Source organism: Streptomyces antarcticus (assembly GCF_026627255.1).
GTDB classification, from domain to species: domain Bacteria; phylum Actinomycetota; class Actinomycetes; order Streptomycetales; family Streptomycetaceae; genus Streptomyces; species Streptomyces antarcticus.
The window spans coordinates 1-57,671 of the sequence record NZ_JAPNLM010000006.1 but is presented as its reverse complement, the minus strand read 5'-3'; the positions used below and the strand labels follow the sequence as shown (position 1 = coordinate 57,671).

Here is a 57,671-nt window from a genome sequence, read left to right as displayed (position 1 = left end):
CGGAGATCTCGGACGCCGTCGAGCGCCTGCCCGGCCTGGACTGGGTCGAGGTCGTGGCCGAGAACATCTGCCCGGGCCACCTGCCCGACGCGCTGGTGCGGCTGCGCGAGCGCGGCGTGCGCGTCGTACCGCACGGGGTCTCCCTGGGGCTGGGCGGCGCGGACCGCCCCGACCCGGAGAAGCTGGCGGCGCTCGCCGAGCGGGCGGTGGCGCTGGGGGCGCCGCTGGTCACCGAGCACATCGCGTACGTACGCACCTCCTCGCCCGCGCTGGAGGCCGGCCACCTGCTGCCGGTGCCGCGCACCCGGGACGCGCTGGACGTGCTGTGCGAGAACGTACGGATCGCGCAGGACGCGCTGCCCGTGCCGCTGGCGCTGGAGAACATCGCGGCGCTGATCTCCTGGCCGGACGAGGAGATGACGGAGGGCCGGTTCCTGTCGGAACTGGTCCGGCGGACCGGTGTCCGGCTGCTCGTCGACGTCGCCAACCTGCACACGAACCGGGTCAACCGGGGCGAGGACCCGGCGGCCGTACTGGACTCGATCCCGCTGGAGGCGCTGGCGTACGTGCACGTCGCGGGCGGGGTGGAGCGCGGCGGTGTCTGGCACGACACGCACGCGCACCCGGTGCCGCCGGTGGTGCTGGACCTGCTGGCCGCGCTGCGCTCCCGGGTGGATCCGCCGGGCGTCCTGCTGGAACGGGACGACGACTTCCCGCCGGAGGCGGAGCTGGCCGGGGAACTGACCGCGATCCGCACGGTGCTGACGGCCTCCGGCCCGGACTCCGCGCCGTCGCGCGGACGGGCGCCCTTCGCGCCGGCGGCCGCCCGGTCGGCCGCGCCGGTTCCGGTGCCGACCGCCCCGACGGCGGCGCTCACGACCGCGACCGTGGCCGGATCCGTGGCCGGATCCGTGGCCGGGCAGGTGCACGTGTCCGGGGCCGCCGCCGCGGGCCACGGTCCCGTGCCCGCCCCGGTCGGCGAGGCCGGCGAGGCCGGCGAGGCCGCCCGGACGCGCGTCGGGCTCCGGCAGGCGGCCCTGCTGTCGGCGCTGGTGGCCGCGACGCCCGTGCCCGAGGGGTTCGACCGGCAGCGCGTCCGCGTGCAGGCCCGCGCGCTGACCGCCAAGCGGGCCGGGGTGGTGGCCAGGCTGGCCCCCGAGCTGCCCGGGATCCTCGGCGGCGACGGACCGTACCGCGAGGCGTTCTCCGCGTACGCCGGGGGCCGCCCCATGACCGGCGGGTACCGCCGGGACGCCCTGGACTTCGCCGAGCACCTCCTCATCCGGGACCTGCCCGCGGACCCGGCCGCCCGCCGCCGGCTCACCGCCTGGTGGCGGGACCGGGCCGGGGTACGACCGCCGCGCCGCGTCGTGCGCTGGGCCCGCGCCCTGGTGGGGAGAGCCGCATGAACCTCCTCGCCCTGGCGGTCTGGCTCGGCGTGAGCGCCTCCACCGTCTTGCTCTTCCTCGGCCTGCGCCGCTCCCGGCCCCCGGCCCCCGGACCGGGTTCCGGCCTCCACGACCTGTCCGAGGCCGCGTTCCTGTCGGGCGGGCCGGGCGGCGTGGTGGACACCGCGCTCGTCTCCCTCCTCGTGGACGGCCGGCTGGTGGTCGGCGGCCCGGGCATCGTCCACGTACGGCCCGGGGCGCGGGCCGCCGACACCGCCGAGCGCGCCGTGCTCCAGGCGCACCAAGGCGCCGCCTCGGGATGGCTCTACCAGGTCCGGTACGCCGCCATGCTCGACCCCGCCGTGCAGGAGACCGGTGACGCGCTGGCCGCCCGCGGGCTGCTGTCCCCGCCCGGCTCCGGCCGGACCTGGCGGCGCTGGGCGCTGGTCCAGACCGTGGTCTGCGTGGTGCTGATCCCGGTGTCGCTGCCGCTGACCTTCCTCGCGTACGCCCTGGGGTCCGGCCCGGCGGTGCCGTTCGCCGTGAAGGTGGTGCCCGCGCTGTTCGGCGGGATCGTCGCGGCCCGGATCGCCGCCGGCCGAGCCCGGAGCCGGCTGACCCCGGCGGGCGGGCGGACGCTGCGCGAGTTGCGCCGCTCGTACGCGAACGACCCAACCCCCCACGTGCGGACCGCGCTGTTCGGGCTGCGGGGTCTGCGGGACCCGTTCCTGCGGCAGCAGCTGGTGCCCGCGGCGCGCGGCACCCGGCTGGCAGCGGCCCAGGTGCGCGGCCGCCGCACCGGCCACCGCTTCCCCGACCACGGGTCGTCCGCCGACGTCCTGCCGGTGCTCTGGTGCGCCGGGAGCGGCGGAGGGGGCGGCGGCGGATCGGGCGGCTGCTCCGGCGGCGGCGGATCGGGCGGCTGCTCCGGCGGCGGCGCGGGCTGCTCCTCGGGCTCCGGCTGCGGTTCCTCGGGCGGCAGCGGCGGCGGAAGCGGCGGCAGTTGCGGCAGCAGCGGTTCCAGCTGTTCGAGCGGCTCCGGTTCCGGTTCTTCCAGCAGCTCAGGTTCCAGTTGCGGCAGTTCCTCCGGATCCAGCTGCTCCAGCAGTTCCTGACTGTCCGTCACGACGGGCCGCGGGTACGGCAACCGGGGGCGGATCGCGCGGCAACGGGACCATGGAGTCCGACACCCGCCGCCGGTCCTTTACAGGAGCGCGGTCCGGGCATCTGATCGGCCCATCGGACTATGCGAAGGGGCCGCCGTGCGGACGACGCCCGCCTCCCTGGGAGCCGTCGCGGCGGCGCTCTCCCTCCTCCTGTGCGCCGCCCCGGCATCCCCGGCAGCCCCGCTCGCCCCCGCCGCCCGCCCTGCGCCCGCTCCACCCGGCGGGCGGGCGGCGGCGGAGGACCGCGGAGCCGATCTCGTGGCCCGCCGCGCCGCCGGGGCCGCGGCGGGCCTCGCGTTCCGGCCCTGCCCCGTCGCCGAGGAGCTGCCGGGCCCCGTCCGGTGCGCCGTCGTGCGGGTCCCGCTCGACTACGCCCGCCCCGACGGCCCGCGGATCTCCCTCACCGTCAGCCGGGTCGCCGCCACCGGCTCCGGCGGCGCCGCCCGGCAGGGGGCCCTCGTCCACAACCCCGGCGGTCCGGGCGGCTCCGGCATGTACTTCCCGCTCCTGGCCGAACTGCCGCAGTGGCGGCGGATCGCCGCCGCGTACGACCTCGTCGGCTACGCCCCGCGCGGCGTCGGCCGCTCCGCCCCGCTGTCGTGCCGGGACCCCGCCGCCGGGGCCGGGGGCCCCACCCAGGTCCCCGTCCGGCCCTCCGCCGCGTACAAGGCGGAGCGCCTCGCCGCCGCGCGGGCGTACGCCCGGGGCTGCGCCGAGCGGGCGGGAGCCGCCCTCGCGCACTACACGACCGCGAACAACGTCCGCGACCTGCACGTGCTGCGCGCCGCGCTCGGCGAGCCGAAGCTGACGTTCCTCGGGTCCTCGTACGGCACCTACCTCGGAGCCGTCTACGCCACCCGCTACCCGGGGCACGTCCGCCGCATGGTCTTCGACTCGGCCGTCGATCCGGACCCGGCCCGCGTCTGGTACCGCAACAACCTCGGCCAGGCGCCCGCCTTCGAGCGCCGCTGGCACGACTTCCGCGCCTGGGCGGCCCGCCACCACGACGTCTACGGCCTCGGCGCCACCCCGGAGGCCGTCCGGGCGAGCTACGAGCGCGTCCGCGCCGCGGTGGCCCGTACGCCCGCGGGCGGCGTCGTCGGAACCGGTGAACTCCAGGCCGCGTACCTGCGGGCCGCGTACTACGACGACGTGTGGCCGGACCGCGCGGCGGCCCTGGCGGCCTACCTGCGCGGCGACCCGGGCCCGCTGACCGCGCAGGCCGCCCCGGACCCCTCGGAGGCGGGCGCGGCGGCGGCGGAGAACGCGACGGCCGTCTACACGGCGGTGCTCTGCAACGACGCGCCGTGGCCCGCGAACTGGGCGGTCTGGGACCGCGACAACACCGAGCTGGCGCGTACGGCCCCGTTCGAGACCTGGGCCAACGCCTTCCTGAACCTGCCGTGCGCCTCCTGGCCCGTACGGGACCGGCAGCGGCCCGTCGACGTGGGGGCCCCGCGCCCGGGGCTGCCGCGCACGCTCGTCGTCGCCGCCGAGCGGGACGGGGCCACCCCCTACCGGGGGGCGCTGGAGCTCCAGCGGCGCCTGGGCGCGGAGGCGGCGCTGGTCACGGAGCGGGGCTCGGGCCACCACGGAGTGGTCGGCGGACGCAACGACTGCGTGGACCGTCACGTGGAGCGGTACCTGCTGACAGGTGACACCGCAGGATGGCGTGTCACGTGTGGACCGCATCCGGAGCCCGCACCGGTGTCGCTGGACGGCCGTGCAGCGGGTGCCCGCGGGGCACTGCTGCCGCCTGCCGTCTGAACTTCCGGGCGGGGTCTCCGGCTGCGTCGATTCGGGGGCTGTGCCTCCCGATCCACCGGCAGCGCCTCAGTCAGGGGCGCACGCCGGTCCTTCCCCCCAGGGGAGGTATCAGGCGAGCCCGGCGACCAGATCGGCGACGGACTTGCGGCGCCCGGTGTAGAAGGGCACCTCTTCACGGACGTGCATGCGGGCCTCGGAGGCGCGCAGGTGACGCATGAGGTCGACGATGCGGTACAGCTCGTCGGCCTCGAAGGCCAGCATCCACTCGTAGTCGCCGAGCGAGAAGGAGGCGACGGTGTTGGCGCGCACGTCCGGGTAGCCGCGGGCCATCTTGCCGTGGTCGGCGAGCATGCGGCGGCGGTCCTCGTCGGGCAGCAGGTACCAGTCGTAACTGCGGACGAAGGGGTAGACGCTGATGTAGTCGCGCGCGTCCTCGTCGGCCAGGAAGGCCGGGATGTGCGACTTGTTGAACTCGGCCGGGCGGTGCAGGGCCATATTCGACCACACCGGCTCCAGCGCGCGGCCCAGCTTGGTGCGGCGGAACAGGTTGTAGGCGCCCTGGAGTTCGTCCGCCGTCTCGGCGTGCCACCAGATCATGACGTCGGCGTCGGCGCGCAGGCCGGACACGTCGTAGGTGCCACGGACGGTGATGTCCTTGGCGCCCAGCTGGTCGAAGAGATCCTGGACCTCGTCGGCGTAGCCGGCGCGGTCCTCCGGGAGTACGTCCTTCAGCTTGAAGACGGACCACAGGGTGTAGCGGATGACCTCGTTGAGGTCCTTCGCCTTCTTCCCCGCGTTGGGAATCTTCTCTGGTGCAGTCATGTGTCCATTGTCCCGTGTGCTGATCAGTGGTCGGTGCCAGGGGTGCCGATCGCGGTGGTCACCGCGTCGGCGGCCCTGTGCGCACTGGCGACGCACGCCGCAATGCCCACCCCGTCGTAGAGCGCCCCGCACACCGCGAGGCCGGGCAGGGCCGCGACGGCACCGCGGATCCGGGCGACGCGGGCGAGGTGGCCGACGGGGTACTGGGGCAGGCCGCCGTCCCAGCGGGTGACGGTGGAGGCGACCGGGCGGGCCGCGAGGCCCACGGCCGCGCCGAGGTCGGCGAGCGAGACGCCGACCAGGTCCGCGTCGTCGCGGGCCAGGTCCGCCTCGTCGCCGTGGCGGCCCACGGAGGTGCGCAGCAGGAAGAGTTCGGGGTCGGTCCCGGCCCAGGCCCACTTGTTGCTGGAGAAGGTGGAGGCCTTGATGGTGCGGCCGTCCACGGGCGGGACCAGGAAGCCGCTGGCGCCGCCACCGGTGACGGAGGCCGGCAGCTCGGAGCGGCGGAAGGCCATCGTGACCAGGGCCATCGAGGCGTACTCGACGGAGCGCAGCTCGGCGGCGGCCGCCGGGACATTCCCGTCGAGCAGTCGCGCGGCGGCTCCGGCCGGGGTGGCCAGGATCACGCCGTCGGCCTCGATGGCCTCCGTACCGGCCAGCACCCGCCAGCCCCCGGGGGTGCGGGTCAACTCGCTCACGGGGGTGTCGAGGAGGATCCGCGCCCCGGCCGCGCGGCAGGCGTCGGCCACGGCGAGCGGGAGCCGGCCGATGCCGCCGTCGATGCCGGCGAAGACGGGCCCGGCCGCCTGGGGCTGCTGCGCCGCCCGGCGCTGGAGTTCCCGTACGCCGTCGCCCAGCAGGGCGTGCGTACGGGCGGCCTCGAAGAGCTGGGGAACGGCCGCGCGCATGGAGATGCGGTAGGCGTCGCCCGCGTAGACCCCGCCGAGCAGGGGTTCCACGAGCCGGTCGACGACCTCGCGGCCGAGCCGGGCGGCGACGTACGCGCCGACGGCCACGTCCTCGCCGATCTCGGTGGGCGGCTGCTCGTGCTCGGCCCCGATCCGGGCCAGGCCCTCCGGGGAGAGCACCCCGGACGCGGCGAGGGGGCCCAGGTCGCCGGGGACGCCCATGACGTGCCCGCGCGGCATCGGCCGCAGCTCGCCGCGGGTCCACAGGTAGGCGGTGGCGGTGGCGGGCGCCTGGAGGGCTTCGCCGAGGCCGACGGCGCGGGCGAGTTCGAGGGCTTCGGGGCGGCGGGCGAGCACGGACTCGGCGCCGAGGTCGACGGGCAGGCCGGCGAGCTCGCCGGAGCGCAGCTTGCCGCCGAGCCGCGGTCCGGCCTCCAGCAGGGTGACGCGTACGCCGTCGGCGAGCAGTCGGTGGGCCGCCGCGAGGCCCGCGATGCCGCCGCCGACCACGACGACGTGGCCCGGGGAGCCGGCCGGGGCCCCGGGGCCGCCCGGCCGGTCCGTACGCATGTCCGCTTCGTGCATGGACACATCGTCTCAGACCGATCACCGAGGCCGGACCGTGACCGCATCGGGACCGGCCCGGAACCGCGGAAGTGAAACCCGCGCCGGGACTCTGGACGTCGAACCGGCAACACCAGCCGATCCACGGGGGTTCACCATCATGCATTTCGTGCGCGGACACCGCTCCGCAGCCGCTCTGGCCGCTCTCTCCCTGGCCGGGGCGCTCGCGCTCACCGGCTGCGGGGCCGGCTCCGCCGAGGACAAGTCCGCCGCGCGGCCGGCCGCCGCCGACCGGGCCCCGGCGGCCGGTCCGCAGGACGGCGCGGCGCAGGAGGGCGGGGCGGCCGCGGCCAAGCCGGGTGCCGGGACCGCCGCGCCCTCGGCGGCGGACGCCAAGGCCCAGCCGCAGCCCGCCCCGGTCCGCGCCCACGTGATCCGCACGGCGACGCTGGCCATCGAGACGGCGGAGCCGCAGAAGGCCCTCGCGGCGGCCCGCACGGAGGCGGAGCGGTCGGGCGGGTACGTGGGCAACGAGTCCACGGGGCGCGGCAAGGACGGCCTGATCACCTCGACGGTGACGCTGCGGGTGCCGGGCGAGCGCTTCGACGCCGTGATCGGCTCGCTGGAGGGCGGCGGGAAGCTGCTGAACCGCAAGGTCGAGACACAGGACGTGGGCGAGAAGGTCGCGGACGTCGACAGCCGGGTCAAGTCGCAGCAGGCCAGCGTGGTCCGGGTGCGCGAGATGATGGACCGGGCCTCGGCGCTGAGCGACGTGGTCATGCTGGAGGGCGAGCTGAGCCGGCGCCAGTCCGACCTGGAGTCGCTGCTCGCCCAGCAGGGCGCGCTGAAGGAACGGACCGCGCTGGGCACGATCACCCTCTCCGTGTCCGAACCGGCCCCGAAGATCGCGGAGAAGAAGGAGGAGGACGAGGCGGGCTTCGCCGACGCGCTGCGCGGCGGCTGGGACGTCTTCTCCACCCTGGTGCGGTACCTGGTCCTCGCGATCGGCGCGGTGCTGCCGTTCGCGGTCGCGGCGGCGCTGCTGGCGCTGGCGTTCCGGGTCTACCGCGGGCTGCGGCCCGCGAAGCCGCGCCCGGCGTCCGCCGCCGCGCGGGTCCCCGCGCAGGGTGCCCCCGGGCCCTTGGGCACGCCCGCGCCGCCGGCCGGCGCCCCCGGTGCCGCTCCGTCCCGCGCGAGGGCTTCGTCCCCCGCCGACTCCCCCACCGGGAGCGGCACCGGGAGCGGCACCGGGAGCGGGGCGGACGGACAGGCCTGAGACCGGCCGGGTGGGGGGGAACACGCCTTCGCCCGTAGCGTGTTCCCCCGGACGACGGTGACGGGTGACGGAAGGACGGTACGGGCGATGACGGCGGAACGACTGGTGGTGGTCGGCGGCGACGCGGCGGGGATGTCCGCGGCGTCGCAGGCGCGGCGGCTCAAGGGCCCGGCGGAGCTGGAGATCACCGCCTTCGAACGCGGGCACTTCACCTCGTACTCCGCGTGCGGGATCCCGTACTGGATCGGCGGTCAGGTGGCGGAGCGGGACGACCTGATCGCCCGTACGCCCGAGGAGCACCGGGCCCGCGGCATCGACCTGCGCACCCGGACCGAGGTCGTGGAGCTGGACCTGGCCGGACAGCGGGTCAGGTCCCGCGATCTGGAATCGGGGTCCGAGTCCTGGACGGGCTACGACCAGCTCGTCCTGGCCACCGGCGCCCGCCCGGTCCGGCCGCGGCTGCCCGGCATCGGCGCCCACGGGGTCCACGGCGTGCAGAGCCTGGACGACGGCCAGCGGCTGATGACGACCCTGGAGCGTACGGAGGGCCGCCGCGCGGTCGTCGTCGGCGCGGGCTACATCGGTGTGGAGATGGCGGAGGCCCTGGTCGGCCGCGGGTACGAGGTCACCGTCCTGCACCGGGGCGAGCAGCCGATGGCCACCCTGGATCCGGACATGGGCGGCCTGGTGCACCGCGCGATGAACGGCATGGGCATCGTCACGGTCTCCCGCGCCGAGGTGACGAAGATCCTGACCGACGGGGAGAACCGGGTCCGCGCGGTGGCGACGGCGGCCGGCGACGAGTACCCGGCGGACGTGGTCGTGCTCGGCATCGGCGTGGAGCCCCGCACCGCCCTGGCCCGGGCGGCCGGGCTGCCTCTCGGACTGTCGGGCGGCCTGCTCACGGACCTGTCGATGCGGGTCCGCGGCCACGGGAACATCTGGTCGGGCGGGGACTGCGTGGAGGTCCTCGACCTGGTCTCGGGCCGCACCCGGCACATTCCGCTGGGCACGCACGCCAACAAGCACGGCCAGGTCATCGGGTCGGGCGTGGGCGGCGGCTACGCCACCTTCCCCGGGGTGGTCGGCACGGCGGTGAGCAAGGTCTGCGACCTGGAGATCGCCCGTACGGGGCTGCGCGAGAAGGACGCCCTGGACGTGGGCCTGCGCTTCGTCACCGCGACGATCACCTCCACCAACACGGCGGGCTACTACCCGGGCGCGACGGAGATGACGGTGAAGATGATGGCCGAGCGCCGCACGGGCCGGCTCCTCGGCGTGCAGATCGTCGGCGGCGCGGGCGCGGCCAAGCGGGTGGACGTCGCGGCGGTCGCCCTCACGGCGGGCATGACGGTGGACCGGATGGTCTCGCTGGACCTGGGCTACGCCCCGCCGTTCTCCCCGGTCTGGGACCCGGTCCTGGTGGCGGCCCGCAAGGCCGTCTCGGCGGTGCGCGCGGCCGGGGTGTAGCGGATCCCGTCCGGCGGCGCCGCCGCCGGACCCGCGGGACGGGCCGGACGCGCGGGACGCCGGTCCGTGCCGTGTCGTGCACGGCGCGGTACCGGCGTCCGGGTCGTCTCCGGTGCCGTCCGGCTCAGCGGGCGGTCCTGGTGTGGACGTGGTCCACCAGGCGGGTCAGGGCATCCGGGTCGGTCGTCGGGAGGACGCCGTGCCCGAGGTTGAAGATGTGGCCCTCCAGGCCGGCGGCCGCCGCGAGGACCTCGTCCGTCTTGGCCTCGACCGCCTCCGGGGTGGAGAAGAGCACGGCGGGGTCCAGGTTGCCCTGGAGCGCCTTGCCCGGGCCGATCCGGCGGACGGCCTCGTCCATCGGGATCCGCCAGTCGACGCCCATGACGTCCGCGCCGGCCTCGCCCATCAGGCCCAGCAGCTCGCCCGTGCCCACGCCGAAGTGGATGCGCGGGACGCCGTACGACGCGACGGACTCGAAGACCTTCGCCGAGGCCGGCATCACGGAGCGGCGGTAGTCGGCCGGGGCGAGCGCGCCGACCCAGGAGTCGAAGAGCTGGACGGCGGAGACGCCCGCCTCGATCTGGACCTTCAGGAAGGCCGAGGTGATCTCCGCGAGGCGGTCCAGCAGGTCCGCCCACAGCTGCGGGTCCCCGTACATGAGGGCCTTGGTGTGCTCGTGGTTGCGGGACGGGCCGCCCTCCACGAGGTAGCTCGCGAGGGTGAAGGGCGCGCCCGCGAATCCGATCAGCGGGGTGGAGCCCAGTTCACCCGTGAGCATGCCGATCGCCTCGGTGACGTACGAGACGTCCTCCGGGGTGAGGTCGCGCAGCTGTGCGAGGTCCTCGCGGCGGCGGATCGGCCGGGCGACGACCGGGCCGACGCCCGGCTTGATGTCCAGGTCGATGCCGATGGCCTTCAGCGGGACCACGATGTCGGAGAAGAAGATCGCCGCGTCCACGTTGTGGCGGCGTACCGGCTGCAGCGTGATCTCGGTGACCATGTCGGGCCGCATGCAGGACTCGAGCATCTGGGTGCCCTCGCGCAGCTTGCGGTACTCCGGCAGTGAGCGCCCCGCCTGCCGCATGAACCACACCGGGGTGTGGGGCACCGGCTCCCGTCGGCACGCCTTCATGAAGGCGGAATCGTACGTCTGACTCGGCTGGCCCGTGGACGGGGTCTCCCCAGCTCGGGCGGAGCCTCGAGCGAGGGGAAGGTCGTTGGCACTCACGCCCCGAATCCTCGCACGTATGAAGAAGTGCCCGGCCCGGTGCGGGTGTCCCTGCGCCGTACGGGCGCTCGTTCCGCCTAGTCTTCCCCGCATGGCTGCGGCTCAGGGACGATTTTCAGATGGCGCTGACGGTACGGACAGCGCGAAGGAGAGCTCCGTCCCGCTCCCGTTCCGGCGGGCGGTCGACGGCTTGAAGAAGGCGCGGCTGCGTGCGGGGATCGAGATCGAACCCACGAAACCGCCCCAGAGACTGGCACCGTACGCGTACGCGCTGGAAGCGACGGTCGTCGACGGCGAGGACGATCTGGCGGACGGCCGGCTCATCCTGCTCCATGATCCGTCCGGGCACGACGCCTGGCACGGAACGTTCCGCCTGGTGACGCTGGTACGGGCGGAGCTGGAACCGGAGATGGCCGCCGACCCGCTCCTCCCCGAGGTGTGCTGGTCCTGGCTGACCGGGGCGCTCGACGCGCGCGGGCTGACGTACGGGGAGCCGAGCGGCACCGTCACGATGGCGAGCTCGCACTACTTCGGCGGGCTCTCGGAGCGGCGGCCGGCGACCCAGATCGAGATCCGGGCCTCGTGGACGCCCCGCGAGGGGGTGGGCGGGGTGCCGGACACCTCGGCGCACCTGTCGGCCTGGTGCGAGCTGCTGTGCCAGATCGCGGGGCTGCCGCCGGTGGGTCCGACGGACACGGTCACCGGTGTGGTCTCCCTGCCACAGCGGCGCGGTCCGCACCACCCGTAGCCGAGGGGCCGTACGGCGGTCCGCGCAGGGCCGCGTACCGGCCCGTGCCCGGCGCCCGGACCGGGCCGGCGCGGGCCCCGCGCGGAGCGGGCGGAACGGCACGCGGCCTCGCACGGCCGCTCGAAGCCCGGAACCGAGTGTCGCAACCGGGCTTCCGTTGTGGGCTTCTGATCACCCGATGATCGATCGTGCGTCCGAATTGCCCGAATTGTTACTCACCAAATCGTGATCATTCCCTAAAGCCGGGCGGGTGACGTGCCGAAGGAGTCAGTGACCATCCGCACGGTTCGCACCGGCTTCCTTCCCCGAGCCGGCCCGTCCCGCCACTCCCCCAGGAGGCCTAGGTGTCCGTTCTTCTCGAGCAGCCCGCAAGCCTGGTCGCCTACCGCCCGAACAAGCCGACGGCCATGGTCGTCGTGGCCGACCCGCGCGTGCGTTCCACCGTGACCCGCCATCTGTGGGCCCTCGGAGTTCGTGACGTGATCGAGGCTTCGTCCATCGCGGAGGCCCGCCCCCGCGTCGCCAGCCCGCGCGACATCTGCGTGGCCGACGTACACCTTCCCGACGGTTCCGGTCTCACCCTGCTGTCCGAGACCCGCGCCGCCGGCTGGCCCAACGGCCTGGCCCTGTCCGCCGCCGATGACATCGGCGCCGTCCGCAACGCCCTCGCGGGCGGAGTGAAGGGCTACGTCGTCACCGGTACCCGGACGAACATCGGGCTCCCCACCCGGCCCGGCGCCGCCCCCATCGGCGCTGCCGCCGCCCGCATGCACCGCCGCCCCCCGGGTGCCCCGAGCCACCCGGGCGGCTACCGAGAGCTCTCCGGCCGCGAGGTCGAGGTCCTGCGCCTCGTCGCGGAGGGCCAGTCCAACAAGGCCATCGGCGTATCGATGGGCCTGTCCGCCCTGACCGTCAAGTCCCACCTCGCCCGGATCGCCCGCAAGCTGGGCACCGGCGACCGGGCCGGGATGGTCGCCGTCGCCCTGCGGACCGGAATCATCCACTGATCCCGCCCGGAGGCTCCCGGGCGAACTCCAGCGGTGGCTGGGGGTGCCCCCGGGGGAACCCGGGGAGCCGTCCGTTCTTACCCCCGCGCCCGTCGCCGGAACGTTCCGGCGACGGGCGCGTCACATCCACCGATACCCTTGACCGGTGACCGACGCCCAAGAGACCGCAGCAGACGTGCGCACCACCACCGGGGGCGGCCCCCCGGACGAACGAGCTCCGTCCGATGGGCCGCCGATCCCCCTGCTCGAACCCCGCGAGGGAATCCCGCCGGTCGTCGCCGACGCGGAGGCCCTCGCCCGTGTGGTCGCGGCCTTCGCCGCGGGCACCGGCCCCGTCGCCGTGGACGCCGAGCGCGCCTCCGGCTACCGCTACGGACAGCGCGCCTACCTGGTGCAGCTGCGCCGCGAGGGGGCCGGCTCCGCACTGATCGACCCGGTGGGCTGCCCCGACCTGTCCGCCCTCGGCGACGCCCTGTCCGGCACCGAGTGGATCCTGCACGCCGCCACCCAGGACCTGCCGTGCCTGCGGGAAATAGGCATGGTGCCCACTTCCCTGTTCGACACCGAGCTGGCCGGCCGCCTCGCCGGCTTCCCCCGGGTGGGGCTAGGCGCGATGGTCGAGGGCGTGCTCGGCTACGCACTGGAGAAGGGCCACTCCGCCGTCGACTGGTCCACCCGCCCGCTCCCGGAGCCGTGGCTGCGCTACGCCGCCCTGGACGTCGAGCTGCTCGTGGACCTGCGGGACGCCCTGGAGAAGGAGCTGGACCGGCAGGGCAAGCTGGAGTGGGCCCACCAGGAGTTCGACGCCATCGCCGCCGCTCCGCCCGCCCCGCCGCGCAAGGACCCGTGGCGGCGTACGTCCGGCATGCACAAGGTGCGCCGGCGCCGGCAGATGGCGGTCGTACGGGAGCTGTGGGAGTCCCGGGACCGGATCGCGCAGCGCCGTGACGTGTCGCCGGGCAAGGTGCTCGGCGACGGCGCGATCATCGAGGCCGCCCTCGGCCTGCCCGCGAACGTGCAGGCCTTGTCGGTACTGCCCGGGTTCGGGCAGCGGATGGGCCGGCGCCAGCTGGACCAGTGGATGGCCGCCGTGGACAGGGCGAAGGCCCTGCCCGAGAGCGAGCTCCCGCAGCCGGGTGCGAGCCTGGCCGGTCCGCCGCCGCCGCGCTCCTGGGCGGACAAGGACCCCGAGGCCGCGGCCCGCCTGTCAGCGGCCCGCACCGCCGTCTCGGCGCTCGCGGAGGGGCTGAACCTGCCCCAGGAGAACCTGATCTCCCCGGACACGGTCCGCCGGCTGTGCTGGGAGCCGCCGGCGCTTCTCGACCCGGACGCGGTCGCGGAGGCCCTCGCGGGCCACGGCGCCCGCCCGTGGCAGATCGAGCAGGTGACCCCGGCGCTCGTCACGGCCCTGGCCGCGACGGACGACGCGCCGGAACCCGATCAGCCCAGCGACACGATCTGATCCGCACCGCGGTCTGATCCGGTCCGATCCGTGCCACCGAAAGCCCCCGGCCACCGGCCGGGGGCTTTGTTACGCGCTCATGACACCCGGAACCTTTTGAACACGCTCAACAATGAGTAGGTTCTGAACATGATCAAAACTGGGTACGGGGACTGGATCGCGGACTTCGGAGCCGAGCGGGAGCGCCGCGCGGCGCTGGGGGACCCCGACTGGACGCGGGGCGCCCGTCTCGCCCCGGCGGTCGTGCGGTCCGTCCAGAAGTTCCAGGTGGGTGAGGACGGTGACGGATCGGCGCTGATCGGCAAGGCGGAGCGCGCGGGCGACGCCGGCTACACGGAGGCGGTCCGGCTGTTCGTCGCCGAGGAGCAGAACCACGCGCGGATGCTGGCGCTGCTCCTGGCGGCCGGGGAGGCGCGGACGCTCGAAGGGCACTGGAGCGACGCCGCGTTCGTCCGGCTGCGGCGGCTGATGGGGCTGAAGCAGGAGCTGCTCGTCCTGATGATCGCCGAGGTGGTGGCCCTGCGGTACTACCGCGCGCTGCGGGACGGCACCTCGGACCCGCTGACGACCGAGACCGCCGCCCGGATCCTGGCGGACGAGGAACGGCACGTCCCCTTCCACTGCCGGCGGCTGCGCGAAGGGCTCGCGGGGCTCCCCCGGCCGGTCCGGCGGGCCGTGACGAGCGGGTGGCGGGTGCTCCTCGGCGGCACGGCCGTCCTGGTCTCCGTCGACCACGGGCCGGCGCTGCGCGCGCTGGGCGTCCGGCGCCGCGCGTTCGTGGCGGACGTACACCGCTCCTCGTCCGCCATCGCCTCGGCCATGGCGGACGGGCCCGCGCTGGAACCCGTACCGGCCGAGGTCGCCGGAGTGTGACCTTCGCCGCTCCTCCCGGAGGGGGTGTGCACATTGGTTACCCGCAAGTAGCATGGGTGGGGTGAGCGCGCGCTCAGCCGCATCCGCCGAGCGCGCACCCGCGCAGCAGTGCACACCCGCACCTGGAGGAGAGCCAACGTGCCTCGTACCGTCAGGGACGTCGTCTTCGTAGACGGCGTCCGCACCCCGTTCGGCAAGGCGGGCCCGAAGGGCATCTACCACGAGACCCGCGCCGACGACCTCGTCGTGAAGGCGATCCGGGAGCTGCTGCGCCGCAACCCGGACCTGGACCCCAAGAAGATCGACGAGGTCGCCATCGCCGCGACCACGCAGATCGGCGACCAGGGCCTCACGCTGGGCCGTACGGCCGGCATCCTCGCGGGCCTCCCGCAGTCCGTCCCGGGCTACTCCATCGACCGCATGTGCGCCGGCGCGCTCACCGCCGTGACCGCGGTCGCGGGCGGCGTGGCCTTCGGCGCGTACGACGTCGCCCTCGCCGGCGGCGTCGAGCACATGGGCCGCCACCCCATGGGCGAGGGCGTGGACCCGAACCCGCGCTTCGTCTCCGAGAAGCTGGTCGACGAGTCCGCCCTGTTCATGGGCATGACCGCCGAGAACCTGCACGACCGGTACCCGACGATCACCAAGCTCCGCGCCGACGAGTACGCCGTGCGCTCGCAGGAGAAGGCCGCCAAGGCGTACGCCGACGGCAAGATCCAGCAGGACCTGGTCCCGGTCTCGGTGCGCAACACCAACGAGGCGGCGGGCGAGACGGGCTGGGGCCTGGTCACCACCGACGAGCCGATGCGCCCGGGCACCACGCTGGAGAACCTGGCCGGCCTCAAGACCCCGTTCCGCCCCCACGGCCGGGTCACCGCGGGCAACGCCGCCGGTCTCAACGACGGAGCCACCGCCGCGATCATCGCGTCCGAGGACTTCGCCCGGGAGAACAACCTCCCGGTCAAGATGCGCCTGGTCTCGTACTCCTTCGCGGGCGTCGAGCCGGAGGTCATGGGCTACGGCCCGATCCCGGCCACCGAGAAGGCCCTCGCGCAGGCCGGTCTGACGATCGACGACATCGGCCTCTTCGAGGTCAACGAGGCCTTCGCCGTACAGGTCCTGGCCTTCCTGGAGCACTACGGCATCGCCGACGACGACGCGCGCGTGAACCAGTACGGCGGCGCCATCGCCTTCGGTCACCCGCTCGCCTCCTCGGGCGTGCGCCTGATGACGCAGCTGGCCCGTCAGTTCGAGGAGCAGCCGCACGTCCGCTACGGCCTGACCACCATGTGCGTCGGCTTCGGCATGGGCGCCACCGTCGTCTGGGAGAACCCGCACTTCACCTCCGAGGGAGACTCCAAGTGAGCACCACCACTGAGCTCCTGAAGGGCGCGGCCGAGCTGTTCCCGGACGAGGTCGTCACGCAGGCGCACGTCCGCCACCTGGACCTGCCGTTCGGCGCCGGGCGCTTCGCGCTCGTCACGCTGGACAACGGCCTGGACCACACCAAGCCGACCACCTTCGGCCCGCAGTCCCTCGCCAACCTGAACGCGGCGATCGACCAGCTCGAGCAGGAGGCCGCCGCCGGCTCCATCGTCGGCGCGGGCATCACCGGGAAGCCGTTCATCTTCGCGGTGGGCGCCGACCTCAAGGGCGTCGAGCTGCTGAAGAAGCACGACGAGGCGCTCGCCATCGGCAAGGGCGGCCACGATGTCTTCAAGCGCCTCTCGGCGCTGGCCGTCCCGACCTTCGCCTACTACAACGGCGCGGCGATGGGCGGCGGTGTCGAGGTGGGCCTGCACTGCTCCTACCGCACCGTCTCCAAGGCCATCCCGGCCTTCTCGCTGCCCGAGGTCTTCCTCGGCCTGGTTCCCGGCTGGGGCGGCTGCGCCCTGCTGCCGAACCTGATCGGCGCGGACCGCGCGGTCTCGGTGATCATCGAGAACTCGCTGAACCAGAACAAGCAGCTGCGCGGCAAGCAGGTGCTCGACCTGGGCATCGCGGACGCGCTGTTCGAGGGTGCGGACTTCCTGGAGCAGTCGCTGCTGTGGACCGCGGGCGTGCTGAAGGGCACCACCGAGGTCGTACGCGCCGAGATCGACCGCGGCGAGGGCTGGGACGCGGCGGTCGCCCGCGGCCGCGCCATCGCGGACTCCAAGGTGCACGGCGCGGCCCCGGCCGCCTACCGCGCGCTGGAGATCATCGAGGCGGCCAAGGACGGCGACCTGCAGAAGGGCTTCGACGCCGAGGACACCGCGCTCGCGGACCTCATCATGGGCGGCGAGCTGCGCTCCGGCATCTACGCCTTCAACCTGGTCCAGAAGCGCGCCAAGCGCCCGGCCGGCGCCCCGGACAAGTCCCTGGCCCGCCCGGTCACCAAGGTCGGCGTCGTGGGCGCGGGTCTGATGGCCTCGCAGCTGGCGCTGCTCTTCCTGCGCCGCCTGGAGGTGCCGGTGGTCCTCACCGACATCGACCAGGAGCGCGTGGACAAGGGCGTGGGTTACGTCCACGCCGAGATCGAGAAGCTGCTCGGCAAGGGCCGCATCAACCAGGACAAGGCCAACCGCCTGACCGCACTGGTGACCGGCGTCCTGGACAAGGCCGAGGGCTTCGCGGACGCGGACTTCATCATCGAGGCCGTGTTCGAGGAGATGTCGGTCAAGCAGAAGGTGTTCGCGGAGGTCGAGGCGGTCGCCCCGGCGCACGCGATCCTCGCCACCAACACCTCCTCGCTGTCGGTGTCGGAGATGGCCTCCAAGCTCCAGCACCCGGAGCGCGTGGTCGGCTTCCACTTCTTCAACCCGGTCGCGATCCTCCCCCTGCTGGAGATCGTCCGCGGCGAGCAGACCGACGACGCCTCGCTGGCCACGGCCTTCGGTGTCGCGCGGAAGCTGAAGAAGACCGCGGTCCTCACCAAGGACGCCCCGGCGTTCGTCGTGAACCGCATCCTCACCCGCTTCATGGGCGAGATCCAGAACGTCATCGACGAGGGCACCCCGGTGGCCACGGCCGAGAAGGCCATCGAGCCGCTCGGTCTGCCGATGTCCCCGCTGGTGCTGCTGGAGCTCGTCGGCCCCGCGATCGGGCTGCACGTCTCCGAGACCCTGAACCGCTCCTTCCCGGAGCGCTTCACCGTCTCCCCCAACCTGAAGCGGGTCGTCGAGGCCGGCAAGCGCGGCTTCTACGTCTACTCGGCCGAGAACGGCTTCAAGCCGGAGCTCGACCCCGAGGTCGCCGCCCTCCTGGTCCAGGGCGACAGCGTCCTGACCGAGGAGCAGGTCCGCGACCGCGTCCTGGACGCGGTGGCACAGGAGATCGGTCTGATGCTGGAGGAGGGTGTCGTGGCCGAGGCCCAGGACATCGACCTCTGCCTCATCACGGGCGCCGGCTGGCCCTTCCACCTGGGCGGCGTCACGCCGTACCTGGACCGCGAGGGCGTCTCGGAGCGCGTGAACGGCAAGAAGTTCCTCGCCCCCGGTCTGGCGAGCGTCCCGGTCTGAGGAATTTTGGTGTGGCGGGTTCCGGCCCGACATACCGTCGCATAGCGATGCGAATGCACATCGGGCGTCCGTCCCCCGTCGGGGGCGGGCGCCCGATGCCTTTGAGAGAACGCCCTGGCCGGGGGCCGATGCCGGGGCCGGACGGCCCTGCTGACAGAATGCCGGACATGGCGGACAACCAGACACCTTTCAGCCGGCGGACCCTGCTGTTCGCCGGCGGCGCCGTTGCCGCCGGAATTGCCGCGAGCAGCCTGGGATGGCCACGGGACACCGAACCGGATGAGCCGGATGTAACGGACGTAACGGACGAACAGAACGCCCTTCCCCGGATCGTGGGCGAATTCGACATACGCTCCGGCACCGAGATACTCACGCCCACGCGGCTCTTCAACACGACGGGCCCGCAGTCATTCGCCTTCGACGACGTGAACGGTCTGGTCTACACGCTCCAGACCCTTCAGGCCGGAATCCGCCTTTCGGACGAGGACGAGCCGCTGGCCGCCACCGACCGCAAGGACTCCGGGGACATGTGCCTGACGCGGCTGACCGCGGCGGGGAAAGTCACCGGCCACATGTATCTGCGCGGTTTCGGCCACGGCATTTCGTTCGCGGTCGAGCCGGTGGGCAAGCGCACCCACCTCTGGGTGGAGGGAAAGGCGGACCCGAAGACCGGCTACGGCCGCTCGGTGGCCCGTACGCCGTTCAAGGACGGTGCGATCCTGGACAGCTCGGACTCGGCCGTGACCCACTTCGACCCGGTGCCGAGCGCCTCCGACGTCTCCCCCTCCCTCGACCTGGCCGGCGGCCGTGTGCTGGTGAGTCACGAACGGGGCGGCGAACGGCGATTCGCCGTATACCAGATGGAGGATTTCCTCGCCGGGCGCACGGAGTCCGCGCAATTCGTCAAAGCCGGCGTACAGGTCAAGGAAGAGGAATGGTTCCAGGGCTGCGCACTGCACGGGAACTTCATCTACATACTGACCGGAAACCCGTATACAGACAAAAACGGTAAGAACCCCCGGAAGTCCGGCGGCAACACTTACATTTCGGCTATCGATGTCACCACCGGAAAGGCGCAGGGCCGTCAACGCGTCACCGCGGCGCCGGATCTTCCCTACCGAGAGCCCGAGGGAATGGCCGTCACCCTGGCGGGGGGCCGGGTGGGATTGTGCATCGGCTTTTCCGTGAAGAACGAAGACCGCCGGGAACTGACGCTCTATCGCTTCACGGCGTGAGATGCCGCCTTCGGACCGAAGGCCCGCCATCCACACCCAGCGAAGGCCCGTTACCTTTATGTGACCTTTACAGAGGGTCATCCCCAAGCATTGGCCCGGGGTTCACCTGAAGTTCTCGAGGCCTCCATAAGGCTGCTTATACTACTCCGACACTTCACGGGATTCTCAAACCTCCACGGGGGAGGCACCGCACTATGGGCTCCAAGCGACGGCAAGCAGTTCTCGGCATCTTGATCACCGCTGGGCTGATTCTCAGCTTCATCGGCATGATGGCCGCCGTCGCCCTCGCCTCCCTCCCGATGTTCGCGTACTGCGCGGCCGTCAGCTACGCCTCCGACCTGCTGCTCCACAACAGCGAATCGACGACGCTGGAGCGGCTGCGCGACTCCCGCTTCGGTCTCACCATGCGCTTCCTCATCCGGCAGTTCCTGCTGCTCGGCCTGTGCGGAGCCATCGCCGACATCGAGTCTTTCGTGGCGCAGATGACCACCATCGGGCTGCTGCTGCTCTTCATCCTCCAGCTCGCGTACGGCGCGCTCCTCAAGCACGTCCGCAAGATGCGCAACGAGCTGCCGTTCACCACCCGCGGGCTCGACCTGGAGGCACTCGGCATCCGTCGCATGCCGCACCCGTTCCTGGTCGACAAGCACGTCCGCAAGACCCTGCACATGGACATCCCGCTGATGGGCGGCGCGCTGGCCACCATCGCGACGGACAACTGGCGCTGGGTCACGTACGGCATGATCGCGACCGTCTTCCTGGCCTACCTCTCCCTGCTGGTGCTGGTGCCCGACGCGCGCAACGCGCTCAAGCTGCCCACCGCCGACGAGGCCCTCGACGAGCTCAACCACCAGCTGGCCGAATACCGCCCCCAGGTGGCGCTCTACTTCACCTTCGCCGCCATCTCCAAAGACTTCATGTACCAGGTGAACATGTGGCTGGAGGCACTGGAGGAGCTGGACCTGCGGCCCGTCATCGTGCTCCGCGAGCGTGCCACCCTGCGCTACCTGGACGCGACGTCCATCCCCGTCATCTGCGTTCCCAAGGCCGACAACCTGGCGCGGATCGAGATGAACGAGCTCCGCGTCGCCCTCTACCCCGGCAACGCGGGCAAGAACGTGCACATGCTCCAGCGCGCGGAGGTCAAGCACGTCTTCATCGGCCACGGCGACAGCGACAAGCTCGCCAGCAGCAACCGCGTCAGCAAGGTCTTCGACGAGATCTGGGTGGCCGGCCGCGCGGGCCGCGACCGCTACGAGCGCATCAAGCACGCCGTGACGCACAACCAGATCGTCGAGGTCGGCCGGCCCCAGCTCATGCCGCTGCACCGCTGGACCGGCAAGGTCGCCGGCCCGATGCCCACCGTCATCTACGCCCCCACCTGGGAGGGCTGGACCGACGACGCCTGCTACACCTCGGTCATCCCGGCCGGCGAGACCCTGATCCAGGCCCTGCTCGACCACGAGCAGGAGATCCGGATCATCTACAAGCCTCACCCGCTCACCGGCTCGCGCTCCGCCGAGGCCGCCGCCGCGCACCGCCGCGTCATCGCGATGCTCCAGGAGGACAACGCCCGGCGCTTCGGCCGCAACGCCACCGACTCCAAGTCCGCGGCCAGGAAACTGGCCCGGATCGACCAGCGCATCGCCGACCTCTCCGAGCGCGGCGTACGGTCCAAGTTCCCCGACCTCACCGAAGAGGAGCGGACCGCCCGCATCAGGCGCAGCCGCAACCAGGCCGCGACCCTGTACTGGAGCGCGATCCCGGACACCGCCCACCACGTGGTGACCGAGCGGATCCCCGCCCTGTACGACTGCTTCAACCAGTCCGACCTGCTCATCGGCGACATGTCGAGCGTCGTGTCCGACTTCGTCGCGACGCTGAAGCCGTACGCGATCTTCAATCTCGACGGGCTGCCCGATGCCGAGTTCCGCAACGAACAGCGGACGGCGTACGCCTCGTACCTCCTGGACCCCGACTGCAACGGCCTGAGCACGGCCATCGACGCCATGCTCAATCCGCGCGAGGACGTCATGGCGCCCTACCGGGAGCAGCTCAAGGAGTACCTCCTCGGCCAGGAGTACCCGCCCTCCGGCGTCCGCTTCAACGCCGCCGCGAACAACCTGTACCGGCGGGGGCTGCTCGATTTCCCCGTGGAATACCCGGAACACACGCACCTGCCCGCGTAGCCGGACCCCTCCCGAGCACCTCGTGCCCCATCCCCCTGCCAGGAAGAAGGAGACCTTGTCCTCCAGTGCCACCCCGCGCCGCACCATTGCCGTCGTCCTCGCCGGTGGCACCGGTCAGCGCATCGGTCTAGAGATACCGAAGCAGCTGCTCAAGATCGCCGGGAAGCCGATCCTCGAGCACACCCTGCACATCTTCGAGACCGCTCCGGACGTCGACGACGTCATCCTCCTGATGACCCCCGCCTACGTGGAGGACGCCCAGCGCATCGTGGACCGCGCCGGCCTCGGCAAGGTCACCCGGGTCCTGGCGGGCGGCTCCACCCGCAGCGAGACCACCCGCATCGCGATCCGCGCGGCGGCCGAGGACCTCGCCCCCGGCGAGGACGTCAACCTCCTCTTCCACGACGCGGTCCGCCCGCTGCTGTCGCAGCGCGTCGTCAAGGAGTGCGTCGAGGCCCTGGAGAAGTTCCAGGCCGTCGACGTGGCCATCCCCTCCTCCGACACCGTCATCGTCACCCGTACCCACGGCGACGACGGCGAGTTCATCACCGAGGTGCCGGACCGCTCCCGGCTGCGCCGCGGCCAGACCCCGCAGGGCTTCAGGCTCACCACGATCCGCGCCGCCTACGACCGGGCCGAGGCCGACCCGTCCTTCCAGGCCACCGACGACTGCTCCGTCGTGGTCAAGTACCTGCCGGACGTGCCGGTGCACGTGGTGCAGGGCGACGAGTACAACATGAAGGTCACCCAGCCCGTCGACGTCTTCATCGCCGACAAGCTGTTCCAGCTCGCCTCGCACACCGCGCCCGCCCAGGCCGGCGATGCCGCCTACCGCGAGCAGCTGGCCGGCAAGACCGTCCTCGTCTTCGGCGGCTCGTACGGCATCGGCGCCGACATCGCGCGGATCGCCGAGGGCTTCGGCGCCCGCGTCTTCGCCCTGGGTCGCTCCACGACCGGCACGCACGTCGAGAACCTCGACCACGTCGAGGAGGCCCTCGCCCGGGCCTACACCGAGACCGGCCGCATCGACTACGTCGTCAACACCGCGGGCGTGCTGCGCGTCGGCCGGCTCGACGAGACCGACAACGAGACGATCCGGGAGGCGCTGGAGGTCAACTACCTCGCCCCCGTGAACATCGCCCGCGCCTCGTACAAGTACCTGAGCGAGACCGAGGGCCAGCTGCTGCTGTTCACGTCCAGCAGCTACACCCGTGGCCGCGCCGAGTACAGCCTGTACTCCTCCACGAAGGCCGCCATGGTCAACCTGACGCAGGCGCTCGCCGACGAGTGGGCCGGCGACCGGATCCGCGTCAACTGCGTGAACCCCGAGCGCACCGCCACCCCGATGCGGACCAAGGCCTTCGGCCAGGAGCCCTCGGGCTCCCTGCTGACCTCCGAGTCGGTGGCCCTCAGCTCGCTCGACGTCCTGCTGTCCGAGATGACCGGCCACGTCATCGACGTGCGCAAGCAGGACCCGACCTCGTCCCCCGCGCAGCGGTCGGCCTTCGAAGCGGCTCTGGAGTCGGTGCTACTCACCCAGACCGCGGAGGAGCAGGAGGTCTAGGCGTGACGTACGCACCCGGAAACCAGCAGGGCGTCCGCCCCAGGATCTTCGTGGCGGGCGGCTCCAACGCGGTCGGCCGCCCGTACAGCTTCCTGCCGATGGCGGGCTGGACACAGGCCCTGCCGCTCTTCCTCACCGACGCGGTCGAGGTCGTCAACTGCGCCCGCGCACGGGCCAGTTCGAAGAGCTTCCGCGAACGCGGGCGGCTCCAGTGGATCCTGGACACCATGCGGCCGGGCGACTACCTCCTGTTCGGCTTCGGCCAGACGGACTGGAAGCCCGACCCGGGCCTGCACACGGAGCCGTTCTCCACCTTCCTGGAGCACATGGCCGCCTACGTGCACGGCACCCGCGAGCGGCAGGCCCACCCGGTGATCCTGCTGCCGTACGAACGGCGCCGCATCGACCGGCACGGCAACGTGGCCCGCTTCCTGGGCGACTACCCGCTCGCCGCCCGCCAGCTGGCCGAGGACGAGCACGTGCCGGTCGTCGACTTGTACCGCCAGAGCCTGCAGTGGTGGGAGGAGCTCGGGCCGGAGGCGTCCAAGCGCGTCTTCACCTACCTGCGGCCGGGCGAGCCCCTCCAGCGGCACGTCCAGGACGGCGACAACGTCCACCTGCGGGCCGAGGGCGCCATCGAGTGCGCCCGGTTCATCGCCCGCAGCATGATCGAACAGGGCATCATCCCGTCCCACTGGGGCCGGGACCTCGACCGCCGCCGGTTCTCGTACGACGAGCTGGGCTGGCTGGATGAAGAGACGTTCGCCCACAACACCAAGTCCCGTGTGTCCATGTCCCCCAGTAGTTGAGGAGTCCGGCGCGTGAATCTCCTGTGCCGGGGCAGGGCCCTCGGCGACGACCCGTCCCTGGGCGTCGTCTACGCCGCCCTGTACAGCTCAGCCGACCCGCGGCGCTACGTCGTGCCCGGCGAGACGTTCCAGCTCGGCCTGTCCGTGGCGCCCGACCAGAGCGCCTCGCGCGGCTGCGCGTACCTCCTGGAGGCGCCGTTGAAGGGAATCGCCGATGTCGTGGCGCTCCAGGGCCTGGAGCACTTCCCGCGGCAGCGCTGGTTCCGGGTCCGGGCCGACGCCGGCGAGACCGCCACGGGCGTCCTGCACCTGCGGCTGCGCGAATCGGTCGGCGCGCCCGTCCTCCGTCCCCAGATCATGGTGGGCGTCCCGGACGCGACCGGCCGCAGGCTGGTGCGCACCGGCAAGCTCTCGGACGAGGCGCTGCGCCTGCGGGCGCCCTCCGCCCGGGGGCTGCGCATCGAGGCCGAACCGGGCCGGCCGGGCTCGGTGAACGTCCTGTCGGCGGCCCCCGCGGGCAGTACGGCCATCTCCGTGACCCAGCCGGGCAACGGTGACGCGCAGCTGTCCTACGACGGCTGGGTCACCTACACGCCCGCACCCGGCTTCACCGGCTACGACCGGTTCGAGTACGTGGTGGGCACGCCCGCGGCCGCGAAACTGACCTCGCACGTGAACGTCTTCGTGGGTCCGCCGGCGCACATCCCCGGTGTGTTCCCGCAGCACACGACGGACGTCGCCTTCCGCCCGTGGCAGTGGCCCGAGCTCATCGGGGAGATGCCGTGGCCCCGGCCCGACCAGTCCGCGCGTAACCGATGAGGATCAACGGATCATGAACCAAGCGATCGTGCACGCCGCCGACATCAAAGACGTGACGGTCGCGCTGCGGGTCTGCAACCAGGCCGCCGCGGTCGAGGCGTGCCTGGCCTCCCTCGTCGCCCAGTCGATCGGGACGGACCGGCTGGAGGTCATCGCCGTCGACGACGGCTCGACCGACGACAGCGGATCCCTCCTGGCCCGCGCCGCCCACCAGTACCCGGGGCTGCTGCGCGTGGGCCAGGTCCCGCGCGGGCTGAGCACCGCGTCGGCCCGGAACTGGGCGCTCAGCCAGGCCGGTGGCCGGTACGTGATCTTCCTGGACGCGGCGGACCGCCTCGCGCCCGACGGGCTGGAGCGGATGCTCGCGGCGGGCGACGCGAACGAGGCCGACATCGTGCTCGGAAAGCTGGAGAGTTCCGGCCGGCACACGGTGGCGACGTCGATGTTCCGCAAGAACCAGACGCACACCGACATCTACACCTCCCGCGCGTACTGGTCGCTGACGTCGGACAAGCTGTTCCGCGCCAGCCTGCTCCAGCGGCGCGGGCTGGCCTTCCCCACCGACATGCCGTTCGGCGAGGAGCAGGCCTTCACCGCGGCCGCGTACATCGGGGCGGACAACATCTCGGTGGTCGGCGACCGCACCTGCGTGGTCAAGGGCCCCTCGCAGACGCCCTCGGCGGCCCTGCCGGACCGGGTCGCCCTGGTGTCGCGGATGCTGGCGCTGGTCAGCTCGCAGCTGCCGGAGGGGCCGCGGCGGGACCGGCTGCACGCGCGGCACCTGGAAGTGGAGCTGGGCAAGGCGACCGCCGCCGCGCTGCTGACCGCCGAGGACCCGGCCGGCCGGGAGCGGACCCTGTGGTCCGCGTCCGAGGTGCTGCGCTCCCAGGTCTCGCCGGGGGCCCTGGCGCTGCTGCCCCGGATGCTGGCGGTACGGTACGCGCTGCTCGCGCGGGGCCGGGTCGCGGAGGCGGCGACGATGGCCGCCTTCGAGGCCGACAAGGACCGGCCGGGCGTCCGCAAGACGGTCGAGGGCGGCAGGGTGTTCACGACGCTGCCGTTCTTCCGCGACCCTCAGGTGGGCCTGGAGGACGAGCTGTTCGACATCACCGGCGACATGACCGTCAGCCACCAGCTCCAGGGCGTGGGCTGGGACGGGCCGATGCTGCTCCTGGACGGGTACGCCTTCTTCGAGCAGCTGTCGACGAAGGACCGCGCGACCCGGGTGGTGATGCGGGAGCGTACGAGCGGCGCGGAGGAGGGCTTCTCCGTGACGGCCCGCCGCGACGACACCCTGGTCAACTCCAAGGGCAACACCCGGGCGATGGGCCGCTTCTCGACCCGGATCAACCTGGCGCAGACCTCCAGCGGCTGGCCGGTACCGCCCGGCGTGTGGGACTTCCACCTGGCCGTCTCCTTCGAGGGCGTGACCCAGGAGGTGCGGCTCGGCGGGCACCGGGCCGACGACCTGGACACCACCGCCCGGCAGCCGGTGGTCGTCGCGCCGGCGCCCGGCACGCAGGGCATGGAGCTGGTGGCCACGCCGTACTACACCACGTCCGGTGGCCTCAGCGTGGAGATCTCGCAGCGCACCCCGCTGCCGGACCGCGGCTGACGGACCGCGGCTGACGGACCGCCCGGCGGCGGCCGGGCCGGGGGCGGCACCCCCGGCCCGGCCGGGCCCCGGTCGGTCAGGCCCGCTGCCAGGGGCCGAACGCGAGGCCCTCGCCGGCGGTTTCCTGCCGCGCGACGACCAGGGAGCCGTCCCGGTCGAGGGCGGCCACCACGATGCGGTCCGCGGCGTCGACGGCGACCTGGGGGGCGTGCAGGCCGTGGCCGCCGAGGGAGGCCCACCAGGTGCCGTACCCCTCGTTCTCGCTGACGTAGGCGGTGAGTTCGATGTCGCCCTCCGCGCCGTTCTGCGCGAGGACCGTGCAGTCGTAGCCGCCGATGACGGCCTTCCCGACGCCGGGCGTGCCGCGGCCGCCCGCCCCGCCGAGCCCCATCATGCCGCTCTGCACTCCCTGGTCCCCGGCCCGCCAGGCCACCAGCGAACCGTCCCCCGGGTAGCGCCAGAAGTACGTGGCCCTGCGCGCGCCCGTCTGACACCCCGCGGGGGCCCCGGCCATCTGCGTGGCGACGCGGTCGGCGAGACGGAACTGCCCCTGCCCGGCGCCCACCCAGCGGTCGACCCCGGCCGGCCCGGCGGCCAGTACCTCCAGGGGCCCGCCGACGGGCATCAGCGCCGTCACCCCGCCCTGGTAGGACTCGGGGGCCAGCTGCTTCCACCCGCCCCACGTGCCCTGGGAGTTGCGGCTGCGCCGCACGATGCCGCCGAGGCGCAGCGACACGATGACGTGCACGCTGCCGGAGCGCTGGTTGACGACGACGCACGGCGGCCGGACCGGGCCGTCCTGCGCGGGACCGCCGCGTACGCCCGGAACGCCCAGACCGCGCCAGGCGGTCAGGCCGCGGCCGGACTGGAACTGGGTCGCGACGGCGGCTTCGGGGCCGTCGGAGCCGTCCGCCGGGGTGCGGAGGGTAACGAAATGGATGTAGCCCTCGTGGCTCTGCGCCATGACCGCCGACCCGGTCCAGCCCGGTACCTCGAGTTCCTCGGGGCCCGTCCAGCCCGTGCCGGGAGCACCCGTCTCGGTCCAGCGGAGCAATCCCCCGGCGGCGCACGCGTAGGCCGTCAGACGGCCGTCGTTGCCCCTGAACAGCCACTTTCCGCTGGGGGCCGAGGGATGGGCGGGTCCGGCCGCGCCCGGCGCGGTGACCTGCGCCCCGCGAGCCGGACGGGCGGGCCGGGTGCCGCCCCTGCCTGGGTTCACGACGCCGTCCGTCCTTCCGCCATGTGCCGTCTGCCGTGTGAGCGTCCGCTCCGGTTCACCCCGGACCGACCCACTCGAAAGTCTGTCTATTATTCACATTCATCTATAGCAGAAGGGCTCTGCCTCCATGACCGACCAGCCCGCCGCACCCTCGCGCACCAGTCGGCGCAAGCCGCGCCGCGGCAAGCGCGTCCTGTGGATCGTCCTGCTGTCGGTGGCAGTCCTGATCCTCGCCGCCGGCGGGGCGGGGTGGTGGATGTATAGCAGTCTCAACAGCAACATCTCCAGTGTCGACCTGAACCGGGCCATCGGGGACGACCGGCCGAAGAAGGTCGTCGCCGGAGCGCAGAACGTCCTGGTGCTCGGCTCCGACTCCCGGGCGGGGGCCAACGGCGACCTGGACCACGGCGACGTCAGCGGGGCCCGTTCCGACACCACCATGCTGGTGCACATACCCGAGGGCCGGGCCAAGGCGACCGCGGTGAGCATCCCGCGCGACACCCTGGTCAACCGGCCCGAGTGCAAGGGTGAGGACGGCAAGACGGCCCCGGCGCAGAAGCGGGCCATGTTCAACAGCATCTACGGCACCGGCGGCCCGGCGTGCGTGGTCAAGACCGTGGAGGCCATGTCGGGCGTCCGCGTCGACCACTTCGTCGAGGTGGACTTCGCGGGCTTCAAGGGCCTGGTGGATGCGCTCGGCGGGGTCACCGTCACCCTCGACAAGCCGATGACCGGGGCGAAGGGCGGCCTGAAGCTGGACGCGGGCACCCACCGCCTGGACGGCGCCGACTCGCTCAAGTTCGTCCGTACCCGCTACGGCTACGGCGACGGCAGCGACCTGGGCCGGATAGGCCTCCAGCAGCAGTTCATGCTGGCGATGCTGTCCGAGATCAAGAAGCAGGACGCCCTCGGCAACCCGGCCCGGCTCTACAAGCTGGCGGACGCCGGCACCAAGTCCCTGACCACGGACTCCGACCTCGCCTCGCTCACCGCGCTGTCCGACTTCGCGCAGAGCATGAAGGGCGTGGACCCGGACACCATGGAGACCATCATGCTCCCGGTGGCCTACGACAAGGTGGACCCGAACCGCGTGATCACGGCGGAGCCGCAGGCGACCCAGCTGTGGGAGGCCCTGCGCAACGACCAGAAGATCCCGGCCTCCGCGAAGAAGTCCCCGGCCACGGGCTGACGGGGGCCCGCACACACGGAGCCGGCCGTACGGGTGACCGTACGGCCGGCTCCCGGCTTCGCACGCCTAGAACTTCGCGTCCGCGCCGGTCTTGCCGAGGCGGCTGTTGCGGCGTCCGTACAGGAAGTAGACGACGACGCCGATCGCCATCCAGACCCCGAAGCGGATCCAGGTCTCGGCAGGCAGGTTGAGCATCAGCCAGAGCGAGGCCGCGATCGACACGATCGGGACCACCGGCACCCACGGGGTGCGGAAGGCCCGGTGCAGGTCGGGGCGGGTCCGGCGCAGGACGATCACGCCGAGGGCAACCACCACGAAGGCGAACAGGGTGCCGATGTTCACCAGCTCCGCGAGCTTCTCCAGACTGGTGAAGCCCGCGACGACGGCGATGATTCCGCCGAGCAGCACGGTCGCCCGGTAGGGGGTGCGGTACTTGGGGTGGGTGATGGAGAAGACGCGTGGCAGCAGTCCGTCACGGCTCATCGCGAAGAACACCCGGGTCTGGCCGAGCAGCAGGATCATGCACACGGTGATCAGACCGACGGACGCCCCGAGGCTGATGGCGCCGGCGAAGAACGGCTGGTTCACGGATTTGAACGCCTCGGCGAGCGGGGCGCTGGGCGACATCTCCGAGTACTTCTGCATGCCGGTGACCACCAGCGTCACGGCGACGTAGAGCACCGTGCAGACCAGCAGCGAGCCGAGGATGCCGCGCGGCATGTCCCGCTGGGGGTTCTTGGTCTCCTCGGCCGCGGTGGCCACGACGTCGAAGCCGATGAAGGCGAAGAAGATGAGGGAGGCCGCGGTGAAGATGCCCATGACGCCGAAGTTGGTGGGTGCGAAGCCGAAGAGCAGCTGGATCAGTGGCGCGTGCAGGCCGCTGCCCGCCTCCTGCGGCTGGGCCGGGGGGATGAACGGCGAGTAGTTGTCGGCCTTGATGAAGAACAGCCCCGCGATGATGACCAGCAGCACCACGGTGACCTTGATGGCGACCACGACCGCGGTGATCCGGGCCGAGAGCTTCGTCCCGATGACCAGGACCGCGGTCAGCGCCAGGATCAGCAGGAAGGCCAGCAGGTCGAAGGTTCCTCCCGCGTCGGGTCCGGCCAGCGCGACGGGCATGTCCCAGCCGAGGTTGGTCTCCAGGAGGTTGCGCACGTACCCGGACCAGCCGACCGCCACGACGGCGGTGCCGAGCGCGAACTCCAGCACCAGGTCCCAGCCGATGATCCAGGCGGGCAGCTCACCGATCGAGGCGTACGCGAAGGTGTAGGCCGAGCCGGCCACCGGCACGGTGGACGCGAACTCGGCGTAGCAGAGCGCCGCGAGGGCACAGACGATGCCCGCCGCCACGAAGGCGAGGGCGGTGGCGGGCCCGGCGTTGTTCCGGGCCGCGATGCCCGTGAGGACGAAGATGCCGGTGCCGATGATCACACCCACACCGAAAACGGTCAGGTCCCAGGCGGAGAGCGACTTGCGGAGCGCGTGTTCCGGCTCCTCCGTGTCGCGGATGGACTGCTCCACCGTCTTGGTGCGGAAGGGGCTGTTCGTATCCCTACTCACCGACGCACCTCCGAACAGGTGTCGACGCACGCGAACGGGCCGGGAGGCCCACCTCAAGGGTGATCTCCCGGCCCGCGACGTGCAACCGCGCGTCCTGCAACCGGGCTAGTCGACGGTGGCGGCCTGCTCGGTGTCGTAGCGCCCGTCGAGCTTGGCGACCAGGCCCGTGACCTGCCGGGCGATGTCGGGGGCGGTCAGCCCGATCTCGGCCAGGATCTCCTTGCGCGGCGCGTGGTCGAGGAAGCGCTGCGGGATGCCGAAGTCGCGCAGCGGTACGTCGACTCCCGCGTCCCGCAGGGCCTGCGACACGGCGGCGCCCACGCCGCCGGTACGGCCGTTGTCCTCGACGGTGACGACCACGCGGTGGCCGTCCGCGAGCGGGGCCAGCGCCTCGTCCACCGGCTTGACCCAGCGGGGGTCGACGACGGTCGAGGTGATGCCCTGCTTGTCCAGCAGTGCGGCGATCTCCAGGCACATCGGGGCGAGCGCGCCGACCGAGACGATGAGTACGTCCGTGGGGGCACCTCCCAGGCCCGCAGGGCCGAGGGGGAGGGTGACCTCGGGGGCCGGGGTGCGCAGCACGTCCATGCCGCCGATGCGTCCGACGGCCGGGACGGCCGGGCCGACGACGCCCTTGGAGTAGCGCACGACGGTCGGGGCGTCCTCGACGGCGACGGCCTCGCGGAGCTGGGCGCGCAGCTGCTCGGCGTCGCGCGGGGCCGCGAGGCGCAGGCCGGGGACGACCTGGAGGATGGACATGTCCCACATGCCGTTGTGGGAGGCGCCGTCGTCGCCGGTGACGCCGGCGCGGTCCAGGACGAAGGTCACCCCGCACTTGTGCAGGGCCACGTCCATCAGGACCTGGTCGAAGGCGCGGTTGAGGAAGGTCGCGTAGACGGCGAAGACGGGGTGCACGCCGCCGCTGGCCAGGCCCGCGGCGGAGGTGGCGCCGTGCTGTTCGGCGATGCCGACGTCGAAGATGCGGTCCGGGTAGGCGTCCGCGAACTTCTTCAGGCCCACCGGCTGGAGCATGGCCGCGGTGATCGCGACGATGTCCTCGCGCTCCTTGCCGAGCTTGACCATCTCGTCGGCGAAGACGGAGGTCCAGCTGGCGGCGGCGGTCTTCACCGGCAGACCGGTGTCCGGGTGGATGACGCCGACCGCGTGGAAGCGGTCCGCCTCGTCCTGGACGGCCGGCTCGTAGCCCCGGCCCTTCTGGGTGAGGCAGTGCACGATGACCGGTCCGCCGAAGCGCTTGGCGCGCTGCAGCGCCGATTCCAGCGCCTCGATGTCGTGGCCGTCGATGGGACCGACGTACTTGAGCCCGAGGTCTTCGAACATGCCCTGCGGGGCGATGAAGTCCTTGAGGCCCTTCTTGGCGCCGTGCAGGGTCTCGTAGAGGGGCCTGCCGACGACCGGGGTCCGCTCCAGGAGGTCCTTGCCGCGGGCCAGGAAGCGCTCGTAGCCGTCGGTGGTGCGCAGGGTCGCCAGGTGGTTCGCGAGGCCGCCGATGGTGGGGCCGTACGAGCGCTCGTTGTCGTTGACCACGATGACCAGCGGGCGGTCCTTGGCGGCGGCGATGTTGTTCAGCGCCTCCCAGGCCATGCCACCGGTGAGCGCGCCGTCCCCGATGACGGCGGCGACGTGGTGGTCCTCGCGGCCGAGCACCTCGTTGGCCTTGGCGAAGCCGTCGGCCCAGCCCAGCACGGTGGAGGCGTGCGAGTTCTCGATCACGTCGTGCTCGGACTCGGCGCGCGAGGGGTAGCCGGACAGGCCGCCCTTGGTGCGCAGCCCGCCGAAGTCCTGGCGGCCGGTGAGGAGCTTGTGGACGTAGGCCTGGTGGCCGGTGTCGAAGAGGATCTTGTCCTTGGGCGAGTCGAAGACCCGGTGCAGGGCGATCGTCAGTTCGACCACCCCGAGGTTGGGGCCGAGGTGCCCGCCGGTCTTGGAGACGGCGTCGACGAGGAAGGACCTGATCTCCGAGGCGAGCTGGTCGAGCTCCTCCTTGCCGAGCCGGTCCAGATCGCGCGGTCCCTTGATGCGGGTCAGCAGCACCCGTGCCTCCTTGCAGTCGCCAGCTGGTCTGACGAGTCTAATGTTCCGCTCGCGGGCGCGGTCATCGGGCCGTCCCGGCGGTGTCACACCTTTGTCATACATGTACACACCGCTGTGGGGTCACACATCCCAAACGGGCGTATACCCGCACAGGTGTACGGGTATTTACACGCATCGGTGCCCGGTGCCACACGAAGTGGCACCGGGCACTGTGACCGGTCTTACCGGCGGATGTCGCTTCCGGGCGTGCGGTCAGGCACGTCCGGCGGTCTTCTGGGTCTTGCGCGTGACCGAGTCGATCACCACGGTGGCCAGCAGCACCGCACCGGTGATCATGTACTGGATCGGAGTCGCGATGCCCTCCAGGGCCAGACCGTACTGGATGGAGGTGATGACCATGACGCCGAGGAGGGCGTTCCAGGTCCGGCCCCGGCCGCCGAAGAGGCTGGTGCCGCCGATGACGGCCGCGGCGATGACGTTCATCAGCAGGTCGCCGGCGCCGGCGCTCTGGTTGGCCGCCGCGATCTTGGAGGCCCAGAAGAGCCCGCCGATGGCGGCGAAGGTGCCGGCGATCGCGAAGACCGTGATCCGGACCCGGTTGATGTTGATGCCGGCCCGCCGGGACGCCTCGACGCTGCCGCCGAGTGCGAAGACCTGGCGGCCGAAGGTGGTGCGGCGCAGGAGGAAGTCCGTACCGACCAGGGCCAGGATGAAGAGCACCACCGCGAGCGGCAGGCCCTTGTACTGGTTGAACACGAGGGCCGGACCGAAGGTGAACACCGCGAGCAGGCCGGTGCGCAGCAGGATCTCGCCCATGGGCCGGGAGGGCACCCCGGCGGCCTCGCGACGCCGGGCGTCGAAGAAGGAGCCGAGGAAGTAGCCGACCACCGCGACGGCGGCCAGGGCGTAGCCGACGGCCACGTCCGAGAAGAAGTACGTGGTCAGCTTGCCGACCACGCCGTCGGAGTCCAGGTTGATCGTGCCGTTGCTGCCGAGGATCTGCAGCATCGCGCCGGACCAGAACAGCAGGCCCGACAGGGTGACGGCGAAGGCCGGGGCACCGATCCGGGCGAAGAAGAAGCCGTGGATGGAGCCGATGAGGGCGCCGCCCGCGACCGCCGCGAGGATGGCCAGCCACTCGTTCATGCCGTGGGTGACCGACAGGACGGCGACGATGGCGCCCGAGACGCCGCTGACCGAGCCGACCGAGAGGTCGATCTCGCCGAGCAGCAGCACGAAGATGATGCCGACGGCCATCATGCCGGTGGCGGTCATCGTGATCGCGATGTTGGTGAGGTTCTCCGGGGAGAGGAAGTTCGCGTTCAGCCCCTGGAAGATGCCCCAGATGATGATCAGGCCGATGACGACGGGGATGGACCCCAGGTCGCCGGCCTTCATCTTGCGGCCGAACTCGCTCAGGTATCCGGCGAGGCCCTGCTCGCGGACGAGCAGGCGCGGGTCCACGGCGGGGATGGCGTCCGCCGCGGCGGCCGGGTTGACGACCGTGTGGCCGCCGACGCCGTCCGTCGTCTTGTGGAGCGGGGCAGGGTTCTCGGTGCTCACTTGCGGGCCTCCCCGGTGCGGGCCGCGCGGCGGGTCACGGCGTTGTCCGTGGCTCCCGTGATGGCGGAGATGATCTCTTCCTGCGAGGTGTCGGCGACGCTGAAGACACCGTTGTTGCGGCCCAGCCGCAGGACGGCCACCTTGTCGGCGACCGCCTTCACATCGGCCATGTTGTGGCTGATGAGGATCACGGCGTGGCCGCGCTCGCGCAGCCGCTCCACGAGGTCGAGGACCTGTGCGGTCTGCTCGACACCGAGGGCGGCGGTGGGCTCGTCGAGGATGACGAGCTGGGGCTCGCCGAGCATCGAGCGGGCGATCGCCACGGTCTGGCGCTGACCGCCGGAGAGCGAGGCGATGGGAATCCGGACACTGGGGATCCGGATGGACAGGGTGGTGAGGAGCTCGCGGGCGCGGCGCTCCATCTCCACCTCGTCGAGGACACCGCGGCGCTTGAGCTCGCGGCCGAGGAAGAGGTTGCCGACGACGTCGATGTTGTCGCACAGCGCGAGGTCCTGGTAGACCGTCGCGATGCCCAGGTTCTGGGCGTCGTGGGGCTTGCCGATGGAGACCGGGCGGCCCTCCCACTCGATGACACCGTCATCGATGGGGTGCACGCCGGCGATCGTCTTGACCAGCGTGGACTTGCCGGCGCCGTTGTCGCCCACCAGGGCGACCACCTCACCGGAGTGGATCTCGAGTTCTACGTCGGTCAGGGCCTGAACGGCGCCGAACCGCTTCGAGACCCCTCGCAACGCCAGCACGGGCGCAGCGGACACATGAACCATCTCCTTCGCCGCCTGACCGGCGGGGATGTCGTGCAAAAGAGCAGGAGCGGGGCGAATGGGGGGGTAGAGCGGGAGCAAGACGGGTGAAACGTTTCTGCCCGGCGCCCCGCGGGTGGCGGGGTAAGAAGGGGCGGGGCGCCGGACAGGCGCGGGGGTCGCCCTGCGGGCGGGCGACGGGGGGCCTTACTTGATGCCGGCGGTGGCGCAGGCGGCCGCGTACTTGTCGGTGCAGATCTCTTCGACCTTGTAGACGCCGTCCTTGACGACGGTGTCGTTGATGTTCGCCTTGGTGAGCGAGACGACCGGGATCAGGACGGACGGGACGGCCTTGGTGGTCGGGCTGTCGACCTTCTGGTTGATGATCCCGTCGATCTTCTCGCCCTTGGCGAGGGCGACGGCCATCTCCGCCGCGGCCGAGGCCTCGGGGGCGTAGGGCTTGTAGACGCTCATGAACTGCTCGCCCGACACGATCCGCTGCACACCGGCGAGTTCGGCGTCCTGGCCGGTGACCGGGGGCAGGGTGGACAGGCCGGCCGCCTTGAGGGCGGTGATGATGCCGCCGGCCATGCCGTCGTTGGCGGAGTAGACGCCGACGACCTTGTCCTTGCCGAGCGCCGAGAGGGCCGCCGCCATGTTGGTGTTGGCGTTCTCCGGCTTCCACTCGACCGTGTCGTACTCCTTGCCGATGTTCACCTTGCCGTCGAGGACGGAGTGGGCACCGGACTTGAAGAGTTTGGCGTTCGGGTCGGTAACCGAACCGTTCATCATGACGATCTGGCCGTCCTTGGCCTTGTCGCCCAGCGCCTCCAGCAGCGCCTTGCCCTGGACCTTGCCGACCTCTTCGTTGTCGAAGGAGGTGTAGGCGTCGATCGGGCCCTCGGCAAGGCGGTCGTAGGCGACGACCGGGATGCCGGCGTCCTTGGCCCGCTTGACCGCGCCGGCGATGGCCTTGGAGTCCACCGCGTCCACGATGAGGACGTTCACCTTGTTGGTGATCATCGTGTCGACCTGGGAGTTCTGCGTGGTCGCGTCCTGCTTGGCGTTGGCGTAGACGACCTCGCCCTTGCCGCGGGTCAGTTCGGCGACCTTCTTCTCGATCAGCGGCTTGTCGAACTTCTCGTACCGCGCGGTCTGGTTCTCCGGAAGGAGCAGCCCGACCTTGATGGCGTCGCCGACCGCGGCGGAGTCCTTCGGCTTGTCGCCGGCCTCCTTCGCACTGCCACAAGCGGCAAGCGAGACGGCCATGGCGCCGGCGGCAACGGCTACGGCGGCTCTACGCATACGAGTGTTCATTACTTGAACCTCCCTGACGAGGCCGCAACACTGCGGCCGAGGTGGATGTGAGTCAACCCCGGCCGCGTTTTGCCGTCAAGGAGTGAATCCTTAACGAGATGACAACGGTGCCATCCGTTATCTACCTGAAGACAAGACGACTGGTGCTCGCACTCCACTCCCATGATCCGACAAAAGCGTCGAATCGCCCATTTCACTGAGCACGAGGGCCAGCGCCCCCAGCACCTCGGCCCGCCCCCCGAGCGACCCGGTGAGCACCGACAACTGCCGGGCCGCGCTCGGGATCGCGTACCTCCCCACTGATTCACGGATGGGGGCCAGGACCAGTTCACCGGCATCCGCCAGCGAACCGCCCAGGACCACCCGGCTCGGGTTCAGGAGGTTGCAGAGGCTGGCCACGCCGCTGCCGATGTGGCGGCCCACGTCCGTGATCACCCGGCGGCAGCCGGGGTCGCCGCCGCGGGCCAGCTCCACCACCCGCTCCATCGTCAACTCCGGCCCGTGGGTGCCCTGGAGGAGCGGCAGGACGTACCGGGCGGCCGCGAAGGTCTCCAGGCAGCCGCGGTTGCCGCAGCGGCAGACCGGGCCCGACTCGTCCAGCGTGATGTGCCCGATCTCGCCGGCCGTGCCGCCCGGCCCCCGGTAGATCTGGCCGTTGATCACCAGCCCGGCGCCCACACCGCTGGCGACCTTGATGTACGCGAGGTCCTTGACCCCCCGGCCGCTGCCCCAGACCAGCTCTCCGAGCGCGCCGAGGTTGGCGTCGTTGTCCACGTACACGGGCACCCCGAGGCGCTGCGAGAGCTCCTGGCGGGGGTTGATCCCGGCCCAGCCCGGCAGGATCGCGGTCGAGCCCAGGGTCCCGGACTCCACGTCGATGGGCCCCGGCACGCCCAGTCCGACGCCGATGACCTTGTCCAGGCCCACCCCGACGCCCGCGACCAGCCGTCCGACCAGGGTTTCGGCCCGGTTGAAGCCGTCCGCCCAGGAGGCGTCGACGTCCAGCGGCTCGGCCTCCTCGGCCAGCACCTGGTGGGCGAGGTTCCCGACCGCCACGCGCAGGTGGGTGTGGCCGAAGTCGACGCCGATGACGATGCCCGCGTCCCCGCTGAGCGAGACGCTCCGGGCCCGCCGGCCGCCGGCCGAGGTGTCCGTGACCTCGACGGTCCCGGCTTCCTTCAGTTCCCGGACGATGTTGGAGACCGTGGCCGCCGACAGTCCGGTGGCACGGGCGATCTCCGCCTGGGTCAGCGATCCCGCGAGCCGCACCGCCCGCACGACCCGTTCCAGATTCGCTCGATGCAGCGAAGACTGCGATCCGGGAGTCTGCACGACTCATCCACTCCTGCCCATAAGCGACGGCAAGCCGTCGCCCCCCGAGCCGGGCCCTGACGGTTTGGCGCTCCGAGACCCCGGCGTCTCTCCAACTTGTGAACCTTAAGTCGAGCCTTTGCGCCTCCAGACGTCAAGAGGCTGACGCAGCACGAATCGGCCACTACCGGCCAGAAGGGGGAGAGAACGGTCGCCCCGATCGTGCTACGGTCGCAAAGGCGCCGATCCTCTGCGGCCTTTCCGGCCGGACCGGGCGTCCGTGATGACAGCGCTCTACGCAAGGAGGTGTTCGGGATGAGTCCCGATCGAAGTCCTTGCAGCGCTCCCGTCGGCTGACCCTCGGTTCGGCCGGTCCTTCCCCTGAGTGCGCACGGCCGCGGTACGCCGTAGCTCCCACGCGTCCGCGCGTCACCCTGCCCCCGCTCCCCCTCCGCATGCCCTGACGGCTTCGTCGGGCCTGCGTCATCCATGCCCACCGGCGTGCCCCGCGGCCGCTTCGTGCCGTCGCGCGCCGACCCATGATCACTCCACGTGACCGTGCGGCTCCGTGCTGCCCGGACGCCGTGGAGGGAGGTATTCGTCATGACCGTGCTCACCCCCCGTACCCCCGCGAAGCTCGCACCGCCGGGCCGCACCCGCCGCGAGCGCAAGGCCGCCGAGCTGGAGGCCCGGACCCTGCTCGTCGGCGAGCGGCTCGCCGCGGCCAGTGCCCGCCCGGGCGTCGAGGTCCTCCAGTCCGTCGACGCTTCACGCAGCGGCCTCACCCACGCCGAGGCCGCGCTGCGCCTCGAGCGGCACGGTTCCAACACCGTCGCCCAGGAGCGCGCGCCCCGCTGGTACCTCCAGCTGGCGAAGGCGTACCGGAACCCGTTCATCGCCGTACTGGTCTTCCTGGCCGCGGTCATGTACTGGCAGGACCCCGGCGACCCGGGCGTCGTCATCCTCGCCGTGATGGTGGGGATCAGCGGACTGCTGCGCTTCTGGCAGGAGTTCCGCTCGGGCCGGGCCGCCGACGCGCTGAACCGGCTCGTGACCACCACGTGCGCGGTGCAGCGCCGGGCCGGCAGCGGCTCCGGTCCCACCACCTTCGAGGTGCCCATGGACCAGGTGGTTCCGGGCGACGTGGTCAAGCTGGCCGCCGGCGACCTCATCCCGGCGGACCTGCGGCTGATCACGTCCAAGGACCTGATGGTCGGCCAGGCGGCCCTGTCCGGCGAGTCCCTGCCCGTCGCCAAGGCCGACACCCGGACCGAGGACCTGGGCCAGCACGAGACCACCGACCCGGTCGAGGCCGACAACCTTGTGCTGATGGGGACCTCGGTCACCTCCGGCACCGCCACCGGCGTCGTCGTCGCCACCGGCTCCGGCACCTACTTCGGCTCGATGGCCGGCGCGCTGGTCGGCGAGCGCCCGCAGACCAACTTCGACACCGGCGTGCGCCGGGTCAGCCTCCTGCTGATCCGCTTCATGCTGGTCATGGTCCCGGTCGTCTTCATGATCAACGGGTTCACCAAAGGCGACTGGAACGAGGCCTTCCTCTTCGGTGTCGCCGTCGCGGTCGGCCTGACGCCGGAGATGCTGCCGATGGTCGTCTCCGCCAACCTGGCCCGCGGCGCCGTCGCCATGTCCAAGCGCAAGGTCGTCGTCAAGCGGCTCAACGCGATCCAGAACCTGGGCGCGATGGACGTGCTCTGCACGGACAAGACCGGCACCCTCACCGAGGACCGGATCGTCCTGGACCGCTACCTGGACGTGCACGGCACGGAGGACGACGAGGTCCTGGAGTACGGCTACCTCAACGCCCACTTCCAGACCGGTCTGCGGAACCTGATGGACCAGGCGGTCATCGACCGCGTCAACGAGGCCGAGGAGGTTGTCGTCGACGCACGGTTCTCGATGGTCGACGAGATCCCCTTCGACTTCGCCCGGCGCCGGATGTCCGTGGTCCTGAACCGCAACGCGATCGTCGGCGACCTCGGCCGCACCGAGCACGTCATGATCACCAAGGGCGCCGTCGAAGAGGTCCTGGACCTCTGCACCCACATGACGGACCGGGGTTCGGGAGCTTCCCCGGCCGAAGGCCGCAGCAGGGTCGAGCTGACCGACCGGATGCGGGCGCGCGCCACCCGCATCGCCGAGGAGAACAACCGGCAGGGCCTGCGCGTCCTGGCCGTCGCCACCCGCAGGATCACCGCACCGCGGGACACCTACACGGTCGCGGACGAGGACGGGCTCACCCTGATCGGCTTCCTCGCCTTCCTCGACCCGCCGAAGGCCGACGCCGGCCGGGCGCTCCAGGGCCTGGCCGACAAGGGCATCGCGGTCAAGGTGGTCACCGGCGACAACGAACTCGTCGCCGCCCGGGTCTGCGCGGACGTCGGCCTCGACGTCGGGCACGTGGTGCTGGGCGCCGAGACCGACGCCCTCGACGAGCACGCGCTGCGCGCGCTGGCCGCCCGTACGACGGTCTTCGCCAAGGTCAACCCCGTCCAGAAGGCCCGGATCGTACGGGCCCTGCAGGCCGACGGGCACACGGTCGGGTTCCTCGGGGACGGCATCAACGACGCGGCCGCGCTGCGCGACGCCGACGTCGGCATCTCGGTGGACACGGCCGTGGACATCGCCAAGGAGTCGGCCGACATCATCCTGCTGGAGAAGGACCTGACCGTCCTGGAGCAGGGCGTCATCCAGGGCCGGACCACCTTCGGCAACACCATCAAGTACATCAAGATGACGGCCTCGTCGAACTTCGGCAATGTCTTCTCGGTGCTGGTCGCGAGCGCCTTCATCCCCTTCCAGCCGATGCTCGCGATCATGCTTCTGGTCCAGAACCTGGTCTACGACGTCGCGCAGCTGGCCACGCCGTGGGACCGGATGGACGAGGAGTACCTGCGGGGGCCCCGCAACTGGGACGCCAAGGGCATCGGCCGCTTCATGGTCACCATCGGACCCGTCAGCTCGGTCTTCGACATCGCGATGTTCCTGGTCATGTGGCACGTCTTCGGGGCGAACAGCGAGGCGCACCAGGCGCTCTTCCAGTCCGGCTGGTTCATCGAGGGCCTGCTCTCGCAGACCCTGATCGTCCACATGATCCGTACCCGGAAGATCCCCTTCATCCAGTCCCGCGCCTCCTGGCCGGTGATGGTGATGACGGTCCTCGCGGTCCTGACCGGGCTGTGGCTGCCGTTCTCGCCGCTGGCCCCCTCGCTGGGCTTCACGGCCCTGCCGGCGGACTACTTCCCGTGGCTGGTCGGCGTGCTCCTCGCGTACTGCACGCTCACCCAGCTCGTGAAGACCTGGTACATCCGCCGGTTCAACACCTGGCTGTAAGGGCCGCGATCCCCCACGGAGGAAGGAGACGGACCGGTGCTGCTCACCGAATGGCAGATGGCCGGACACCTGGCCTCCGCACTCGGCTTCGGGGCCGCGATCGGCCTGGAGCGGCAGTGGCGGGCCCGGATGGCGGGGCTGCGGACGAACGCCCTGGTGGCGGGCGGGGCGGCGCTGTTCGTGCTGCTCTCCCAGTACGGGTTCCTCAGCGCGGTCTCGGAGGTGAACTACGACGGCTCCCGGGTCGCGGCGCAGATCGTCTCCGGGATCGGGTTCCTCGGCGCCGGCGTGATCATGCGGGACGGCCTGAGCGTCCGGGGCCTGAACACGGCCGCGACCCTGTGGTGTTCGGCGGCCGTGGGCTGCCTCGCCGGGGTCGGCCTGTTCGTCCTGGCCGCCTGCGGCACGGTGGGCGTGGTGGGGGCCAACCTCCTGCTGCGCCCGCTGGGCCGGCGCCTGGACCGGGAGCCGCGCGGCGGCGCCGAGGTGGCCGCCGACTTCCACTTCGAGGCGGTGTGCCTGGAGGCGGAGGAGGCCCACATCCGCCACCGGCTGGTCGACGCGCTGGCCCGGCCGGGGTACCAGCTGCGGTCGATCCGCAGCCAGGACGGGCCGACGGCGGGCCTGGTGACCGTGTCCGCGCTGCTGACCGCCGAGGGGCAGGAGGGCCGGGCGCTGGAGGAGGCGGTCAGCAACCTCTCGCTCGACCCCTCGGTCTCGGCGGTCAGCTGGGCGGTGGTGCCGGACCCGGACCGGGCGTAGGCGCGGGGACGCGGCGGGCCCGGTCCCCCGTCAGGGGGCCCGGGCCGGGCGGCTACTTGAGGGTGGCGGAGGTCAGGCCGGCCTGGATCTGACGCTGGAAGGAGAGGTAGACCGCGAGCATGGGGATGATCGCGATGGTCGCCCCGGCGAACAGCACGGGCAGGTCCGTCTCGTACCCCATCTGCTGCTGGAGCTGGATCAGGCCCTGGGTGAGCATGTAGCGCTCGGGGTCCGAGCTCGACTGGGGCTGCATCAGCACGGCGGGCAGGATGTACTGGTTCCACTGCCCGAGGACATTGAATATTCCGACGCTGATCAGGCCGGGCTTGGCCATCGGCAGCATCACCTGGAAGAAGATCCGGGTGTCGGAGGCACCGTCGATCACGGCCGCCTCGTAGACCGCCGTGGGCAGCGTCCGGAAGAACGAGTGCATGAAGAAGATGGTGAAGGGCATCGAGTACGCGATGTACACGAGGATCAGGCCCTGGTAGGTGTTCAGCATGTCGAAGCGCTTGACCATGAAGAACAGCGGGACCAGCGCGAGGAACACGGGGAACATCGCGCCGCTGACGAAGAAGTAGTAGACGGCCCGGTTCCCCTTGAAGGGATAGCGGGCCAGGACGTACGCGGCCATGGAGCCGAACAGCATGGTCAGCGGTACCGAGAACACCAGCACGACGAGGGTGTTGGCGAAGTAGCCGCCGATGCCCTTGTCCCAGGCCCGGCCGAACGCGTCCAGGTGCCAGTTCGAGGGCCAGCTGAGGGCGGACCCGCCGATCTGCGCGTCGGTCTTGAAGGAGCCGAGGACGAGCCAGATCAGGGGCAGCACGATCATGATCGCCCAGAGGGCGAGGAACCCGTGCGAGAAGACGTTGAGGACCACGCCCTCGGAACGGCGCCGGTCCGCCCCACCCGCCCGTCCGGCTCCGGAGGAGCTCTCCGCGGCGGCTTCGCCCGGAACCTTGATCACTGTGGACTGTGTTGTCATCAGGGCACTCCGCTTCAGAACTCGATGCGCTCGCGGCGGGTGGCGCGCAGCGTGATGACGGAGAGGATCATGGTCAGGACGAGCATCACCACGCCCATGGCGCAGGCGTAGCCGCTCTTGCCGAAGTACAGGAAGTTGCGCATCAGCACCGTGGCCATGACCTCGCTGTGGTGGTCGGGTCCGCCGCCGAACTGGCCCGAGGTCATGGTCGACACCAGGACGAACATGTCCATCGCGGCGATGCCCAGGTAGACCGCGGAGGTCTGCACAGAATCCCACAGCAGGGGCAGGGTGACCTTGAAGAAGGTCTGGGCGCGCCCGGCGCCGTCGAGGAGCGCGGCCTCGTAGATGTCCTTCGGTACGGACTGCATGGCCGCGGAGAAGAGGACGAGGTAGAAGCCGACGCCGTGCCAGACGACCACGAACAGCAGGCACCAGAGGACGAAGTTCGGCTCGTTGAGCCACTCGATCGGGTGCTGCGGGTCGACCAGGCCGGTCTTGATCAGGAAGCCGTTGAGCAGGCCTCCCTCGTCGCTGCGGTAGATCGCGCCGAAGAGCACGGCGAGGATCGCGAGGGACAGGACCTGGGGGAAGAAGTAGACGACCTTGTAGAGGCGGGAGCCGGAGACGCCCTGCACGCCGCCGGCCCCGCTGCGCCCTCCCGCGTTCACCATGAAGGCGAAGAAGAGGGCGAGCAGGATGGTGATCACCGGGACGAACACCAGGAGCAGCAGGTTGTGCCACAGCGCGCCGCGGAAGACCTCGTCCTCCAGCAGCGCCGCGTAGTTGTCCAGGCCGACGAAGTCGAAGACCGGTGACTGGCCCGACCAGTTGGTGAAGGAGTAGCCGAATGTCTGAACATACGGCCAGATGACGAAGGTCAGGTACAGCGCGATCGGTGCGATGAGGAAGCCGGTGATGAAGCCGGCCTTCCCCCTCCCCTGGGCTGCGTGGCTCATGGTGTCCGTCCCTGGTGTTGCCGGGTGTCCGGTGGACGCGTCGTCAGCTGCGCTTGTTGTTCTTCGCGTTCGGGTCCTTGGCAGCCTTGTCTACCGCAGCCTGGGCCCGCTTGATCCATTCCTTCGGCTGGATGCGCTGGGCCATCAGCTCATTGGACGCGTTCTGGATCTCGGTGTCCATCTCGCTGTACCAGTCCGGGTAGCGGTAGCTGAAGGTGTTGCTGCCGGCGGCCTTGAGGGCCTCGACGGCCGACTGGGTGCCCGGGCGGAGCTTGACGGCGGGGTCCACGCCGTCCTTGACGACGGTCAGGGAGTTGGCCTGCTGGGCGAAGATCGTGGACCACTCGCGGGAGAGCATCGAGCGGAGGAACTCCATGCCCGCGGCCTTGTTGGCGGCCTTCTCCGGGACGATGAAGGGCTCGTCCACGCCGGCCCGGACGGCCTCGAAGGGCAGCTTGCTGTCCGGCAGCAGCGGCATCGGCAGGAACTTCATGTCGAAGTCCTCGGGGGTCTGCTTGAGCTGCTCGTTCTCCAGCCAGGAACCGCTGGGGATGAAGGCGGCCTTGTACTGGTTCCAGGCGGTCTGGGACTCCGTGTGGGTGAGGCCGTTGGTGCCCGGCAGCAGGAGGCCCTTCTCGACGACCTCGTAGACGGCCTCGACGGCGGCGAGGGCGGCCGGGTTGCCCTCGAAGGCGTTCGGCTCCAGGTTGTCGATCGCCTTCATGGCGTCCAGACCGCCCTTCTTGGCGATCAGGTCCATGATGACGACGTTGATGTAGTACGGGAACTTGCCCTGGTGGGCGAGGCCGCCGATGCCCGCTTCCTTGGCCTTGGTACAGACGGCCAGGAACTCGTCCCACGTCTTGGGCGGGGTCCAGCCCTTCTCCTTGAAGAGCTTGCCGGAGTACCAGAAGCCGAAGACGGCGTAGACGTACTTGAGGACGACGAACTTGCCGCCCTGGAGGCCCTGTTCGTAGGCCCCTTCGACGAGGGTGTCGCGCACCTTCTTGGTCGGGTCGTCCAGCGAGGGCGCGTCGAGCACGGCAGTGAGGTCGGCGAGCTGGCCGCCCTTGGCCAGGACGTCCAGCTTGATCTGCTGGGCGCCCGAGTCGTCGACGACGTCCGGCGGGTTCCCGGCGTTGAAGCGCGGCTGGAGCTTGGCGGTGATCTCCTGGGTGCCCAGGTGGGAGCTGGTGGTGCCCCACTTCTTGTCGAAGGCGGCCTCCCAGGCCTTCGCGTAGTCGTCGCCGAAGCCGCCCTTGAAGACGACGACGTCGAGCTTGCCGCCCTTGGCGACGCCGAAGGGGTTCTCCTTGGTGACCGCCCCCTTGGGGGCACCGCCCTTGGGGGCCTCCTCGGCGCCGGAGGCGCACGCGGACAGGAAGCTCATCGTCGGCACAGTGATCAGGCCGAGTGCCGCGGAGCGCTTGATCAGGTCGCGGCGGCCGAGGCCGTCCGTGCTGTTCTCGCCGTGGGCGGAGGTGGATCCCATGCTCAAGTCCTCGCCTTCGTCAGAAGTGTGAAGGAAGCGGGACAGCGCGGCAGTTGCCGCGCATGCGGCATCGCCGCAGGTCCCCGCCGTCCCCCGGTCCGGGACCGCTCGGTTCGCGGCGATCCGGACGGGCACAGGTATAGTCCACTTCCGCTCGGGTGAGCAAGATCATGCACAAGGATCAGCTCCGGCTTTTCCGAGTTGAGACCTCACCGTCACCTGGCCCGGGGCCACCGACGGCACCGGAACAGACGGAAGGGCCGCACCCCCGTGTCCGGGGATACGGCCCTATGGTGCCGACTGGCGGAGCCGACCCGACTGATTCGGCCCCGCCTGGCGCGCCTCTCAGCCTCGGATGAGGTTGCGGAGCACGTACTGCATGATGCCGCCGTTGCGGTAGTAGTCCGCCTCGCCCGGCGTGTCGATGCGGACGACCGCGTCGAACTCCACACCGGTGTCCGTGGTCACCTTGACGGTGCGCGGGGTGGTGCCGTTGTTCAGCTCCTCCACACCGGTGAAGGCGAAGGTCTCCTCGCCGGTGAGGCCCAGGGAGGCCGCGGTGGCGCCCTCGGGGAACTGCAGGGGCAGGACGCCCATGCCGATCAGGTTGGAGCGGTGGATGCGCTCGTAGGACTCGGCGATGACGGCCTTGACGCCGAGCAGCGCGGTGCCCTTGGCGGCCCAGTCGCGGGACGAGCCCGAGCCGTACTCCTTGCCCGCCAGGATGACCAGCGGGATGCCGGCGGCCTGGTAGTTCTGGGAGGCGTCGTAGATGAAGGAGACCGGCGCGCCCTCGACGGTGAAGTCGCGGGTGAAGCCGCCCTCGGTGCCCGCCACGATCTGGTTGCGGAGGCGGATGTTGGCGAAGGTACCGCGGATCATGACCTCGTGGTTGCCGCGGCGGGAACCGTACGAGTTGAAGTCGCGGCGCTCGACGCCGTGCTCCGTGAGGTACTTGCCGGCCGGGGTGTCGGCCTTGATCGCACCGGCCGGGGAGATGTGGTCGGTGGTGACCGAGTCGCCCAGCTTCGCCAGCACGCGCGCGCCGGCGATGTCGGAGACCGGGGTGGTCTCCATCGTCATGCCCTCGAAGTAGGGGGGCTTGCGCACGTAGGTGGACTGCGGGTCCCACTCGAAGGTGTTGCCGGTCGGGATCGGCAGCGCCTGCCACTGGGCGTCGCCCGCGAAGACGTCCCGGTAGGACTTGTTGAACATGTCCTCGCCGATGGCGTTCGCCACGACGTCGTTGACCTCGGCCTCGGAGGGCCAGATGTCCTGGAGGAAGACCGGCTTGCCCTCGGTGTCGGTGCCGATCGCGTCGGTGGTGATGTCCACCTTCATGGAGCCCGCGATGGCGTACGCGACGACCAGCGGCGGGGAGGCCAGGTAGTTCATCTTGACGTCGGGGTTGATGCGGCCCTCGAAGTTGCGGTTGCCCGAGAGGACCGAGGTGACGGCCAGGTCGGCGTCGTTGATCGCCTTCGAGATCTCCTCGTCCAGCGGACCGGAGTTGCCGATGCAGGTGGTGCAGCCGTACCCGACGAGGTTGAAGCCCATCTTGTCGAGGTACGGGGTGAGGCCGGCCTTGTCGAAGTAGTCGGTGACGACCTTCGAGCCCGGGGCCAGGGTGGTCTTGACCCACGGCTTGCGGGTCAGGCCCTTCTCGACCGCCTTCTTCGCCACGAGCGCCGCGGCGACCATGACGTAGGGGTTCGAGGTGTTGGTGCAGGAGGTGATCGCGGCGACGGTGACGGCGCCGTGGTCGATCTCGAAGGAGGTGCCGTCGGCCAGCGTGACCGGGGTGGGCTTGGTCGGCACGCCGTTGGCGGACGCCGGCGAGTCGGACGCCGGGAAGGACTCCTTGCCGGACTCCTCGTCGTCGTTGACGTAGTTGCGCACGTCCACGGCGAACTGCTGGGAGGCGTTCGCGAGGACGATGCGGTCCTGCGGGCGCTTCGGGCCGGCGATGGAGGGGACGACCGTGGAGAGGTCCAGCTCCAGCTTCTCGGAGAAGTCCGGCTCGGCGGCCGGGTCCAGCCACAGGCCCTGCGCCTTGGCGTACGCCTCGACGAGCGCGACCTGCTGGGCGTCGCGGCCGGTCAGACGCAGGTACTTCAGCGTCTCGTCGTCGATCGGGAACATCGCGGCGGTGGAGCCGAACTCCGGCGACATGTTGCCGATGGTGGCGCGATTCGCCAGCGAGGTGGCGGCGACGCCCTCACCGTAGAACTCGACGAACTTGCCGACGACGCCGTGCTTGCGCAGCATCTCGGTGATCGTCAGCACCAGGTCGGTGGCGGTGGTGCCGGCGGGCAGCTCGCCGGTCAGCTTGAAGCCCACGACGCGCGGGATCAGCATGGAGACCGGCTGGCCGAGCATCGCGGCCTCGGCCTCGATGCCGCCGACGCCCCAGCCCAGCACGCCCAGGCCGTTGACCATGGTGGTGTGGGAGTCGGTGCCGACGAGGGTGTCGGGGTACGCCTGGCCGTTACGGACCATGACCGTACGGGCCAGGTGCTCGATGTTGACCTGGTGGACGATGCCGGTGCCCGGGGGGACGACCTTGAACTCGTCGAAGGCGGTCTGGCCCCAGCGCAGGAACTGGTAGCGCTCGCGGTTGCGGCCGTACTCCAGCTCGACGTTCTGCAGGAACGCCTCCGGGGTGCCGAACTTGTCCGCGATCACGGAGTGGTCGATGACCAGCTCGGCCGGGGCCAGCGGGTTGATCTTGGAGGCGTCGCCTCCGAGGGCCTTCACGGCCTCGCGCATGGTGGCGAGGTCCACGACGCAGGGGACGCCGGTGAAGTCCTGCATGATCACGCGAGCCGGCGTGAACTGGATCTCCTCGCTGGGCTGGGCCTGCGAGTCCCAGTTGCCGAGCGACCGGATGTGGTCGGCGGTGATGTTAGCGCCGTCCTCGGTACGGAGCAGGTTCTCCAGCAGGACCTTCAGGCTGTAGGGAAGGCGGGCGGAGCCCTCGACCTTGTCCAGCTTGAAGATCTCGTACGACTCGTCGCCCACCTGCAGCGTGCTGCGGGCGTCGAAGCTGTTCGCCGACACGACAGTCTCCTTCATGCATGAATTCGCGCGTTTTACCGCAATCCTGCCGCGTGGCACTGTGGCCAATCCGCTAAGGTGAGGCTAAGTTAGGTCACCCTTACCAGCGGGACGGCTGCGGTACGCCTCTCGGCAGATATCTCGATGTCGAGATAACTCTAGTACATGTCCGGGGGAAGGGACGAGGCGCGCACCCGTAGACCTGTCGGCACGGTGTACTGCCCCGAGGATTCCGCTTGCCCGGATTCGATCAGTGTGACCAGCGCGGACACCGCCGTCACGGCGATCCGCTCGGGATGGAGCGTGACGGTGGTCACGGCGGGTTCGTGGCTCCCGTACGCCGGATCCTCGCTCGCGCAGACCAGGAGCAGGTCCCCGGGCGTACGGATTCCGTGGCGCGCGGCGGCCGCGAGCACCTGCCGGCCGCCGGGGTCGTACACGCAGTAGACGGCGTCGGGGCGGCCGGGCGCGGCGAAGGCCGCGTCGAAGGCGTGCCCGGCCGCGTCCTCGGGGTCGAAGGGGACCACCAGCGCGGGACGGCCGCGCTCCGCGCACCAGCGGGCGTGGGCCGCGGTGACGGCTCCCGTGTAGTGCTCGCGGCCGTAGCCGGCGTGCAGGGCGATGCGGCGGGCCCCGGACGCGGCGAGGTGGTCGAGGACGGCGGCGGTGGTGGCGGCGTGGTCGTTGTCCACCCACACGTCGCCGGGCAGGGGGGCGGCGGGACGGCCGTCGAACACCACCGGCAGGCCGCGCGCCCGCAGGGCCCGGAGCACGGCGTCGCCGTCCGGGCTGTCGAGGAGCAGCATCCCGTCGACGGCGAGGGTGTGCCACAGGGGCTCGGCGCCGCGGTCGGCGGGCAGGGTCGTCAGCGCGTAGCCGCGGGCGTGCGCGGCGGAGGTCGCGGCGGTCAGCAGCCGGGAGAAGTAGGCGACGCCCGCGTAGTCCCAGGCCGAGCCGGCGTACGTGGTGACGGCGATGCCGAGGGTGCGCGTGCGCGGGCCCCGGCGGACGCCGTAGCCGAGGGAGGCCGCCGTCTCGCGGACCCGGCGGCGGGTGCCCTCGCCGAGGCGGCCGGTGCCGTTGAGGGCGTGCGAGACGGTCGCGGTGGAGACCTCCGCGGCGCGCGCGATGTCGGCGATGGTCGGTCCCGGTCCAGGCACGCGGTCATCGTACGGACGCGGCCTGCGGATTCCGTCCCCCGGGGCGGGTTCCGGTTACGGCCTTAACCAAAGAGTGTCCTGGCCACAGTCAACGTTCGGAGTGGCCATGACGTCTTCCCCGTCCCCTTACCCGTCTTACCCGTCCTACCCGTCGACTTCCCCGCCCCCTTCCCCTCCGGCTCCCCGCCCGCTGTCCCGGCGGGGGCTCCTCGCGGCGGCCGGCGCCGCGGGCGCGGCCGGCCTGCTCGGTACCGCGGCCGGCCCGGCGGCCGCGGCGCCCTCGTCGCGCGGTTCGGCGGCGCTGGTCATCCACAACGCGCGGGTGTTCAGCGGGGTCGACGGGGGCCGCCCGGCGCAGGCCGTGGCGGTCGGCCGGGACGGGCGCATCCTGGCCACCGGCTCCGACGCTGCGCTGCGCCGGTACATCGGGCGGGACACCGACACCGTCGACGCGGGCGGGAACACCGTGATGAGCGGCATCCACGACGGGCACGTGCACCCGCTGGGCGCCGGGGACCGTTCGCTGCGGCCCTCCCTGGAGGGGGCGGAGACCACCCGGGACGAGCTGCTGGCGATCCTGACCCGCTTCCTCGCCGACACCGGGGGCGCGGCGGCCGAGCCGGACCGCTGGCTGGTGGTGGAGGACTGGAACCCGGTCGGGCTGCTGCCGACGGGAAGCGTGCCGCACCACTCGGTGCTGGACGCGCTGGCGACCCGCCGACCGGTGATCCTGGTCGGCGGCGACGGCCACAACCTGTGGGCGAACCGCCGGGCCCTGGACGTCGCCGGGATCACCGCGGCGACGCCCGACCCGGTGGGCGGCAGGATCGTGAAGGGGGCGGACGGACAGCCGACGGGCGTGCTCAAGGACGACGCCCAGGACCTGGTGAAGCGGCACGTGCCGGAGCCCTCCCGGGCGGAGCTGGTCGCGGCGTGCGCCGAGGTGCTGGGGCTGGCGGCCGCCTCCGGTGTCACGACCATGATGGACGCCCTCGCGGGACGGCACGAGTTGGGGCTCTACCGGGAGCTCGCCGAATCGGGCCGGCTACCGCAGCGGATCGTTCCGGCGATCCGGCTCGACGCCGCGCAGGCGAAGGACCCGGCGGCGGCGCTGGCGTACGCGCGGGGGCTGCGGCGGGAGTTCGAGGGGGCGCCGGGCCTGCGGTTCGGGATGGTGAAGGTGTTCCTGGACGGGGTGATCGAGTACCCGGCGCAGACCGCCGCGCTGCTGACGCCGTACCTGGACGGGGCGGGAAAGCCGACGGACAACCGCGGGGAGCTGTACACCTCGGCGGCGGATTACGGCCGGCTGACGGCGGCCTTCAACAGCGCCGGGTGGCAGATGCACGCGCACGGGCTGGGCGACCGGGCCGTGCGCACGGCCCTGGACGGGTACGCGTACGCGCGCCGGGTGACCGGGCGGCGCGACCCGCGCAACGCGGTGGCGCACCTCCAGCTCGTGGACCCGGCCGACCTGCGGCGGTTCGCGCAACTGGGCGTGGCGGCCTGCATGCAGCTCCAGTGGGCGGCCGAGGACACCTGGACGATGGAGGCGCTGCTGCCGTACATCGGGCCGCGGCGCCACCGGTGGATGTACCCGGCGCGCAGCCTGGAGAAGGCGGGCGCGCGGCTGTCCGGCGGCTCCGACTGGCCCGTGGACGCGCTCCAGGTGTGGAACCAGCTGCGGACGGCGATCGACCGGCAGGGCGCCCACGGTTCGGGCCCGCTGTACCGGGAGCTGGAGGGGCTCGGCCGGAGCTCGGTCCTGCGGATGCACACGTCCGGGACCGCGTGGCAGCTGCGCCAGGAGGACCTGACCGGGACCGTGGAACAGGGCAGGGCGGCGGACCTGGTGGTGCTGGACCGGGACGTGACCCGCTGCCCGGTCGCCGACATCAGCGATACGCGGGTACGGATGACCCTGGTCGGGGGCCGGGTGGTGCACGACGCGGACTCGGCGACGGGGCGGGCGGCTTCGGCCCGGGCGGCCCGCGGGGCGGGGTCCGCGCCGCGGCCCGCGTCGTACGCGGCGGTGCACGGCGGCCGCCACCGCGCGTGCGGCTGCGGCGCGGGCTGAGGCGGGGAGCCCGGGGGCCGGGCACGGCGGGGGCCGGGCACGGCGGGGGCCGGGCACGGCGGGGCCCGCCGGCGCCTTCCGGCCCGCCAAGGCCACGAGCGTGCCAGGGCCACGGACCCGCCAGGGCCACGGACCCGCCGGCCACGGGTCCTTCCGGGCGGGCGGCGGCGGTGACCTACCCCGCGGGGTGGTCCGCCAGGCCGTGGCGAGCCGCCCAGGCGTTGAGCGCGGCGGCGATCTCCTCGGGCCGGTCCTCCGGGCAGAGGTGGGCGGCAGGGCCGCAGTACGCGGTCTCCAGCGCGGATGCGTTCTCCCGGCACCACGCGGTGAGCGCGTCGCCCACCATCAGGGTGGGCGAACCGTCGAAGGTCAGCAGGAGCTTGGGCACCTCCGGACTTACGGCCAGCCAGGCGTCGTACGCCTCGACGCGGGCGACGACGTCCGCCGGCTCGCCGTCGAGCGGCATCGAGCGGGCCCACTGGAGCAGCGGCCGCCGGCTCTCGCGGGTCGGGTAGGGGGCCGCGTACACGGCACGGTCCTCTTCGGACATCGGCTGCGACACCGTCCGCCCGAGGCTGTCCTCGATGAAGAGGTTCCGCTCCAGGACCATCTCCTCCCCCACCCCCGGGGTACGTATCGCCTCGAACCGGGCGCGGGACGCGGGCGGGTGCTCCTCCCAGGTCATCGGCCGCAGGATCGTCTCCATGAAGGCGACGCCGCGGACCCGCCCGGGGTGCCGGGCGGCCCGGTCGAGGGCGAGCGCCCCGCCCCAGTCCTGGCCGACGAGGACGGCCTCGTCGAGCCCGAGGGCGTCGAACCAGGCGTCGAGGTACCGGGCATGGCCCGCGAAGCGGTACGCGCCGCCCGGCTTGCCGGAGCGGCCCATGCCGATGAGGTCGGGGGCCAGGACGCGTACCCGCCCCTCGATCCGGGGCAGTACGTGGCGCCACAGGTGGGAGGAGGTCGGGTTGCCGTGCAGGAACACGAAGGGAACGCCGGGCGCGCCCGCGCCGTGCTCCTCGTAGTACACCGTCGAGTCGAGTACGTCGATCGTGGCCACGGAAGGCCCTCCACTCAATCGTTGGAGCGGCTAACGTTAGCCACTCCAACGAAGCTATACCGTTAGTGCCCCTAACGCAACGGGTATCCTCCCCCCATGACCACGGATGAGAGCGGAGCCGTCCCCGCGCGGCTGCGGAACCTGCCCAGCCGACTGCTCGGCCAGGCCTCGACGCACGCGCAGCGACTGGTGGCGGAGGCACTGGGTGGGGCAGATGCCCGTAAATGGCACTATGCGGCCCTGGTCGCCCTGGAGGAGTCCGGACCGGCGAGCCAGGCCGCGTTGAGCGGGCGCACCGGCATCCACCGCAGCGACCTCGTCGCCGTCATCAACGAGCTCGCCGAGCGCGAACTCGTCGAGCGGGCCCCCGACCCCGGGGACCGCAGGCGCAATGTCGTCACTCTCACACCGCTCGGCCGGCGCCGGCTGCGCAAGCTGGAACACCTCCTCGACGCGGCCCAGGAGGAACTGCTGTCCCCCCTGTCCCACCAGGAGCGGGAGCAACTCGTTCACCTGCTCGGCCGTCTCGTCGCGCATCACGCGCCCGCGGACGGCACGATGGGAGCTGACGGTCGGTAACACCCGTATGGCGCACCCGGCGCGGGCAACATCTCATATCTGAGATACCGTGCAGCCATGGCAGACGACTACCTCGTACGCATCGGCAAGCTCATCCGTGACGCCCGGCAGCACCGGGGCTGGACACAGAGTCAGCTCGCCGACGCACTCGGCACCAGCCAGAGTGCCGTGAACCGGATCGAGCGCGGCAACCAGAACATCAGCCTTGAGATGATCGCCCGCATCGGCGAGGCCCTCGACAGCGAGATCGTCTCTCTGGGCTACGCCGGTCCCATGCACCTGCGGGTCGTCGGCGGCCGCCGGCTCTCCGGCGCCATCGACGTCAAGACGAGCAAGAACGCCTGCGTCGCCCTGCTGTGCGCCTCGCTGCTCAACAAGGGCCGTACGGTGCTGCGGCGGGTGGCCCGCATCGAGGAGGTGTACCGCCTGCTGGAGGTCCTGAACTCCATCGGCGTGCGCACCCGCTGGATCAACGACGGCGTGGACCTCGAACTGATCCCCCCGGCCCGCCTCGACATGGAGTCCATGGACGCGGACGCCGCCCGCCGGACCCGGAGCATCATCATGTTCCTGGGCCCGCTGCTCCACCGGATGGACCACTTCCGGCTCCCGTACGCCGGCGGCTGCGACCTCGGCACCCGCACGATCGAGCCGCACATGATCGCGCTGCGCCGGTTCGGTCTGGACATCACCGCGACCGAGGGCATCTACCACGCCCAGGTCGAGGCCGGCGTCTCCCCGGACCGCCCGATCGTGCTGACCGAGCGCGGGGACACGGTCACCGAGAACGCCCTGCTGGCCGCGGCCCGGCACGACGGCGTCACCGTCATCCGCAACGCCTCCTCCAACTACATGGTCCAGGACCTCTGCTTCTTCCTGGAGGCGCTGGGCGTCAAGGTCGAGGGCATCGGCACCACCACCCTCACCGTCCACGGCATCCCGAACATCGACGTGGACGTGGACTACTCCCCCTCCGAGGACCCGGTCGAGGCGATGAGCCTGCTCGCCGCCGCGGTGGTCACGGAATCGGAGCTGACGATCCGCCGCGTGCCGATCGAGTTCATGGAGATCGAGCTCGCGGTCCTGGAGGAGATGGGCCTGGACCACGACCGCTCGGCGGAGTACGCGGCCGACAACGGCCGCACCCGCCTGGTCGACCTCACGGTCCGCCCCTCGAAGCTCGAAGCCCCGATCGACAAGATCCACCCGATGCCGTTCCCCGGGCTGAACATCGACAACGTCCCGTTCTTCGCGGCCATCGCGGCCGTCGCCCAGGGCCAGACGCTGATCCACGACTGGGTGTACGACAACCGGGCCATCTACCTGACGGACCTCAACCGCCTCGGCGGCCGCCTCCAGCTCCTGGACCCCCACCGCGTCCTGGTCGAGGGCCCCACCCGCTGGCGCGCGGCGGAGATGATGTGCCCGCCGGCCCTGCGCCCGGCGGTCGTGGTCCTCCTGGGGATGATGGCGGCGGAGGGCACGTCGGTGCTCCGCAACGTCTACGTCATCAACCGCGGCTACGAGGAACTGGCCGAGCGTCTCAACTCGGTGGGCGCCCAGATCGAGATCTTCCGCGACATCTGACCGGCGAGGTGTCGTGCCCCTTGAGGGCAAGGGGCACGACACCTCAATATGCCATCTGACCTGCGAATACCTACCTTCACTACCCTCCACTGATCTCTGTAGTTTTTCAGCACCTTGTGCAACGTTGGTGCAAGATGATCTTGCATCCATGACGGCGCGTCAGAACAACCTGATGGTCCGTCACTCCTTACGCAGAGTTGTCGCCGAAGCGACCTCGCAATGTCCGGCGTCGGTCGCGTCACGTTGGGCCGACGAGCCAAACCGCTATCCGCCTGCGGCTGGCGAGCAGGCCGGGCACTCGACCTCGAACAGCGCCACCAGCGTCTCGCGCTTGTCGGCTTTCGCGCAGGTGCGAGGAACGACAGTCCCCCGCAAGCAGGCCGTACCAGCCAGTCAAACATCGTGATCAACGACCACCGCAGGAAACGCGGCTTGATCAATTTGACTATGCGTCACAGCGCCTGACAACGTTCCGCATCTCGGAACAACCGGGAACAACTGGGGGGTTGCAAATGGGACGTCACTACACCGCGTCGAAAAGTCGTTCGCAGGGGCGAGACGGATGGTCAGTTATCTTCCGGCACCCGAGTCGACTTGATCCGGCGACCGGTAAACAGGGGCGGCGTGTCCGACGAGGACTGGGAACGAGCGTCGACGAGGAGGCTGACGTCCTCGTCGAACAACTGAATCAGATCCTTCAGGACGAAGGACTGTGGGAGTCGCAGGCCCGGTCGAAAGCAATCGCGCTGTACGACCAGCGGATCGTCGATGTCTTCTACGACGGACTCGAAGCCACCCGCACAGACTTCAGAGGACTGCGCGAAGAATTTCTGCCTCTGCCGACCTTGGCTGATGGATACCCCCATGTCCTCCTGTTGGGTACGACAGGTGCCGGGAAAACCACGGCGGTGCGGCAACTGCTCGGCACAGATCCCGGCACCGAGCGTTTCCCGTCCACGTCGACGGCGAAGACCACGGTGGCCGATACCGAGATCATCCCGACGGAGGACGGTCCTTACCAGGCTGCGGTCACCTTCGCCGCTCGAGATGAGGTGATCGATCACCTCACGGACAACGTGTCCTCCGCTGCATTGGCAATCTTCCAGGGGAAGTCGAACAGCGAAGCACTGAGGCGACTTCTGGATCACGTGAACCAGCGCTTCCGGTTCAGCTACACACTCGGCCGGCCGACCCTGACATCCGATGACGACGACATGCCGGATGACGAGGACGAGACGGACGAGGACCCGACTGCGCTCGAAGCCGACGAACTCGCCGCCATCGACAGTGACGCGACCGCCGCCATGCTCATCACGGCCGTGGCCGAGCTGCGAAGGTTGGTGGCGGAACAGAAGCAGGGTGCCCTTGCGGACCTGCAGCCGCAGGCGGGTGACGACGAGCGTGTCATCGAGGAACTCCTGGAAGAAGTGCTCGACTCCTCGCTCCGTCAGCTGGAGGAGTTCCACATCATCGTCGACAACATGCTCCACGAGATCGAACTCCGTTTCGCACTCCTCACGGAGGGCGAACTCCGGCGCACGCGTCAGGGGTGGCCGCTCACCTGGACGCTGTCGACCGAGGACCGTGGCGCGTTCCTCAAGTCGGTCACGTGGCTTTCCAGCAACTACGCTCCGCTCTTCGGCCGGTTGCTCACGCCACTCGTCAACGGTATCCGAGTGGGGGGGCCTTTTACTTCCTCGTGGGCAGATGCGCCCCAACGGATGGTCCTCATCGACCTGGAGGGTCTGGGGCATACGCCGAAGTCGGCGTCCACGCTCTCCACCGATCTGGCCAAACGACTCGACGAAGTCGATGCCATCCTCCTGGTGGACAATGCCACCGCTCCCATGCAGGCAGCCCCGGCCGCAGCTTTGAAGTCCATCGCCGTTTCGGGGAACACAAGCAAGCTGAGCTTCCTGTTCACCCATTTCGACCGCATGAGAGCCGACAACCTTCCGAGTTTCGCGGACCGGGAGGAGCATGTTCGCGCCTCGGCGGAAAACATGCTCAGCTCCATCGGGGAGGAGCTGGGTACGACAGCAGAGCGGGGAATCCGACGGCGACTGGAGCGACGCTGCTACTTCGTCGGTGGAATGCACAAGCCACTACGCCCCGTCGGCAACAGTGCCAGACGCACCATCAGTCAGCTCGAGGCACTGACACGACAACTCGCCGAGGGTGAGAAGTCGGTGCCACTGGGGCCGGCGAAGCCGGTCTTCGACCGGATGGATCTGGCCCTCGCCGTGACCAAAGCGGCGAGCACCTACCGTGCTCGATGGCGTGGACTTCTCGGTCTCGAGTCGAACTCAAAAGAGCATTGGACGCGGATCAAAGCCCTTTCCAGGCGGCTCGGTGAATGGGGGTGGGACGAGTACGACACACTCAAACCTGTCGCTGAACTCCGCAATGAGCTTCAGGTGCAGATCATGTGGCTGCTTGAGCGTCCCGTGCGCTGGGAGGGGGAACCTCCGACCGGCGAGCAGCGGGACGCGATCGTCGAGGAGATCAGCAGCGCCATCACCAGCAAGATCTATGCTCTGACGGAAAAACGCATCAAAACGGATGTTCAGAGTGCCTGGCTGGATGCCTACTGCCAGCAAGGAAAGGGCTCCACCTTCATTCGGGCGGAGATCATCGACTCCGACGTGCTGGAGCGTGGCGCTCCCATCCCCAGCGCCACCCCGTCACGCGATGGGAACGGGCTGCTGCATGCCATGTCCGATCTTGTGGATCAGGTGATCGAGGAACAGGACCTGTTCCGCTGGAACGGTCATCGATCCTAAATCCCCTCCTGGCTCCCCCCGCAGGCCCGTCCCGGTCGGTTCCGGAACGGGCCTGCTTGCTTCCGCTCGACGGCCGTGCAGCCCTGTGATCTTGCGCTGCGTCGGCAACGGCCAGGGCGGCCACATCGAGCAGCTCGCTACCAGGCAGAACGCACCACCGGTCGAGCCAGAGCACGGCCAAGCACCGGGCGATCCTGGCGCCGCGGGAGGGGATCTGTACGCGCGAGTATCGATAGCCACGACCGCATCACCCCTCCAACGATCCTGAGGTCCCCCGCTGCTCGTTCGAAGTCCGGTTCTGAGTAGGGTCGGGGACTGGCGCGGTGGCTTTCGCTCCGTTTCCAGTCCCCGCCGCTTCAAACCGTGCATGCAGTTCTCCCGCACACGGCTTTCCGACATCGTTCACCGACTGGCATGCGCCGTCGCTC

General features: G+C 71.1%; 40 protein-coding genes (1 of these 40 running past the window's edge). 24 read left to right on the top strand and 16 right to left on the bottom strand.

All coding sequences use genetic code 11. The features are described 5' to 3' along the window. The 3 genes from OTB16_RS11860 to OTB16_RS11850 form a co-directional block, all read left to right on the top strand. On the top strand, positions 1-1,409 hold the 3' portion of the coding sequence (locus OTB16_RS11860; RefSeq protein WP_267720067.1) for an MbnB/TglH/ChrH family RiPP precursor modification enzyme. Its footprint begins 43 nt before the window's first position; only the last 1,409 of its 1,452 coding nucleotides appear in the window; the start codon falls outside the window, past its left edge; it ends in the stop codon at positions 1,407-1,409. Continuing rightward, complete coding sequence (locus OTB16_RS11855) at positions 1,406-2,503, top strand: TIGR04222 domain-containing membrane protein (RefSeq protein WP_267720066.1); 1,098 nt, start codon at positions 1,406-1,408, stop codon at positions 2,501-2,503. The genes OTB16_RS11860 and OTB16_RS11855 overlap by 4 nt, the downstream gene beginning before the upstream one ends. A gap of 147 nt (positions 2,504-2,650) precedes the next feature. Beyond that, positions 2,651-4,321 (top strand): alpha/beta fold hydrolase, encoded by a 1,671-nt coding sequence (locus OTB16_RS11850; RefSeq protein WP_267720065.1) that lies wholly within the window; start codon positions 2,651-2,653, stop codon positions 4,319-4,321. 108 nt (positions 4,322-4,429) lie between these two features. On the opposite strand, the gene hemQ is transcribed toward OTB16_RS11850, so the two are convergent. Further along, positions 4,430-5,143, bottom strand: coding sequence for a hydrogen peroxide-dependent heme synthase (gene hemQ, locus OTB16_RS11845; RefSeq protein WP_267720064.1), 714 nt, complete (start codon positions 5,141-5,143; stop codon positions 4,430-4,432). A gap of 23 nt (positions 5,144-5,166) precedes the next feature. Next, on the bottom strand, positions 5,167-6,621 hold the full coding sequence (gene hemG, locus OTB16_RS11840) for a protoporphyrinogen oxidase (protein WP_267720253.1): 1,455 nt from the start codon (positions 6,619-6,621) through the stop codon (positions 5,167-5,169). A 154-nt stretch (positions 6,622-6,775) separates the two neighbouring features. Here hemG and OTB16_RS11835 point away from each other — a divergent pair, with 154 nt between their 5' ends. Continuing rightward, positions 6,776-7,891, top strand: coding sequence for a DUF4349 domain-containing protein (locus OTB16_RS11835; RefSeq protein ID WP_420717678.1), 1,116 nt, complete (start codon positions 6,776-6,778; stop codon positions 7,889-7,891). An 87-nt stretch (positions 7,892-7,978) separates the two neighbouring features. Further along, positions 7,979-9,361 (top strand): FAD-dependent oxidoreductase, encoded by a 1,383-nt coding sequence (locus OTB16_RS11830; RefSeq protein WP_267720061.1) that lies wholly within the window; start codon positions 7,979-7,981, stop codon positions 9,359-9,361. Between the two features lie 124 nt (positions 9,362-9,485). On the opposite strand, the gene hemE is transcribed toward OTB16_RS11830, so the two are convergent. Continuing rightward, positions 9,486-10,589, bottom strand: a complete 1,104-nt coding sequence (gene hemE / locus OTB16_RS11825; protein WP_383906408.1) for a uroporphyrinogen decarboxylase — start codon at positions 10,587-10,589, stop codon at positions 9,486-9,488. Between the two features lie 91 nt (positions 10,590-10,680). Between hemE and OTB16_RS11820 the strand changes: the two genes are divergently transcribed. From OTB16_RS11820 to OTB16_RS11765, 12 genes are all read left to right on the top strand, one after another. Next, positions 10,681-11,337, top strand: a complete 657-nt coding sequence (locus OTB16_RS11820) for a DUF3000 domain-containing protein (protein WP_267720059.1) — start codon at positions 10,681-10,683, stop codon at positions 11,335-11,337. A 344-nt stretch (positions 11,338-11,681) separates the two neighbouring features. Beyond that, positions 11,682-12,344, top strand: a complete 663-nt coding sequence (locus OTB16_RS11815; RefSeq protein WP_267720058.1) for a response regulator transcription factor — start codon at positions 11,682-11,684, stop codon at positions 12,342-12,344. Between the two features lie 145 nt (positions 12,345-12,489). Then, on the top strand, positions 12,490-13,806 hold the full coding sequence (locus OTB16_RS11810; protein ID WP_267720057.1) for a ribonuclease D: 1,317 nt from the start codon (positions 12,490-12,492) through the stop codon (positions 13,804-13,806). A 129-nt stretch (positions 13,807-13,935) separates the two neighbouring features. Beyond that, positions 13,936-14,679 carry a ferritin-like domain-containing protein gene (locus OTB16_RS11805; protein WP_267720056.1) on the top strand — a complete coding sequence of 248 codons (744 nt, stop codon included), beginning with the start codon at positions 13,936-13,938 and terminating at the stop codon, positions 14,677-14,679. A 138-nt stretch (positions 14,680-14,817) separates the two neighbouring features. Next, complete coding sequence (locus tag OTB16_RS11800; RefSeq protein WP_267720055.1) at positions 14,818-16,044, top strand: thiolase family protein; 1,227 nt, start codon at positions 14,818-14,820, stop codon at positions 16,042-16,044. Next, positions 16,041-18,179 (top strand): 3-hydroxyacyl-CoA dehydrogenase NAD-binding domain-containing protein, encoded by a 2,139-nt coding sequence (locus tag OTB16_RS11795; RefSeq protein WP_267720054.1) that lies wholly within the window; start codon positions 16,041-16,043, stop codon positions 18,177-18,179. The genes OTB16_RS11800 and OTB16_RS11795 overlap by 4 nt, the downstream gene beginning before the upstream one ends. A gap of 167 nt (positions 18,180-18,346) precedes the next feature. Then, positions 18,347-19,414, top strand: a complete 1,068-nt coding sequence (locus OTB16_RS11790; protein WP_267720053.1) for a phage baseplate protein — start codon at positions 18,347-18,349, stop codon at positions 19,412-19,414. A 230-nt stretch (positions 19,415-19,644) separates the two neighbouring features. After that, positions 19,645-21,603, top strand: a complete 1,959-nt coding sequence (locus OTB16_RS11785) for a hypothetical protein (RefSeq protein WP_267720052.1) — start codon at positions 19,645-19,647, stop codon at positions 21,601-21,603. Between the two features lie 55 nt (positions 21,604-21,658). Continuing rightward, entirely contained in the window at positions 21,659-23,167 is a 1,509-nt protein-coding gene (locus OTB16_RS11780) for a bifunctional cytidylyltransferase/SDR family oxidoreductase (RefSeq protein ID WP_267720051.1), read from the top strand. A 2-nt stretch (positions 23,168-23,169) separates the two neighbouring features. Beyond that, positions 23,170-23,976: a rhamnogalacturonan acetylesterase gene (locus tag OTB16_RS11775; RefSeq protein WP_267720050.1), complete on the top strand. Its 807-nt coding sequence runs from the start codon at positions 23,170-23,172 to the stop codon at positions 23,974-23,976. Positions 23,977-23,988: 12 nt separating this feature from the next. Beyond that, entirely contained in the window at positions 23,989-24,795 is an 807-nt protein-coding gene (locus OTB16_RS11770) for an Ig-like domain-containing protein (RefSeq protein WP_267720049.1), read from the top strand. Between the two features lie 13 nt (positions 24,796-24,808). Continuing rightward, positions 24,809-26,410: a glycosyltransferase family 2 protein gene (locus OTB16_RS11765; RefSeq protein ID WP_267720048.1), complete on the top strand. Its 1,602-nt coding sequence runs from the start codon at positions 24,809-24,811 to the stop codon at positions 26,408-26,410. A 76-nt stretch (positions 26,411-26,486) separates the two neighbouring features. Here the strand turns inward: OTB16_RS11765 and OTB16_RS11760 are convergent, their stop codons facing one another. Continuing rightward, positions 26,487-27,629 carry a hypothetical protein gene (locus tag OTB16_RS11760; RefSeq protein ID WP_267720047.1) on the bottom strand — a complete coding sequence of 381 codons (1,143 nt, stop codon included), beginning with the start codon at positions 27,627-27,629 and terminating at the stop codon, positions 26,487-26,489. A gap of 127 nt (positions 27,630-27,756) precedes the next feature. Here OTB16_RS11760 and OTB16_RS11755 point away from each other — a divergent pair, with 127 nt between their 5' ends. Continuing rightward, positions 27,757-28,818, top strand: a complete 1,062-nt coding sequence (locus tag OTB16_RS11755; RefSeq protein WP_267720046.1) for an LCP family protein — start codon at positions 27,757-27,759, stop codon at positions 28,816-28,818. Between the two features lie 66 nt (positions 28,819-28,884). Here OTB16_RS11755 and OTB16_RS11750 read toward each other — a convergent pair whose 3' ends face one another. From OTB16_RS11750 to OTB16_RS11725, 6 genes are all read right to left on the bottom strand, one after another. Further along, positions 28,885-30,381: an amino acid permease gene (locus OTB16_RS11750; protein ID WP_267720045.1), complete on the bottom strand. Its 1,497-nt coding sequence runs from the start codon at positions 30,379-30,381 to the stop codon at positions 28,885-28,887. Between the two features lie 105 nt (positions 30,382-30,486). Further along, positions 30,487-32,436 (bottom strand): 1-deoxy-D-xylulose-5-phosphate synthase, encoded by a 1,950-nt coding sequence (gene dxs / locus OTB16_RS11745; protein WP_267720044.1) that lies wholly within the window; start codon positions 32,434-32,436, stop codon positions 30,487-30,489. 252 nt (positions 32,437-32,688) lie between these two features. Then, positions 32,689-33,999 carry a sugar ABC transporter permease gene (locus tag OTB16_RS11740; protein WP_383901805.1) on the bottom strand — a complete coding sequence of 437 codons (1,311 nt, stop codon included), beginning with the start codon at positions 33,997-33,999 and terminating at the stop codon, positions 32,689-32,691. Then, positions 33,996-34,784 carry an ATP-binding cassette domain-containing protein gene (locus tag OTB16_RS11735; protein ID WP_267720043.1) on the bottom strand — a complete coding sequence of 263 codons (789 nt, stop codon included), beginning with the start codon at positions 34,782-34,784 and terminating at the stop codon, positions 33,996-33,998. Before OTB16_RS11735 ends, OTB16_RS11740 begins: the two co-directional genes overlap by 4 nt. Positions 34,785-34,967: 183 nt before the next feature. Continuing rightward, entirely contained in the window at positions 34,968-36,065 is a 1,098-nt protein-coding gene (locus OTB16_RS11730) for a sugar ABC transporter substrate-binding protein (protein ID WP_267720042.1), read from the bottom strand. A gap of 129 nt (positions 36,066-36,194) precedes the next feature. Further along, positions 36,195-37,409 (bottom strand): ROK family transcriptional regulator, encoded by a 1,215-nt coding sequence (locus tag OTB16_RS11725; RefSeq protein WP_267720041.1) that lies wholly within the window; start codon positions 37,407-37,409, stop codon positions 36,195-36,197. 582 nt (positions 37,410-37,991) lie between these two features. Here OTB16_RS11725 and mgtA point away from each other — a divergent pair. Both mgtA and OTB16_RS11715 read left to right on the top strand, forming a co-directional pair. Further along, positions 37,992-40,739, top strand: a complete 2,748-nt coding sequence (gene mgtA, locus OTB16_RS11720; protein WP_267720040.1) for a magnesium-translocating P-type ATPase — start codon at positions 37,992-37,994, stop codon at positions 40,737-40,739. 36 nt (positions 40,740-40,775) lie between these two features. Beyond that, positions 40,776-41,501 carry an MgtC/SapB family protein gene (locus OTB16_RS11715; protein ID WP_324290803.1) on the top strand — a complete coding sequence of 242 codons (726 nt, stop codon included), beginning with the start codon at positions 40,776-40,778 and terminating at the stop codon, positions 41,499-41,501. A 52-nt stretch (positions 41,502-41,553) separates the two neighbouring features. On the opposite strand, the gene OTB16_RS11710 is transcribed toward OTB16_RS11715, so the two are convergent. From OTB16_RS11710 to OTB16_RS11690, 5 genes are all read right to left on the bottom strand, one after another. Then, positions 41,554-42,489, bottom strand: coding sequence for a carbohydrate ABC transporter permease (locus OTB16_RS11710; protein ID WP_267720039.1), 936 nt, complete (start codon positions 42,487-42,489; stop codon positions 41,554-41,556). Between the two features lie 14 nt (positions 42,490-42,503). After that, positions 42,504-43,448, bottom strand: coding sequence for a carbohydrate ABC transporter permease (locus tag OTB16_RS11705; protein WP_267720038.1), 945 nt, complete (start codon positions 43,446-43,448; stop codon positions 42,504-42,506). A gap of 43 nt (positions 43,449-43,491) precedes the next feature. Further along, on the bottom strand, positions 43,492-44,940 hold the full coding sequence (gene ngcE, locus OTB16_RS11700) for an N-acetylglucosamine/diacetylchitobiose ABC transporter substrate-binding protein (protein WP_267720037.1): 1,449 nt from the start codon (positions 44,938-44,940) through the stop codon (positions 43,492-43,494). Between the two features lie 345 nt (positions 44,941-45,285). Beyond that, complete coding sequence (gene acnA, locus OTB16_RS11695) at positions 45,286-48,015, bottom strand: aconitate hydratase AcnA (RefSeq protein WP_267720036.1); 2,730 nt, start codon at positions 48,013-48,015, stop codon at positions 45,286-45,288. A 140-nt stretch (positions 48,016-48,155) separates the two neighbouring features. Beyond that, positions 48,156-49,157 carry a LacI family DNA-binding transcriptional regulator gene (locus tag OTB16_RS11690; RefSeq protein ID WP_267720035.1) on the bottom strand — a complete coding sequence of 334 codons (1,002 nt, stop codon included), beginning with the start codon at positions 49,155-49,157 and terminating at the stop codon, positions 48,156-48,158. 106 nt (positions 49,158-49,263) lie between these two features. On the opposite strand from OTB16_RS11690, the gene OTB16_RS11685 reads away from it, so the two are divergent. Further along, positions 49,264-51,234, top strand: coding sequence for an amidohydrolase (locus tag OTB16_RS11685; RefSeq protein WP_267720034.1), 1,971 nt, complete (start codon positions 49,264-49,266; stop codon positions 51,232-51,234). A 175-nt stretch (positions 51,235-51,409) separates the two neighbouring features. Here the strand turns inward: OTB16_RS11685 and OTB16_RS11680 are convergent, their stop codons facing one another. Beyond that, complete coding sequence (locus OTB16_RS11680) at positions 51,410-52,294, bottom strand: haloalkane dehalogenase (RefSeq protein WP_267720033.1); 885 nt, start codon at positions 52,292-52,294, stop codon at positions 51,410-51,412. Between the two features lie 96 nt (positions 52,295-52,390). On the opposite strand from OTB16_RS11680, the gene OTB16_RS11675 reads away from it, so the two are divergent. The 3 genes from OTB16_RS11675 (at position 52,391) to OTB16_RS11665 (ending at position 57,243) form a co-directional block, all read left to right on the top strand. Next, complete coding sequence (locus OTB16_RS11675) at positions 52,391-52,873, top strand: MarR family winged helix-turn-helix transcriptional regulator (RefSeq protein ID WP_267720032.1); 483 nt, start codon at positions 52,391-52,393, stop codon at positions 52,871-52,873. Positions 52,874-52,930: 57 nt separating this feature from the next. Continuing rightward, positions 52,931-54,460: a helix-turn-helix domain-containing protein gene (locus tag OTB16_RS11670; RefSeq protein WP_267720031.1), complete on the top strand. Its 1,530-nt coding sequence runs from the start codon at positions 52,931-52,933 to the stop codon at positions 54,458-54,460. A 512-nt stretch (positions 54,461-54,972) separates the two neighbouring features. Beyond that, complete coding sequence (locus tag OTB16_RS11665; protein WP_267720030.1) at positions 54,973-57,243, top strand: hypothetical protein; 2,271 nt, start codon at positions 54,973-54,975, stop codon at positions 57,241-57,243. The last annotated feature ends 428 nt before the right edge of the window (positions 57,244-57,671 follow it).

Coding starts and splice junctions, on each gene's coding strand:
- OTB16_RS11755 (WP_267720046.1), top strand. CDS start 27,757: ATGACCGACCAGCCCGCCGCACCCTCGCGCACCAGTCGGCGCAAGCCG.
- hemG (WP_267720253.1), bottom strand. CDS start 6,621: ATGCGTACGGACCGGCCGGGCGGCCCCGGGGCCCCGGCCGGCTCCCCG.
- OTB16_RS11805 (WP_267720056.1), top strand. CDS start 13,936: ATGATCAAAACTGGGTACGGGGACTGGATCGCGGACTTCGGAGCCGAG.
- OTB16_RS11685 (WP_267720034.1), top strand. CDS start 49,264: ATGACGTCTTCCCCGTCCCCTTACCCGTCTTACCCGTCCTACCCGTCG.
- OTB16_RS11735 (WP_267720043.1), bottom strand. CDS start 34,784: ATGGTTCATGTGTCCGCTGCGCCCGTGCTGGCGTTGCGAGGGGTCTCG.
- ngcE (WP_267720037.1), bottom strand. CDS start 44,940: ATGGGATCCACCTCCGCCCACGGCGAGAACAGCACGGACGGCCTCGGC.
- OTB16_RS11670 (WP_267720031.1), top strand. CDS start 52,931: ATGGCAGACGACTACCTCGTACGCATCGGCAAGCTCATCCGTGACGCC.
- OTB16_RS11835 (WP_420717678.1), top strand. CDS start 6,776: ATGCATTTCGTGCGCGGACACCGCTCCGCAGCCGCTCTGGCCGCTCTC.
- OTB16_RS11710 (WP_267720039.1), bottom strand. CDS start 42,489: ATGACAACACAGTCCACAGTGATCAAGGTTCCGGGCGAAGCCGCCGCG.
- acnA (WP_267720036.1), bottom strand. CDS start 48,015: ATGAAGGAGACTGTCGTGTCGGCGAACAGCTTCGACGCCCGCAGCACG.
- OTB16_RS11705 (WP_267720038.1), bottom strand. CDS start 43,448: ATGAGCCACGCAGCCCAGGGGAGGGGGAAGGCCGGCTTCATCACCGGC.
- OTB16_RS11665 (WP_267720030.1), top strand. CDS start 54,973: ATGGGACGTCACTACACCGCGTCGAAAAGTCGTTCGCAGGGGCGAGAC.
- OTB16_RS11675 (WP_267720032.1), top strand. CDS start 52,391: ATGACCACGGATGAGAGCGGAGCCGTCCCCGCGCGGCTGCGGAACCTG.
- OTB16_RS11820 (WP_267720059.1), top strand. CDS start 10,681: ATGGCTGCGGCTCAGGGACGATTTTCAGATGGCGCTGACGGTACGGAC.
- OTB16_RS11765 (WP_267720048.1), top strand. CDS start 24,809: ATGAACCAAGCGATCGTGCACGCCGCCGACATCAAAGACGTGACGGTC.
- OTB16_RS11730 (WP_267720042.1), bottom strand. CDS start 36,065: ATGCGTAGAGCCGCCGTAGCCGTTGCCGCCGGCGCCATGGCCGTCTCG.
- OTB16_RS11830 (WP_267720061.1), top strand. CDS start 7,979: ATGACGGCGGAACGACTGGTGGTGGTCGGCGGCGACGCGGCGGGGATG.
- OTB16_RS11790 (WP_267720053.1), top strand. CDS start 18,347: ATGGCGGACAACCAGACACCTTTCAGCCGGCGGACCCTGCTGTTCGCC.
- OTB16_RS11855 (WP_267720066.1), top strand. CDS start 1,406: ATGAACCTCCTCGCCCTGGCGGTCTGGCTCGGCGTGAGCGCCTCCACC.
- mgtA (WP_267720040.1), top strand. CDS start 37,992: ATGACCGTGCTCACCCCCCGTACCCCCGCGAAGCTCGCACCGCCGGGC.
- hemQ (WP_267720064.1), bottom strand. CDS start 5,143: ATGACTGCACCAGAGAAGATTCCCAACGCGGGGAAGAAGGCGAAGGAC.